Origin of the sequence: Rhizobium sp. B21/90 (assembly GCF_019355815.1) — a bacterium.
Classification (GTDB): Bacteria; Pseudomonadota; Alphaproteobacteria; order Rhizobiales; family Rhizobiaceae; genus Rhizobium; species Rhizobium rhododendri.
This window is the reverse complement of the sequence record NZ_CP072162.1, coordinates 1,746,886-1,803,417: the sequence shown is the minus strand read 5'-3', so window position 1 is coordinate 1,803,417 and position 56,532 is coordinate 1,746,886. Positions and strand designations below refer to the sequence as shown.

General features: G+C 61.7%; 52 protein-coding genes and 1 other RNA gene (2 of these 53 cut by a window edge). 23 read left to right on the top strand and 30 right to left on the bottom strand.

Annotation, left to right across the window (positions count from 1 at the left end):
* From ssrA to J5278_RS08545, 4 genes are all read left to right on the top strand, one after another.
* Positions 1–32: a transfer-messenger RNA gene (gene ssrA, locus J5278_RS08560) on the top strand (it extends 329 nt beyond the left edge of the window).
* 118 nt (positions 33–150) lie between these two features.
* Positions 151–657, top strand: a complete 507-nt coding sequence (locus tag J5278_RS08555; protein ID WP_142823604.1) for an SspB family protein — start codon at positions 151–153, stop codon at positions 655–657.
* A gap of 37 nt (positions 658–694) precedes the next feature.
* Positions 695–889, top strand: a complete 195-nt coding sequence (locus J5278_RS08550) for a DUF4169 family protein (RefSeq protein ID WP_142823157.1) — start codon at positions 695–697, stop codon at positions 887–889.
* Positions 890–975: 86 nt separating this feature from the next.
* Positions 976–1,197, top strand: coding sequence for a ribbon-helix-helix domain-containing protein (locus J5278_RS08545; protein WP_209184033.1), 222 nt, complete (start codon positions 976–978; stop codon positions 1,195–1,197).
* Between the two features lie 23 nt (positions 1,198–1,220).
* Here J5278_RS08545 and J5278_RS08540 read toward each other — a convergent pair whose 3' ends face one another.
* Positions 1,221–5,117 (bottom strand): AsmA family protein, encoded by a 3,897-nt coding sequence (locus J5278_RS08540; RefSeq protein WP_209184034.1) that lies wholly within the window; start codon positions 5,115–5,117, stop codon positions 1,221–1,223.
* 88 nt (positions 5,118–5,205) lie between these two features.
* Positions 5,206–6,618: an FAD-binding oxidoreductase gene (locus J5278_RS08535; RefSeq protein WP_209184138.1), complete on the bottom strand. Its 1,413-nt coding sequence runs from the start codon at positions 6,616–6,618 to the stop codon at positions 5,206–5,208.
* A gap of 348 nt (positions 6,619–6,966) precedes the next feature.
* On the opposite strand from J5278_RS08535, the gene J5278_RS08530 reads away from it, so the two are divergent.
* The 4 genes from J5278_RS08530 (at position 6,967) to J5278_RS08515 (ending at position 9,858) form a co-directional block, all read left to right on the top strand.
* On the top strand, positions 6,967–7,761 hold the full coding sequence (locus tag J5278_RS08530; RefSeq protein WP_209184035.1) for a transporter substrate-binding domain-containing protein: 795 nt from the start codon (positions 6,967–6,969) through the stop codon (positions 7,759–7,761).
* Positions 7,762–7,827: 66 nt separating this feature from the next.
* Entirely contained in the window at positions 7,828–8,499 is a 672-nt protein-coding gene (locus J5278_RS08525; RefSeq protein ID WP_209184036.1) for an amino acid ABC transporter permease, read from the top strand.
* A complete protein-coding gene (locus J5278_RS08520; protein WP_111222884.1) occupies positions 8,496–9,155 on the top strand; it encodes an amino acid ABC transporter permease in 660 nt (219 codons plus the stop codon). Before J5278_RS08525 ends, J5278_RS08520 begins: the two co-directional genes overlap by 4 nt.
* Positions 9,133–9,858 (top strand): amino acid ABC transporter ATP-binding protein, encoded by a 726-nt coding sequence (locus tag J5278_RS08515; RefSeq protein ID WP_209184037.1) that lies wholly within the window; start codon positions 9,133–9,135, stop codon positions 9,856–9,858. The genes J5278_RS08520 and J5278_RS08515 overlap by 23 nt, the downstream gene beginning before the upstream one ends.
* A gap of 9 nt (positions 9,859–9,867) precedes the next feature.
* Here the strand turns inward: J5278_RS08515 and J5278_RS08510 are convergent, their stop codons facing one another.
* Entirely contained in the window at positions 9,868–10,905 is a 1,038-nt protein-coding gene (locus J5278_RS08510) for an aldo/keto reductase (RefSeq protein ID WP_209184038.1), read from the bottom strand.
* 91 nt (positions 10,906–10,996) lie between these two features.
* On the opposite strand from J5278_RS08510, the gene J5278_RS08505 reads away from it, so the two are divergent.
* From J5278_RS08505 to J5278_RS08495, 3 genes are all read left to right on the top strand, one after another.
* Positions 10,997–11,902: a LysR family transcriptional regulator gene (locus tag J5278_RS08505; RefSeq protein ID WP_209184039.1), complete on the top strand. Its 906-nt coding sequence runs from the start codon at positions 10,997–10,999 to the stop codon at positions 11,900–11,902.
* Between the two features lie 153 nt (positions 11,903–12,055).
* A complete protein-coding gene (locus tag J5278_RS08500; RefSeq protein ID WP_209184040.1) occupies positions 12,056–12,403 on the top strand; it encodes an HNH endonuclease in 348 nt (115 codons plus the stop codon).
* An 18-nt stretch (positions 12,404–12,421) separates the two neighbouring features.
* On the top strand, positions 12,422–12,667 hold the full coding sequence (locus tag J5278_RS08495) for a hypothetical protein (protein ID WP_209184041.1): 246 nt from the start codon (positions 12,422–12,424) through the stop codon (positions 12,665–12,667).
* A gap of 70 nt (positions 12,668–12,737) precedes the next feature.
* On the opposite strand, the gene J5278_RS08490 is transcribed toward J5278_RS08495, so the two are convergent.
* Positions 12,738–13,406, bottom strand: a complete 669-nt coding sequence (locus J5278_RS08490; RefSeq protein WP_142823167.1) for an OmpA family protein — start codon at positions 13,404–13,406, stop codon at positions 12,738–12,740.
* A 294-nt stretch (positions 13,407–13,700) separates the two neighbouring features.
* Here J5278_RS08490 and J5278_RS08485 point away from each other — a divergent pair, with 294 nt between their 5' ends.
* Positions 13,701–16,172 (top strand): ATP-dependent helicase, encoded by a 2,472-nt coding sequence (locus tag J5278_RS08485; protein ID WP_209184043.1) that lies wholly within the window; start codon positions 13,701–13,703, stop codon positions 16,170–16,172.
* Between the two features lie 287 nt (positions 16,173–16,459).
* Here J5278_RS08485 and J5278_RS08480 read toward each other — a convergent pair whose 3' ends face one another.
* The 3 genes from J5278_RS08480 to J5278_RS08470 all read right to left on the bottom strand — a co-directional run bounded on the left by J5278_RS08480 (position 16,460) and on the right by J5278_RS08470 (position 19,300).
* A complete protein-coding gene (locus J5278_RS08480) occupies positions 16,460–18,028 on the bottom strand; it encodes a hypothetical protein (RefSeq protein ID WP_142823169.1) in 1,569 nt (522 codons plus the stop codon).
* A 309-nt stretch (positions 18,029–18,337) separates the two neighbouring features.
* Positions 18,338–18,757 (bottom strand): N-acetyltransferase, encoded by a 420-nt coding sequence (locus tag J5278_RS08475; protein ID WP_209184044.1) that lies wholly within the window; start codon positions 18,755–18,757, stop codon positions 18,338–18,340.
* Between the two features lie 45 nt (positions 18,758–18,802).
* The gene (locus tag J5278_RS08470) at positions 18,803–19,300 is read right to left on the bottom strand and encodes a GNAT family N-acetyltransferase (RefSeq protein ID WP_209184045.1); all 498 of its coding nucleotides are present in this window, start codon (positions 19,298–19,300) and stop codon (positions 18,803–18,805) included.
* Between the two features lie 316 nt (positions 19,301–19,616).
* On the opposite strand from J5278_RS08470, the gene fucP reads away from it, so the two are divergent.
* The 3 genes from fucP to J5278_RS08455 all read left to right on the top strand — a co-directional run bounded on the left by fucP (position 19,617) and on the right by J5278_RS08455 (position 22,786).
* Entirely contained in the window at positions 19,617–20,894 is a 1,278-nt protein-coding gene (gene fucP / locus J5278_RS08465) for an L-fucose:H+ symporter permease (RefSeq protein ID WP_209184046.1), read from the top strand.
* Positions 20,895–20,999: 105 nt separating this feature from the next.
* Positions 21,000–21,626 carry a bifunctional nicotinamidase/pyrazinamidase gene (gene pncA / locus J5278_RS08460; protein WP_209184047.1) on the top strand — a complete coding sequence of 209 codons (627 nt, stop codon included), beginning with the start codon at positions 21,000–21,002 and terminating at the stop codon, positions 21,624–21,626.
* A 44-nt stretch (positions 21,627–21,670) separates the two neighbouring features.
* The gene (locus tag J5278_RS08455) at positions 21,671–22,786 is read left to right on the top strand and encodes a glycosyltransferase family 1 protein (protein ID WP_247749110.1); all 1,116 of its coding nucleotides are present in this window, start codon (positions 21,671–21,673) and stop codon (positions 22,784–22,786) included.
* Between the two features lie 7 nt (positions 22,787–22,793).
* On the opposite strand, the gene J5278_RS08450 is transcribed toward J5278_RS08455, so the two are convergent.
* Complete coding sequence (locus J5278_RS08450) at positions 22,794–24,176, bottom strand: hypothetical protein (protein ID WP_257623393.1); 1,383 nt, start codon at positions 24,174–24,176, stop codon at positions 22,794–22,796.
* A gap of 207 nt (positions 24,177–24,383) precedes the next feature.
* Here J5278_RS08450 and panC point away from each other — a divergent pair, with 207 nt between their 5' ends.
* Both panC and panB read left to right on the top strand, forming a co-directional pair.
* Entirely contained in the window at positions 24,384–25,259 is an 876-nt protein-coding gene (gene panC, locus J5278_RS08445) for a pantoate--beta-alanine ligase (RefSeq protein WP_209184049.1), read from the top strand.
* A gap of 1 nt (position 25,260) precedes the next feature.
* Positions 25,261–26,082, top strand: a complete 822-nt coding sequence (gene panB / locus J5278_RS08440) for a 3-methyl-2-oxobutanoate hydroxymethyltransferase (RefSeq protein ID WP_209184050.1) — start codon at positions 25,261–25,263, stop codon at positions 26,080–26,082.
* A gap of 9 nt (positions 26,083–26,091) precedes the next feature.
* Here the strand turns inward: panB and J5278_RS08435 are convergent, their stop codons facing one another.
* Positions 26,092–26,346 (bottom strand): DUF2164 domain-containing protein, encoded by a 255-nt coding sequence (locus tag J5278_RS08435; RefSeq protein ID WP_209184051.1) that lies wholly within the window; start codon positions 26,344–26,346, stop codon positions 26,092–26,094.
* A gap of 125 nt (positions 26,347–26,471) precedes the next feature.
* On the opposite strand from J5278_RS08435, the gene J5278_RS08430 reads away from it, so the two are divergent.
* Together J5278_RS08430 and J5278_RS08425 are read left to right on the top strand one after the other, a co-directional pair.
* The gene (locus J5278_RS08430; protein WP_142823178.1) at positions 26,472–27,194 is read left to right on the top strand and encodes an AzlC family ABC transporter permease; all 723 of its coding nucleotides are present in this window, start codon (positions 26,472–26,474) and stop codon (positions 27,192–27,194) included.
* Positions 27,195–27,196: 2 nt separating this feature from the next.
* Entirely contained in the window at positions 27,197–27,508 is a 312-nt protein-coding gene (locus tag J5278_RS08425) for an AzlD family protein (RefSeq protein WP_209184052.1), read from the top strand.
* Positions 27,509–27,535: 27 nt separating this feature from the next.
* Here J5278_RS08425 and J5278_RS08420 read toward each other — a convergent pair whose 3' ends face one another.
* On the bottom strand, positions 27,536–29,371 hold the full coding sequence (locus tag J5278_RS08420) for an aminopeptidase P family protein (protein WP_209184053.1): 1,836 nt from the start codon (positions 29,369–29,371) through the stop codon (positions 27,536–27,538).
* A gap of 287 nt (positions 29,372–29,658) precedes the next feature.
* Here J5278_RS08420 and J5278_RS08415 point away from each other — a divergent pair, with 287 nt between their 5' ends.
* A complete protein-coding gene (locus tag J5278_RS08415; RefSeq protein WP_162854792.1) occupies positions 29,659–29,823 on the top strand; it encodes a hypothetical protein in 165 nt (54 codons plus the stop codon).
* 204 nt (positions 29,824–30,027) lie between these two features.
* On the opposite strand, the gene J5278_RS08410 is transcribed toward J5278_RS08415, so the two are convergent.
* Both J5278_RS08410 and J5278_RS08405 read right to left on the bottom strand, forming a co-directional pair.
* On the bottom strand, positions 30,028–30,906 hold the full coding sequence (locus tag J5278_RS08410) for a 50S ribosomal protein L11 methyltransferase (protein ID WP_209184054.1): 879 nt from the start codon (positions 30,904–30,906) through the stop codon (positions 30,028–30,030).
* A gap of 219 nt (positions 30,907–31,125) precedes the next feature.
* A complete protein-coding gene (locus J5278_RS08405; RefSeq protein WP_209184055.1) occupies positions 31,126–31,731 on the bottom strand; it encodes an SCO family protein in 606 nt (201 codons plus the stop codon).
* Positions 31,732–31,962: 231 nt separating this feature from the next.
* Here J5278_RS08405 and J5278_RS08400 point away from each other — a divergent pair, with 231 nt between their 5' ends.
* Positions 31,963–32,427, top strand: coding sequence for a chemotaxis protein CheW (locus J5278_RS08400; protein WP_111222864.1), 465 nt, complete (start codon positions 31,963–31,965; stop codon positions 32,425–32,427).
* Between the two features lie 67 nt (positions 32,428–32,494).
* On the opposite strand, the gene J5278_RS08395 is transcribed toward J5278_RS08400, so the two are convergent.
* Together J5278_RS08395 and J5278_RS08390 are read right to left on the bottom strand one after the other, a co-directional pair.
* Positions 32,495–32,983 carry a CreA family protein gene (locus tag J5278_RS08395; protein WP_142823182.1) on the bottom strand — a complete coding sequence of 163 codons (489 nt, stop codon included), beginning with the start codon at positions 32,981–32,983 and terminating at the stop codon, positions 32,495–32,497.
* Positions 32,984–33,047: 64 nt separating this feature from the next.
* Positions 33,048–33,638 (bottom strand): 3'-5' exonuclease, encoded by a 591-nt coding sequence (locus J5278_RS08390; protein ID WP_142823183.1) that lies wholly within the window; start codon positions 33,636–33,638, stop codon positions 33,048–33,050.
* 269 nt (positions 33,639–33,907) lie between these two features.
* On the opposite strand from J5278_RS08390, the gene J5278_RS08385 reads away from it, so the two are divergent.
* Entirely contained in the window at positions 33,908–34,450 is a 543-nt protein-coding gene (locus J5278_RS08385; RefSeq protein WP_209184056.1) for a GNAT family N-acetyltransferase, read from the top strand.
* A gap of 19 nt (positions 34,451–34,469) precedes the next feature.
* Here the strand turns inward: J5278_RS08385 and ligA are convergent, their stop codons facing one another.
* The 8 genes from ligA to J5278_RS08345 form a co-directional block, all read right to left on the bottom strand.
* Entirely contained in the window at positions 34,470–36,620 is a 2,151-nt protein-coding gene (ligA, locus tag J5278_RS08380) for an NAD-dependent DNA ligase LigA (RefSeq protein WP_209184057.1), read from the bottom strand.
* 77 nt (positions 36,621–36,697) lie between these two features.
* Positions 36,698–38,371 (bottom strand): DNA repair protein RecN, encoded by a 1,674-nt coding sequence (recN, locus tag J5278_RS08375; protein WP_209184058.1) that lies wholly within the window; start codon positions 38,369–38,371, stop codon positions 36,698–36,700.
* Positions 38,372–38,384: 13 nt separating this feature from the next.
* Complete coding sequence (locus J5278_RS08370) at positions 38,385–39,257, bottom strand: outer membrane protein assembly factor BamD (RefSeq protein WP_202617092.1); 873 nt, start codon at positions 39,255–39,257, stop codon at positions 38,385–38,387.
* A gap of 223 nt (positions 39,258–39,480) precedes the next feature.
* On the bottom strand, positions 39,481–40,437 hold the full coding sequence (lpxC, locus tag J5278_RS08365; protein ID WP_142823188.1) for a UDP-3-O-acyl-N-acetylglucosamine deacetylase: 957 nt from the start codon (positions 40,435–40,437) through the stop codon (positions 39,481–39,483).
* A 303-nt stretch (positions 40,438–40,740) separates the two neighbouring features.
* Positions 40,741–42,480 (bottom strand): cell division protein FtsZ, encoded by a 1,740-nt coding sequence (gene ftsZ / locus J5278_RS08360; RefSeq protein ID WP_209184059.1) that lies wholly within the window; start codon positions 42,478–42,480, stop codon positions 40,741–40,743.
* 98 nt (positions 42,481–42,578) lie between these two features.
* Complete coding sequence (gene ftsA / locus J5278_RS08355) at positions 42,579–43,910, bottom strand: cell division protein FtsA (protein ID WP_111222856.1); 1,332 nt, start codon at positions 43,908–43,910, stop codon at positions 42,579–42,581.
* A complete protein-coding gene (locus J5278_RS08350; RefSeq protein ID WP_142823190.1) occupies positions 43,907–44,839 on the bottom strand; it encodes a cell division protein FtsQ/DivIB in 933 nt (310 codons plus the stop codon). The genes ftsA and J5278_RS08350 overlap by 4 nt, the downstream gene beginning before the upstream one ends.
* On the bottom strand, positions 44,827–45,753 hold the full coding sequence (locus J5278_RS08345) for a D-alanine--D-alanine ligase (protein ID WP_209184060.1): 927 nt from the start codon (positions 45,751–45,753) through the stop codon (positions 44,827–44,829). Before J5278_RS08345 ends, J5278_RS08350 begins: the two co-directional genes overlap by 13 nt.
* Positions 45,754–46,257: 504 nt before the next feature.
* On the opposite strand from J5278_RS08345, the gene J5278_RS08340 reads away from it, so the two are divergent.
* Positions 46,258–47,562, top strand: coding sequence for an MFS transporter (locus J5278_RS08340; protein ID WP_209187489.1), 1,305 nt, complete (start codon positions 46,258–46,260; stop codon positions 47,560–47,562).
* Positions 47,563–47,659: 97 nt separating this feature from the next.
* Here J5278_RS08340 and murB read toward each other — a convergent pair whose 3' ends face one another.
* The 8 genes in view from murB to J5278_RS08300 are tightly spaced (at most 29 nt apart) and all read right to left on the bottom strand, a layout consistent with a single transcriptional unit that may run on beyond the window.
* The gene (gene murB, locus J5278_RS08335) at positions 47,660–48,634 is read right to left on the bottom strand and encodes a UDP-N-acetylmuramate dehydrogenase (RefSeq protein WP_209184145.1); all 975 of its coding nucleotides are present in this window, start codon (positions 48,632–48,634) and stop codon (positions 47,660–47,662) included.
* Positions 48,631–50,046 (bottom strand): UDP-N-acetylmuramate--L-alanine ligase, encoded by a 1,416-nt coding sequence (gene murC / locus J5278_RS08330; protein WP_142823193.1) that lies wholly within the window; start codon positions 50,044–50,046, stop codon positions 48,631–48,633. The genes murB and murC overlap by 4 nt, the downstream gene beginning before the upstream one ends.
* On the bottom strand, positions 50,043–51,167 hold the full coding sequence (gene murG / locus J5278_RS08325) for an undecaprenyldiphospho-muramoylpentapeptide beta-N-acetylglucosaminyltransferase (RefSeq protein ID WP_209187490.1): 1,125 nt from the start codon (positions 51,165–51,167) through the stop codon (positions 50,043–50,045). Before murG ends, murC begins: the two co-directional genes overlap by 4 nt.
* Before the next feature lie 4 nt (positions 51,168–51,171).
* Positions 51,172–52,326 carry a putative lipid II flippase FtsW gene (gene ftsW, locus J5278_RS08320; RefSeq protein ID WP_142823195.1) on the bottom strand — a complete coding sequence of 385 codons (1,155 nt, stop codon included), beginning with the start codon at positions 52,324–52,326 and terminating at the stop codon, positions 51,172–51,174.
* A gap of 1 nt (position 52,327) precedes the next feature.
* On the bottom strand, positions 52,328–53,740 hold the full coding sequence (murD, locus tag J5278_RS08315; RefSeq protein WP_209184149.1) for a UDP-N-acetylmuramoyl-L-alanine--D-glutamate ligase: 1,413 nt from the start codon (positions 53,738–53,740) through the stop codon (positions 52,328–52,330).
* Positions 53,741–53,745: 5 nt separating this feature from the next.
* Positions 53,746–54,846 carry a phospho-N-acetylmuramoyl-pentapeptide-transferase gene (gene mraY, locus J5278_RS08310; RefSeq protein WP_142823197.1) on the bottom strand — a complete coding sequence of 367 codons (1,101 nt, stop codon included), beginning with the start codon at positions 54,844–54,846 and terminating at the stop codon, positions 53,746–53,748.
* Between the two features lie 29 nt (positions 54,847–54,875).
* A complete protein-coding gene (locus tag J5278_RS08305; protein ID WP_209187491.1) occupies positions 54,876–56,309 on the bottom strand; it encodes a UDP-N-acetylmuramoylalanyl-D-glutamyl-2,6-diaminopimelate--D-alanyl-D-alanine ligase in 1,434 nt (477 codons plus the stop codon).
* Positions 56,306–56,532 carry the 3' end of a UDP-N-acetylmuramoyl-L-alanyl-D-glutamate--2,6-diaminopimelate ligase gene (locus J5278_RS08300; RefSeq protein ID WP_209184153.1) on the bottom strand. Its footprint extends 1,237 nt past the window's final position, so only the last 227 of its 1,464 coding nucleotides appear in the window; its start codon lies off the right edge, out of view; it ends in the stop codon at positions 56,306–56,308. The genes J5278_RS08305 and J5278_RS08300 overlap by 4 nt, the downstream gene beginning before the upstream one ends.

Below are 56,532 nucleotides of genomic sequence, written 5' to 3'. Positions count from 1 at the left end.
TTCGGAGGTACCTGGCAACAGAAACCTCCACCTTCTCCCTTTTTCGGAAATCATGTATGGTCGGTCGACATGACTCGCGCGTCGGGGGTTTTCCGAATCCGCCTGCTGTGGCATAGAGCCTTGAAGACGGCCAACGAAAGACGGGAAAGCATGGGGCAGGATCATATCCGCTACGATATTCTGGCACAGGACGCTCTGCGCGGAGTTATCCGTAAGGTTCTGACCGAGGTCGGTACGACCGGCCGCCTGCCCGGCGACCACCACTTCTTCATCACCTTCCTGACCGGCGCCGCTGGCGTTCGCATCTCCCAGCATCTGAAGTCGAAATATCCGGAACAGATGACCATCGTCATCCAGCACCAGTTCTGGGAACTGAAGATCACCGAGACCCATTTCGAGATCGGCCTGTCGTTCTCGGACGTACCGGAAAAGCTGGTGGTGCCTTTCAACGCCATCCGCGGTTTCTATGACCCGTCGGTGAATTTCGAGCTCGAATTCGACGTGCCTCTCAGCGACGAGGAAGAATTGCCGAGCGGCGAGATCACCGCATATCCCGTCAATACGGATACACCGGTCGAGCACATCGCCACCAACGAAAGCGAGCCGAAGAAGCCCGGCTCCGTCGTGTCGCTGGATGCATTCCGCAAGAAACAGTGAAATCAAGGCTTCAGGCGATGCGTTGGGGAGCGGATCGATGACTGCAGAGATCGTCAACCTGAAACAGTTTCGAAAGCAGCAGGCACGCTCCGACAAGGAGAAGCAGGCCGAGCAGAACCGCATCACTTTCGGCCGCACCAAGAGCGAAAAGAAGCTGACGACAACGCTCAACGACAAGGCTAGCAAGGCGCTGGACGACGGACATATCGAGCAGCCGTCGACTGACAAATAAGCCGCAAGCTTGGCGGGTCCACGCAGTCAAATACGTCAGGTCGATCGATTTACAGTCGTTTCCGAAAAAGCGTCCACCAGGCCATCATGATCCGCAAACACTCCGCCACGCTCCATGGCCACCGCACCAGCTTCACGCTGGAGGATGGTTTCTGGGACGAACTGAAGCTGATTGCCAATGCACGTGGCCTGTCGCAGGCCGCACTTATCGCTGAAATCGACGATAGGAGATCTCCGGAAAGCAACCTGTCGTCAGCACTGAGGCTCCATGTCCTTCAATGGCTGAAGGATGCTACCAGAAAAGAGTGACGACCGGCGACTGCCCCGCCTGATCAGAACTTTTGCGGTGGAGTGGAAAAATCCGGAACAGTCAGCGGCGCCGGTAAAGGTGGCTGCTGCTGCGATTTGGCTTTCTGTTCGGCATCGGCTTTTGCCTTGGCCTCAGCTTCAGCCCGTGCCGCCTCGTTTGCCTGAAATTTCGCCAAGGCCTCAGCACGTGCCTTCGTTGCCGCTTCGATCTTGGCCTTTACGGCGGCATCGGCCTTCGCCTTTTCTTCCGCCTGCGCCTGCGCTTCGGCCTGTGCCTTGGCCGCAGCGTCGGCTTCAGCCTTGGCGGCGGCATCGGCTTCCGCCTGCAGCTTCGCCTTCGTTGCCGCCTCCGCCTGTCGTTGTGTCTCAGCCTGTTCGGCCAGCATTCTCAGGCGCTCCTCCTCGGCCTTGCGCTGCTCCTCGATGACTGCATCCTGCTGGCGCTTGATATCGCGCTCGGTGGCTGCGAATTTCGTGAGCGCCACCTCGCGCCTCAACCGCTGCTTTTCCAGCACACCAGATTGCAGCCGCTCGACCCGGCGTCGTTCGCGCTCGAAAGCCCGCAACGACAGGAAGCTGGTGACAGCGCTGGAATCGACGCTGCGGGTCGGTGTTGCCAGCGGACCGGTGAAGCCAAGACGCAGCGCCGGATCGGCACCACTGACAGCATCGGCGCCGGCATTGAGCGAAATGGCGAGCGCACCGCGGATGGTCTCGTCGGACAGGTTAATATCGGCATTGCCGGTCAGTTGCGCCGTATCGGTCATGGCAACGACATTGTCGATCCGCACCCGTCCGCCCGAAATATTGAGCGGCATCGTCAGCGGCTTCAACACCGCATCGCCGTTGTTCAGCAGCGTCTGGACGATCGGCTCCACCTTGTCGGCGGTCACGGCGCCCTGGATCTGGTCGGTGGCCGACAGCAGCGATGGCAGGATGCCGAGATTGAGGCCACGAATACGCGTTTCGCCGAGCATCACCTGTCCGGAGCCGCTCGCCGAGGCCGCGAGGTCGCTGACGCTCTTGCCGCTTGCCTCCATGTTAAGCGAGAGCCCTGCCCGACCGGTCGCCACAGGGGCGCCGTCGCGCTGCCAGCCGATGACGGCCAGATCGGGGTTGCCGAGATCGATCTTCGTCTGCAGCAAGGCATTGCCATCATTGTTGGCAAGCAGCAGGCGACCGCCGATCGTTCCACCGCTCCATTTGCCCGCCATGTCGTTGAACTGCAGGGCATCGCCCTTGTAGGACATGTTGGTGGTGAAATCGGATACGGGACCGAAAATGCCGGGCCACATCTGCTTAGCCGACAGTTTTATGTTGATGTCGGTGCCGGTAAACATCGGCAGTCCCAGCTTGGCTCTCGTCAGGCTGCCATCGGCCGGGTCCGTCATCGGGCCGAAGATGGCCTCTCCGAGCCACTCGAGATCGGCTTCCGTCATGGCAATGTCGCCGCTCGCCTTGATGTTGGGTGCCTTGCGGTCGAAGGCCAGCTTGCCGGTCACGCCGTTGCTGGCGAATTGTCCCTTGATGTCGGAGAACGCCACCTTGTCCGAATCGATCGTCGCGGTGGTCTGGAGTTTCGCCGGCAGGCCGGTGCCCATCTGCGGCATGCCGATGCCGTTCATGACCAGATACGGATCGAGATCGGCGCTCTCCATCGACAGCGCCATCGTCCCGTTGAGGAACGTCGCCGGCCGGACATCGACCTTGCCGTTGGCAGTAAACGACGTCTTGTCCGTGGCAAATGTCAGGGCCGCATCGGCCGGGTCGTTATCGGTCGCCGACACCTTCAGAGTCAGGCGTCCGTTGGCATCGGCATCGACGGGCAGCGGATCGAGGCCCGCCTGGCCGAACAGGATCGAAGTGACCGAATTCTCAAGCGTCGCCTCAAGCGTCGTCGTACCCTTGCCGGTCAGCGCCAGAAGGTCGGACATGCGGTAGTCGAGGTTGACGCGGCTGCCGTTGGAAACGCCGGCCAGCGTCAGTGCCAGCCCGTTGCCCTGGTCCCCGCCCAGCGTCAGCGCACCGCGAAGGGCCGTATTGCCATACCATGCACCATTGCGTACCAGGCGGTCGACAACCGGGTGATGTGGCAGGTGCTGACTGAGCATCGTAAAGAACAAGGTCGGATCGGCAGCCTTGAAGGTGATTTCGCCCGATCCCTTGTATTCGAGCAGAGAGCCTGACGCGCGCCCGGTGGCGGTAATCTCTGCGCCGGCAACGTCGCGCACGAACAACTTGTCAAGCTTCAATGCTCCATCGGCAATGCCGAACGTGGTCTCGACATCGCTGGCGGCGATGCCGAAGGCGGAGAACTTGTCTGCTTTCAGATGGGCGTTGATCTTGTGATCGAGAATGTTTTCACCCGGTTCCTGTCCGGTAAACAGGCCGGTCAGGGCGCGCAGCGCGTCGAGATCGAGGGAATCGCCATTGAGATCGACAGCCAGCGTCGGCGCCTGGTTTTCCGGCAGCTGGCGATCCAGCCGCCCTTTCAGCGTCGCTTCGCCGATGGCAATCTCGAGGTTGTCGAAACGCTGCCGCAAATGGGTCAGGTTGACGTCGGCGGAAAAGCCGGCGGCCTTCAACTCGCGAATGGACGGATCGACGGTGCCAGACAGCCAAGTGGCGAGCCCCGAAGGCTGGCTGGAGGCCACCAGCAGGTTGCCAGTGAAGTTCGGGTCGCCTTGCAGCAGCAACTTGCCCTTGGCTTCAACCTGCGTGCGGCCGGGGAGCGTGCCGACTGCCTTGTCGACAGTCCAGCCGGCGCCCGCCGGTTCGAGATCGAGCTGCACGTCGCGCAATGTCGTGTCGCCGGCAACGATTGCCGGCAGGCGTACCGTTGCCTTGCCCGGCACCTGCGGCACCGGTATCTCAGCGGCGATGGCAATGAGGTTGCTCAGCCTTTGCCGCGCGGAAACTGCGGGGTTGCGCGTCGTCTTGCCTTCGCTGCCCTGATTTCCGAGCCGGTTGACGTCGATCTGCTGTCCGTCCGCCGTCAGCAGGAACTCCGGCTTTGGCCCGGTATCGAGCGTTGCCTCGCCGGTGATGACATAAGGGTCGTCGGAAGCACCGAGCTCCAGGCGGTATTCGGGAATACGAATGCGGTCGTTAGTGAGTTCGAACTTGCCCTTGGCCCGCGGCTCGCTCGATTTGGCGTCGCCCGATACCTTGCGCGCCTGCCGGGTTTCGATGCCGGCCGAGAAGGTACCGAGGTAATCGGGCTTGCTCGCCACCAGCTTCAATTCGCCATCGAGATCGATGCTGACCGGGTGGCTTTGCGGCACCAGGCGCGTGCGGACCTTAAGCACGCCGTCGTCATCCGGCTGGCTGCTGGCGATTGTGAACTTTCCCTGCTCGCCATCGAGCGCCGCCTCGCCTTCGACCCGCCACGGGCCGGCCAGCGATTTCGCGGACATCTCTGCATTGAGATCGGTAATATGTCGCGTGCGCCCGGATTGCTCGTCGATGAACTCGACCGAGCCGCCATCCACATGGACGTTTTCGAGCACCACGGATTTCGCCGGTATTTCCGACTGGCTGCCGCGCATCCAGTCCAGCGTACCATCCTTCAGCAGCCGGAGGCGGACTTTCGGCTGGGAGATGCGCATGTCGAAGATCAGCGCCTCGCCAGACAGGAAAGGCGCAAGCTCGGCATCCATCGCAAATTCTGAAATCTGCACAATCGGCGTCCCGTCCGGCTCTTGCCCGACGCGAACGTCATGCAGCGTGACTGAGGGAAACGGCAGCAGGCGGGCATCGACGGAACCATGAACGGTGACCTTCTTGCCGATGATGCGGCTGGCCTGTTCCTCGAAACTTTGCCGGAATCCGGTCCAGTCGATGAAGAGCGGCGCCAGCAGCGCCACGAACAGCACCACCACCAGAACGCCACCCAGAAAGACCAGGACCTTGCCTAACAACGCGTTGAATCTCCATTCCTCATGCCCGTCACGACACTAGCGCCATTCGCGTCGGGGGCAAGGCAAACTCATGGTAATATTCCATTTTTCAGTCTGCATGAAAGATTTTGCCGGGATTGAATATGCCATCGGGATCGAGACCGCGCTTGATCTGGCGCATCAGGTCGACGGCGCCGCCGAGCTCCTGCTCGAGAAACGCCATCTTGCCCTGGCCGATGCCATGTTCGCCCGTGCAGGTGCCGTCCATCGACAACGCCCGCGCATTGAGACGCGCGACAAATCCCTCGGCAACGGCGACACCTTCGGGCGTCTTGTCGTCGAACAGCAGCAGGACGTGGAAGTTTCCATCACCGGCGTGCCCGACGATCGGCCCCAGCAGTCCATGCGCCTCGATATCGGCCTGTGTTTCGACGACGCACTCGGCAAGCCTCGAAATCGGCACGCAGACGTCCGTCGACAAGGCCGCCATTTCCGGCGCCAGCGCGCGGCAGGCCCAGTACGCATCGTGACGGGCCTTCCAGAGCTTGTTGCGCTCCTCGACATTGACGGTCCATTGAAACTCGTCCCCGCCACATTCGGCAGCGATCTCACCGAATTCAGCCGATTGCAGCGGCACCGTTTCCTCCGTGCCATGAAATTCCAGGAAAAGCGTCGGCCGCTCGGGATAGGACAGGCCGGAGTAGCGGTTGCAGGCACGAACCTGCATGCTGTCCAGCAATTCGATGCGGGCAACGGGAATGCCCATCTGGATGGTCATGATGACGGCGTCACAGGCCGCCTTGATGGTCGGGAAGGCGCAGACGCCACCGGCGATCTTCTGCGGAATGCCCTGCAGCCGCAGCGTCACCGATGTCAGGATACCGAGCGTCCCCTCGGATCCGACGAACAGCCGGGTCAGGTCGTAGCCGGCAGAGGATTTGCGGGCCCGGCGAGCGGTGCTGATCTCCTCGCCGGACGCCGTTACAGCGGTCACAGCCAGAACATTGTCCTTCATCGTCCCGTAGCGCACCGCATTGGTGCCGGAGGCGCGGGTCGACGTCATGCCGCCGATCGAGGCATTGGCGCCGGGATCGATGGGGAAGAACAGGCCGGTATCGCGCAGGTAGACGTTGAGCTCCTCGCGCGTCACGCCCGGCTCGACGACGCAATCGAGATCCTCCGCATTGACTGCAAGAACCTTGTTCATCCGACTCATATCTATCGATATTCCGCCATTCGGCGCATTGATCTGGCCTTCCAGCGACGAGCCCGTGCCGAACGCGATGATGGGCACCTTGTGCTCGGAACAGGCGCGCACGGCAGCCTTGACGTCGTCGCTGCTCTCGGCAAAAAGCACGCCGTCGGGCAGCTGCGAGGGAATGTATGTCGTAGTGTGCGCGTGCTGGGCACGAAAGGCATCGCCCGTCTGGAAACGGTCGCCGAAAGCCTGCTTCAGAATGCCGAGAACGGCAGTAACGCCCGCCTCGTTGCGTGTTCCTGCTCTTGCATCCGCCAGCGCCATTGCGTGATCTCCCATGCGATCTCGGCAGGACCTGCGAGGCCCCGAAGGGCTTCTATGAGACAAGCGATCCGTCCTGTCCAGCCCAACGTCGGGTCCAGCGGTCTCATGGAACGACACCGGACCTTGCTCTCCGGCAGATCGGAATTGCGGCTGCATCCGACAACCGCCCCAGCGTTAGAGAACCGAAATATTGCACAAAATCGCGGCATATGCGTTTGCGGCAGGCCGCATTTGGGCTCGTCGGAGAGCCCGGACCCGCTACATCGCACCCGTCCCGGCGCCCTTCGTCTGGCACGCGAATTGCGTAGGCCTTCTTGATTTTTCATTCGAGTTTAAAAGGACAAGCCTATGAAACGCCAACAGTTCCTCCTCATGGCCGCACTCGCGATGATGACGGTCGGTACCGTCTCCGCTCCCCATGCGGCGCGCGCCGATGCCCTCAGCGACATCACCGCCCGTGGATCGATCCGCGTTGCCGTGCCGCAGGACGCACCGCCGTTCGGCACTGTCGGCCCGGACATGGAACTGCAGGGCCTCGACATCGACATGGCGAAACTCATCGCCTCCAAGCTGGGCGTCAAGGCGGAACTGGTGCCGGTGACGCTGCCCAACCGCATCCCCTACCTGCAGACCAACAAGGCCGACATCGTCATCTCCAGCCTCGGAAAGAACCCGGATCGCGAGAAGGTCATCGACTTCACCTCCGCCTATGCGCCCTTCTTCAACGGCGCCTTTGCCCCAGCCGACCTGAAGATCACGTCCGCTGCCGATCTCTCGGGCAAGACGGTTGCCGTGGCCCGCGGCGCCATCGAGGACCTCGCCCTGACGAAGATCGCCCCGCCGGATGCCATCATCAAGCGCTTCGAGGACAATAATGGCACGATCTCGGCCTTCCTTTCGGGCCAGGTCCAGGTCATCGTGACAGGCAACGTCATTGCCGCTGCGATCCTCGAAAAGAACCCGCCGAACCGTCCGGAACTGAAGTTCCTGATGAACAAGTCGCCCTGCTATATCGGCCTCAACAAGAACGAGGACGCCCTCAAGGGCAAGATCAACGAGATCATCGCGGCTGGCAGGGCCGATGGATCGATGAACAAGATCACCCAGAAATGGCTGCACCAGGACATCCCGGCAGACCTCTGACCGCTCCCTGATTAAGGCTGGCGCCCCTGCGGCGTCGGCCTCCCGACCGGAAGCGGAGGAACCTGGATGCACTACCATTTCGACTTCGCCTGGCTTGGCGAATACTACCCCATGCTGATCAAGGGCGTCGGCATCACGCTGGAACTGACCGCCGTCGGCGCGGTCTTCGGCATCGCGCTCGCTATCGCCTGCGCATGGGCCCGCTCGCTCGGCCCCCGCTGGCTGAGGCCCATCGTCGTTCCCTATGTCGAGTTGATCCGCAACACGCCCTTCATCGTCCAGCTGTTCTTCATCTTCTTCGGCCTGCCCGGCATCGGCATCAAGCTCGGGGAAATGCAGGCAGCCAATTTCGCCATGGTCATCAATCTCGGCGCCTATGGTTGCGAGATCATCCGGGCCGGCATCCAGGCGACACCGCGCGGCCAGTTCGAGGCGGGCGCCAGCCTTGCGATGACGCCGTTCCAGACATTCTGGCATGTGATCCTCGTCCCGTCGCTGCAGCGCATCTGGCCAGCCCTGTCGTCGCAGATCATCATCGTCATGCTCGGCTCCGCCGTCGTCTCACAGATCGCCGCCGAAGACCTGACCTTTGCCGCAAATTTCATCCAGTCCCGCTCGTTCCGCGCCTTCGAGGCCTATTTCGTCTCGACGACCATCTACCTGCTGCTGGCAATCATCCTGCGCCAGCTCCTGTCTGGCCTCGGCCGCATCCTCTTTCCGCGCAGGAGCATCCGATGATCCAGTTCACCACCTGGGATATCGTCCGCAACCTTCTCTACGCCACCCGCTGGACCATCCTCCTGTCGCTGGTCTCTTTCGTCGGCGGCGGCCTGCTCGGCATGGTGCTGCTCTATCTGCGCACCGGCAAGCGGCGGATGGCGCGGATCTTCGTCAAATATTACGTCGAACTGTTCCAGGGCACCCCGCTGTTGATGCAGCTGTTCCTCGCCTTCTTCGGCATGGGCCTGTTCGGCATCGATGTCCCGGCATGGCTTGCAGCCGGCGTCGCGCTCATCCTCTGGTCGGCCGCTTTCCTAACTGAAATCTGGCGCGGTTGCGTCGAGTCCGTCGTCAAGGGCCAGTGGGAGGCATCCGCCAGCCTCGGCATGGGATACGCCCAGCAGATGCGCCACGTGATCCTGCCGCAGGCGCTGCGCGTCGCGGTGCCGCCGACCGTCGGCTTTTCCGTGCAGGTGGTGAAAGGCACGGCGCTGACATCGATCATCGGCTTCGTCGAACTGTCGAAGGCCGGCACCGCCATTACCAATGCCACCTTCGAGCCGTTCACCGTCTACGGTTTCGTCGCCCTCATCTATTTTGCCCTCTGCTGGCCTCTGTCGAAGAGCAGCCAGATCCTGGAAAGGAAGCTCAATGTCGCTCATCGAAATCACTGAAGTGCGCAAGAGCTTCGGCACCAACGAAGTTCTGAAGGGCATCAATATCGACGTCGAACCCGGCGAGGTCATCGCCATCATCGGCAAGAGCGGGTCGGGGAAATCCACCCTCTTGCGCTGCATCAACGGCCTGGAACTTATCGATGACGGATCGATCTCCGTCGCCGGTGCCCAGTTCCTGCCGGACGAATTGCATCTGAAGGCGCTGCGGCTGAAGGTCGGCATGATCTTCCAGCAGTTCAATCTCTTTCCGCACCTGACAGCCGGCCGCAATGTCATGCTGTCGCAGACGGTGGTGCGAAAGACGTCGAAGGCCGACGCAGAAGCCATGGCCCGAAAGATGCTTGAACGCGTCGGCCTCGCCCACAAGTTCGATGCCTATCCCGACGAGCTATCCGGCGGCCAGCAGCAGCGCGTCGCCATCGCCCGGGCGCTGGCGATGCAGCCGATCGCGCTGCTCTGCGACGAGATCACCTCGGCGCTCGACCCGGAGCTCGTGTCGGAAGTGCTGGCCGTGGTCCGCGAACTCGCATCCGAAGGCATGACGCTGCTGATGGTCACCCACGAGATGAAGTTCGCCCGCGACGTCTGCTCGCGCGTCGTCTTCATGCACGAAGGCCGAGTCCACGAAATAGGCCCTCCCGCGGAGTTCTTCAGCAACCCCAAAACGCTGGAACTGAAGCAGTTTCTGGGGATGCTGTGAGCAGACAGCCTAAGGCAGCATCGGCGGATTGAGCCGCGCAAACCCCTCCTGCCGGCGGTATGGATAGTAGGGATAAGGCGCTGCGAGAGCACTTGCCGCATCGAGGCGGGCAATCTGCTCGGTGGTCAGGCTCCAGCCGACAGCACCGAGGTTTTGCCGGAGCTGTTCCTCGTTTCGCGCCCCGATGATGACGCTTGAAACAGTTGGCCGGCTGAGCAGCCAGTTGATTGCGATCTGAGGCACCGAACGCCCGGTTTCCTCGGCGATCCCGTCGAGGACATCGACGATGTCGAAAAGCTTGTCGTCATCAACGGGCGGTCCGAACTCTGCCGTCTGGTGAAGCCTGCTGCCTTCCGGCAAAGGCTGGCCACGGCGGATCTTGCCTGTCAGCCGCCCCCAGCCGAGCGGGCTCCAGACGAGCGCACCGACACCCTGGTCTGCGCCGAGCGGCATCAGCTCCCATTCGTAGTCGCGGCCAACCAGCGAGTAATAGACCTGGTGCGCGACATAACGAGGATGGCCGCCCCGGTCGGCTGCCGCCAGCGATTTCATCAGCTCCCATCCGGCAAAGTTCGAGGCGCCGACATAGCGGACCTTGCCCGATGAGATGAGATCGTCCAGCGTCGACAGCACCTCCTCCACCGGCGTATGGGCATCGAATGCGTGGAGCTGCAGCAGGTCGATGTAATCCGTGCCGAGCCGGCGCAACGCATCTTCTGTCGTGCGGATCAACCGCGAGCGCGAGGTGCCGGCATCGTTCGGTCCGTCGCCCATCGGCAGCGCCATCTTTGTCGATATCAGCACGCTGTCGCGGCGGCCACGGATCGCCTGCCCCAGCACTTCCTCCGAGGCACCCGCCGAATAGACGTCCGCCGTGTCGAACAGGTTGAGGCCAGCTTCCAGGCAGATGTCGATGAGGCGGCGGGCTTCGACGACGCCAGTCGTCCCCCAGGCACCGAACAGCGGGCCGCTGCCGCCAAACGTCGCCGCGCCAAAGCTCAAGGCGGGAACTTTCAGGCCGGATCGGCCGAGATATCTGTAGTCCATGGTCGTCTCCTTGCGTTTCGTCAAAGGTAGATTGCAACGACGATGTGAACTAGACTGCCGCAACGATCAGCATTCATGAGTTGAATTCACAGTGAGCAAGACCGACGTAAACCGTTCCGGCGAAATGGAGATCTTTGTCCGGGTGGTTGATCTCGGCGGATTTTCGGCTGCCGCCCGCGCCAGCCGCCTCACCCCGTCGGCAGTCAGCAAGCTCATGACGCGGCTTGAGGGGCGGCTCGGTACCAGACTGCTCAATCGCTCCACTCGCACGCTGCAGCTGACAACGGAAGGCAGCCTCTTCTACGACAGCAGCGTCCGGATACTTGCCGACATTGCCGAGGCGGAACGCAACGCCTCGGTCGGAGAATTGGCGATCGGCCGCATACGCATCAACACGAGCGCGTCTTTTGCCAATCATGTCCTTGCGCCACTCATCCCGCAATTTCTGCGGCTTTATCCCGAAGTCACACTCGAGATTACCGTTACCGACGCGGTCGTCGACCTCATGGCCGAAAATGCAGATGTGGCGATACGGGCTGGTCCGATGAAGAGTTCGCAGCTGGTCGCGCGCAAGCTTGGTGGCACGTCGATGGCGATCGTCGCCACGCCGGACTATCTTCAGGAGCATGGCACGCCGCGCACGCCAGCCGATCTCGACAGCCACCGGAAGATCGCCTTTTCCTATCGGCGTGCCGTTGCCGGCTGGCCGTTGATGGTGGACGGCAAGAGCGTCACGAAAAAGCTGGTCAACACGCTCGAGGCGAGCGATGGCGAGGCCATGCGACATCTTTGCCTGGCCGGCGGCGGCCTCGCGCGTCTGGCAAGCTTTACGATCCTAAACGATCTGGCCGCTGGACGCCTGGTCGTCGTGCTCGATGACTGCAACCCCGGCGACATCGAGGCGTTCCACGCCGTCTATATCGGCGAAGGCGGCCCAGTCCCAGCGCGGGTTCGTGCTTTGCTGGATTTTCTGGCCGAGCACGTCAGGCTGTCATAGGCAAGGTATAGTGCGTCGCAAATGCGAGGCTGAGACGACTGCGCAAGATCGTTGCTCCATTCCGTCAGAAGCGATATCTGCGGGAGACGCCTGCATCGATCGAAACGATACGAATGCACGACAGCACCAGCTCGAAAAATTGACCGAGGATATATGGCCCGCAAGAACAGAGACGACTTTGAATCATCGAACGCGGAGCCGGAGCCAACGATTTGCCCGCTCTGCGAGCGCGTGATCCCGGACGATCAGAAGGACGCCCACCATCTCGTCCCGAAGAGCAAGGGCGGCAAGGAAACCGTCTGCCTGCACCGCGTCTGCCACAACCAGATCCATGCAATCTTCACGGATAGCCAACTCGCCAAGAAGTTCAGCACGATCGAGGCCATTCTCGAGGATCCGGCTGTGCAGACTTTCGTGGCGTGGATCAAAAGCAAGCCGCCAGGATTTGCAGACCTGGCCAAGGAGTCCGGACAAGCCTCGGGCCGTGGGCGCAAACGGTAGTATCCGGGAGCACAGGCCATGACCCTCGATGAGCTCGTCACCCGCTATCGCCCGCATCTGGACGATGAATCCGTCGGGGTCCGGCGGAGCTGGGAGGAGATGTTTACCTACACGCTCAAGCTCTATCCGAGGGACACCCCTCTGGAAGCCTTCGATGTGCATAGCCTTGAGCAAAAGCTGATCTCTGCACGCCTGCACCCGCCCGTCGTCAACGGTTACGTCAAACGCTGGGCGGATTTGCTCGCGCGCGCACAGGACCTCTGATCTACAGCAGGATGAGTTCAGCCCGTCAGGGGCGGCGCGGGTCCTGCCTGCGCACGCCCTACATCGGCAATCAGCCGTTCTGGGTGATCGGCGCTATCTGGATTTCGACGCGACGGTTCTGCGCGCGGCCGGCTTCCGACGCGTTGCTGGCGACCGGCTGTGTCGGGCCGAAGCCGACGGCGGAGACGCGGCGCGGATCGATGCCCTGGGTGCCGAGATAGCCGGCAACCGAGTCTGCGCGACGCTCCGAGAGCTCCTGGTTATGCTGCATGCTGCCGGTCGAATCCGTATGGCCGTTGACGTCGATCAGCGTTTTGTTGAACTTGCGCAGAACGATTGCCACCGAGTTCAGCGTCTGGTCGAACTCCGGCTTTACGTAATACTGGTCGGTATCGAAGGTGATCGCCGACGGCATGTTGAGAATGATACGGTCGCCAGTGCGCGTGACGGAAACGCCGGTGCCCTGCAGCTGCTGGCGCAGTTCCGATTCCTGCTGGTCCATGTAATTGCCGATAGAACCGCCGGCGAGAGCGCCGATGCCTGCTCCGATCAGCGCCGCATTGCGCCGTCCGACAGGTGAGCCGCCGACGGCAAGGCCCGCAATCGCCCCGAGCCCCGCGCCGATGGCAGCGCCACCCGCAGTGTTCGAAACCTTCTGCTCGCCCGTGTAGGGATCGGTGGTCGTGCAGGCATTCAGGAAGGCAGCCGAGACGGCGAGTAGGACGAATTTCTTGATCATGGACGAGGGCCTCTGCTTCGATGACGAGACGTGTATCAAGGATTGCGGCAATATCATGAAAAATAATGACAGCCCCTTGTCAACGCACAGATTTGCCCCATGAGCGTCGTTGCGAACCATAGGCCGTAGTCGATGCGCGGGGACATTGCCGCGCGGGCGACGACAGGTCACCGCGCCCTGCCGTCTCCGAATCGCGCGCTGGGGCGGCTCCGATAGCGGGCGGGATGGCAATAAGGGAATGAAAGCAGAACATCTTTTCTGGCCTTTCGAATCCGAATCACTACATTACGCGACATGACGATAGGACACGACGACATTCCCTTCTTCGACGAAGAGCCCGAGCACGCCGAGCCAAGGCGCCACGAGCCGGCTGCAGCCCGCCCGCAGGCTGCTGGCGGCATTGCCGCGCGCGCCATGGCAGCGCGCGATGTCGGCCGCGTGCCGGATTACCTCGCCGGCCTCAACGCCGAGCAGACAGAGGCTGTCGAGACGCTGGAGGGGCCGCTGCTGGTACTGGCCGGCGCCGGCACCGGCAAGACCCGTGTGCTCACCACCCGTATCGCCCATATCCTGTCGACCAACCGCGCCTTCCCCAGCCAGATCCTGTCGGTGACCTTCACCAACAAGGCGGCGCGCGAGATGAAGGAGCGTGTTGCGCTGCTCGTCGGTGGCGCCGTCGAAGGCATGCCATGGCTCGGCACCTTCCACTCGATCGGCGTCAAGCTGCTCCGCCGTCACGCGGAACTGGTCGGCCTGACATCGGATTTCTCCATCCTCGATACCGACGACGTCGTTCGCCTGATCAAGCAGATCATCCAGGCCGAGGGCCTCGACGACAAGCGCTGGCCGGCAAAGCAGTTCGCCGGCATGATCGACGGCTGGAAGAACAAGGGCCTGACACCGCCCGATATTGCCGAGGGCGATGCCCGTGCTTTTGCCAACGGCAAGGGCCGCGAACTCTACGCTGCCTACCAGGCGCGGCTGAAGACGCTGAACGCCTGCGATTTCGGCGACCTGCTGCTGCATCCGATCACCATGTTCCGCCAAAACCCGGATGTGCTGAAGGATTATCACCAGCGCTTCCGCTATATCCTCGTCGACGAGTACCAGGACACCAACACCGCCCAGTACATGTGGCTGCGGCTGCTCGCACAACGGCCGAAAGGCGAGATGCAGAATGTCTGCTGCGTCGGCGACGACGACCAGTCGATCTACGGCTGGCGCGGCGCCGAGGTCGACAACATCCTGCGCTTCGAGAAGGATTTTCCGGGCGCCAAGGTGATCAAGCTCGAGCGCAATTACCGCTCGACCGAGCACATCCTCGGCGCCGCTGCCCATCTGATCGCCCACAACGAAGGCCGGCTCGGCAAGACGCTTTTCACCGACCGCAGCGATCCAGAAGACGCCAAGGTTCAGGTTCACGCCGCCTGGGACTCGGAAGAGGAAGCCCGGGCGCTGGGCGAAGAGATCGAGCAGCTGCAGCGCGGCGGCCACGCGCTGAACGACATGGCGATCCTCGTGCGCGCCTCGTTCCAGATGCGCGAGTTCGAAGACCGCTTCGTCACGCTCGGCCTCAACTACCGCGTCATCGGCGGCCCACGCTTCTACGAGCGCATGGAAATCCGCGATGCCATGGCCTATTTCCGCCTCGTCTGCCAGCCGGCCGACGACCTCGCCTTCGAGCGCATCGTCAACACGCCGAAACGCGGTCTTGGCGACACGACCGTGCGCGCCCTGCACGACTATGCCCGCGCCCGCAATATACCCATGCTGGCCGCGGCAGCCGACATCATCGAAACCGACGAGATGAAGCCGAAGCCGCGCAAGGCTTTGTACGACGTCGTGATGTCCGTCCGCCGCTGGCAGGAACGGCTCGAAAACGCACCCCACACGCAGCTTGCCGAGCAGATCCTTGAGGAATCCGGCTACACCGACATGTGGAAGAACGACAAGTCGGCTGAAGCGCCGGGCCGCCTCGACAACCTGAAAGAACTGATCCGCTCGATGGACAGCTTCGAGAGCATGCGCGGCTTCCTCGAACACGTCTCGCTGGTCATGGACGCCGAAAACAACGAGAACCTCGATGCTGTCTCGATCATGACGCTGCATTCCGCCAAGGGGCTGGAATTCAAGACGGTCTTCCTGCCCGGCTGGGAAGAAGGCCTGTTTCCCCACCAGCGCTCGCTCGACGAGAGCGGACGGGCGGGCCTAGAAGAGGAACGCCGGCTTGCCTATGTCGGCCTGACGCGGGCAAAACGCCTCTGCCACATCTGGTTCGTCTCGAACCGCCGCATCCACGGCCTCTGGCAATCCACCCTGCCCTCCCGCTTCCTCGACGAGTTGCCGAATACCCACGTGTCCGTCGCCGAGACCGAGCAATCCTACGGCGGCTATGGGCGCAGCGCCTACGGCCAGTCACGCTTCGACAAGGCCGAGCCATTCTCCAACAGCTACGGCACGCCGGGCTGGAAACGCGCCCAGGCCAACAAGACCGATGCAACGCGCGACAACTGGGGCTCGCGCTCCGGCCACGCGGTCGAGCGCATCGGCTACGGCGAAAGCGGCCCGAAGGCGCGCACCATCGACGGCGAACTGGTGGCAAAGTCGACCACCGACACGCCCTCGCGCTTCACAGTCGGCGAGCGCATCTTCCACATCAAGTTCGGCAACGGCAATATTTCAGCTATCGAAGGTAACAAGCTGACCATCGAATTCGACAGGGCCGGGCAGAAGCGGGTGCTGGACGGGTTTGTGGAGAGGGTGTGAGGGCGAAAGCGCGCTGTGGCGAGTAACCCCGTGGCGGATGTCGGCCCGTTGGGGACATTTTACGAATTCGAAGAATAGCTATTTAGCTCTGCGTCCAACGAATTCCGCAAACCGTCCTGCTTCGCCGTTAGCCTTAGGTAATCCAAGATCTCGACGATATATCCGGGATACGATATCCAACGATCTGGCGCAATCAGGACCTAATATTGAAGCGGTGTGGCAAAATGTAGGACGACACGGCACCTGAGGGCTGGGCGTGATCGCTGCGTCTTAATTGCGCCGCCGCCTTAATGAATAATGCAATCCCCGCGGCTTTCGCCGTTCTTGTCTGTATCCAGATAGCTCAGGTAGTCGATCAACATCTCGCTGCGCTGCTCAGCAAAATCATAGCCGCCAGCATTGGCAAGCATTTCCGTGAGCGCGGTGTCAGGGATCTCGCAACCCCGCCTGCGTTTTTCGAACGCCCCCAACCTTAGGCGTGCTCGATCAAGCGCGCTCTGCTTCGCCCGACGATCTTCATTAGCCCTATCGGCAAGCGTCTTTAGTGCCTTTTCAGCGGCCTGCCGCGCTACAGGGTTGGGCCAGATCTCGCCAGCCATGTCGATCGCCTCGGCCTCACGTTCGAGGCCCGGCCCCGCCTCGCTGCCATCATATTTTTCGAGATACCAAGTCAGTGCCTTGCTTCTGTCGGTATCGTAGAAGGCATCTTCACGGTGAACCTCCATAAATTCGGCAAACGACTGCTGAAGGAACTCCATGCCATAAATGCCCTTTTCAGCAATGTCGCTGAGCATCATCGCTGACTGCTGTACAGGCAGTCGGGCGAACACCTTCACCGCCTGATCGTGTTGACCGGCCTCTTCGAAGTGCAACGCCAGCGGTTGTATCAGACCCTCTGCAACTTCGCTGCGGATCACGCCAACAACGAAGGCCTGTTCCTGCGGGTTCTTGTATTTTTCTTTGGCCTCGCGCACATCCGTCTGCATCTGCGCCAGGACAGGATCAACAAGGTCAAGCGCAGCCTGCTCGCCTCGGCAAGCAAGCACACCAGTGGTCTGCCGAGACCAGTCTATCGCCTGTTTCTCTCTCTCCAGCTTCCAGCCCTGCTTCTCCTTCTCAAGCAGTGCGAGGATGCGCTCCCCTGGCTCATGATTGCCGTTATCACAGAAACGTGCAGCGGCCCGGCTCAGCCCCTCCCTCGGATCATAAGTCGCGGACTGCGGAAAATTATAGCGGCTGGCATAACGCTCCAGCGCATCCACATCATTATTTGCCATCCAGTCGAAAACCAGCGTGACGGTATCGAACGCATCGTTCCAGAGCATCTCTACGTGCTCGTCCCAAAGAGAAAGCGTAGCCGCGCGTTCTTTCTTAAGCAAAACGGGAAAGGCGAACTCAACGAAGTCGGCAAAGTTCGTCCTATCAGGCCCCTCTTGGCTGTCCAAAGCTTCCTCAAGGAGGTCAGCAGTCAGCCAGTCCGATGGAAGGAGAGGCCAGCTGGTCTTGTCTAGAGTGGCGAAGAAAGCCTCATCTGCTCCCGCCGCCTGCCAGCGTTGCCGAACCGCCTGCCACTGATCTGGCGGAACAAGCGCATAAAGCCTGCCGGCCCGCGTTGCATGTGGAGCGGCTTCGGCAATCGGATCGCGGCTGCTGAAATCCTTGATCGCTATGTCGAGTGCTACATCGAGGACACATTGTCGATCTTTAGGCTGGCAGAAGACGGCCCTGCTGCCAAAGGCGTCAAAAATGCCTGCGTTGGCGAACTGCGTTACGCAGAAAAACGATAATATGTTTGCAAAAAGGAGGGCAATCAGGAGACGATACTTCCGGAGAGGCAACCTTTTTGCAACGCGCATTATCGAGGTCACCCCATCCAGCCTGTCTGCTCATCGCACCTTCAGAGGCACCAAATAAGGTGCTTGTTCAGCATGACAAGGTCAGGGTGGGGACAGAATGACTGCAATTGGTGGTTGGCTCAACTGATCGCGGCAACACACTCACCGAAGCAGCCGTGGCCGCTCCAAGCGAAGCAGACACGCGACCTTTGCGATAAAGCTAGCGATGGTAAGGTACCGGATAATTGTCAAGGTGCAGCATTATGACCGGCCGACGGTGTCACCACCTTGCATATCCATAGAAGCTGATCCGCAGTCCTCGAGAAAAAATCACAGCATCTTGCGCAGGAAGAACCGCTGCATCTCGCCCGGATAGTGATCGAGCACGCCGAAGACGGTATAGCCTTGCTTCTCGTAGAAGCCTGGCGCCTGAAAGCTGAACGTATCCAGCCAGACGCCAACGCAGCCTCGCTCTCTGGCCCAGCCTTCCGCCTGTTGCAGCATCCTCGCACCAAGGCCTTGGCCGCGAAAGGCTTCGGGGACCACGAGCAATTCCACGAAAAGCCAGTCATAGCTGTAGCTCGCCCATAGACCACCCTGCACCGTTCCAGCCTCGTCGCGCAGCAGGATTGCGAGTGGGCCCCATGGCCCATCCACCTTTGAAGCATTGTAGTCGATCAGCGGTTGGCGAATTGCGTTGTAATCGTCATCGCTGGGCTGGGTGACAAGCTCGAGGTCAAGGGCAGACATGTCGTTCTCCCGTGGGTTGGCTAGGAACATTCCCGCAGGCAGCGGTCAGGTTCCGTAGAACGCCCTGTGATAGACCACAACGCCTTGTCGCGTCTCATCTTCAAAGTCGAGTCTTTGGAAATATTCCGCCGGGACTCCGGGAAAGCGCAAAGCGGGGTCGGCCTTGAACCCGAAGCGGGCATAGTAGCCGGGGTCGCCGAGGACGACACATCCAGCCGCGCCACGGGTTTTTATCTGGTCAAGTCCAGCTTCGATAAGCCTCCCTCCGAGGCCCTGTCGCCGCTTGTCGGGTCGCACGGCGACCGGCCCGAGCCCGTACCAGTTGACGGCTTGGCCATGGATTTCGACTGGAGAAAAGGCGACACGGCCGACAATTTCTCCATCCTTTTCTGCCACCAGCGACACCGTTAAAGCGCCTCCGGCTCTAAGGCCGTCAACAATAGCGCCTTCCGCGCCATCGCTGTGGGGAGCGCCGTCGAATGCGTTGGTGACGAGCACGCGGATCGGCTGAATGTCGTTGGCATTTTCGGGTCTGATGATCATCTGACGCTTGTAGCAGACAACAGAAAAACGGCAAAGAAGCAACAGCTTAGCGCAGTTTCAGTACCCTACTCTGCCGCTGAATTACCATCAGCCGCCACCGGTTCGACACCCCCAAGCCTCAATCCTGACGCTATGCTGCACTGCAAAAAACACAATGCTGCGGTGCTACCAATTGTCGCTGACTGCTTTATATCGTCGCCTACGGCCCTGCCTCCCGCGCTCTTTTGCGGATTTTCAGCGGGCCGCTGCCAATCTGCCGCCCGGCAGGGCCTGAAACGTTTCAGGCGCGGCGACAACAGTTTTGAGGATCAATAAAGTGGCTGGTATAACAACAAACAGCGCTGTCTCCGAAGGTGCCAAGGCGCCGGCGGGACAGAATTATCAATTTGCGCTTATTGCGCTCACCTCTCTCTTTTTCATGTGGGGCTTCATCACCTGCCTGAATGATATTCTGGTTCCGCACCTGAAAAACGTCTTTCAGCTGAACTATACGCAATCGATGCTCATCCAGCTCTGCTTCTTCGGCGCCTACTTCATCGTCTCGCTGCCGGCCGGCGCTCTGGTCAAGCGCATCAGCTACAAATGGGGCATCGTCGTCGGCCTCGTCATTGCCGCTATCGGATGCGCGCTGTTCATCCCCGCCGCCAGCTACCGCATCTACGCATTGTTCCTCGGCGCACTCTTCGTGCTCGCCGCCGGCGTCACCGTTCTGCAGGTTGCCGCCAACCCCTATGTCACCGTCCTCGGCAAGCCTGAAACGGCCGCCGCCCGCCTGACACTGACCCAGGCCTTCAATTCGCTTGGCACCACCATCGCGCCGATCTTCGGCGCCTTCCTGATCCTCTCGGCGGCAACAGCCGATCTCAGCACCGCGACGCCGGAACAGCTCGACGCCATCCATCTGGCTGAAGCCAGCACGGTCAAATTCCCCTACATGATCCTTGCCATCGCGTTTCTGGTGCTGGCAGCCGTCTTTGCCGCGCTGAAGCTGCCGAACGTCCAGGGCGATGAAACCGTCAACAAGCCCGGCGATACCGGATCGGCCTGGCAGTATCGCCATCTCGTCCTCGGCGCCGTCGGCATCTTCCTCTATGTTGGCGCTGAAGTCAGCATCGGCAGCTTCCTCGTCAACTTCTTCAGCCAGTCCGACATTGGCGGCCTGTCGGAATCGGATGCTGCCCATTACGTCGCCTATTTCTGGGGCGGTGCGATGATCGGCCGCTTCATCGGCGCCGTTGCCATGCGCTACGTCGATGACGGCAAGGCTCTGGCATTCAACGCCGCTCTCGCTGCCATCCTGCTGCTCATCACCGTGCTTACTACCGGACATGTCGCCATGTGGGCCGTGCTGCTGGTCGGGCTGTTCAACTCGATCATGTTCCCGACGATCTTCAGCCTGGCGCTCGAAGGCCTCGGCAAATACACCAGCCAGGGCTCCGGCATCCTCTGCCTTGCCATCGTCGGCGGCGCCATCCTGCCGGTCATTCAGGGCGGTCTTGCCGATACCATTGGCATCCACCTCGCCTTCCTGATGCCCGTGCTCTGCTACATCTACATCGCATTCTACGGCATCAAGGGTCACAAGCTGCGCTGACACCCTGAACCCAATGCGCCTCGCACCCTGTGCGGGGCGCAAAGCACTTGATCCTTCCGCGCCGTCTTGGCATCGTGCGCCAAGACATGGATAGAAGGACGTGAGATGAAGGCCCTGCTGCTGATCGATATCCAGACCGGCTTCTGCCCGGGCGGAAACCTCGCCGTTCCAGAGGGCGACGAGATCGTGCCCGTCGCCAACAGACTGATCGACAGCGGCAAGTACGACCTTGTCGTCGCCTCGCAGGACTGGCACCCCGAAGGCCATGGCAGCTTTGCCTCCTCCCATCCCGGCAAGAACCCTTTCGACATGGGCATGCTCTCCGGCAAACCGCAGATGATGTGGCCGGACCATTGCGTCCAGGATACCCCGGACGCCGCCCTCCATCCCGACCTCCACGCCGGCGCCATCGATTTCATCCAGCAGAAGGGCCAGAACCCTGAGGTCGACAGCTACTCCGCGTTCCGCGACAACGATCAGGCGGCCCTGACCGGCCTCGCCGACTACCTGCGCGAGCGGCAGGTCACTGGACTCGATCTTTGCGGCCTCGCCACCGATTACTGCGTCAAGTTCTCCGCAATCGATGCCGTCGAGATGCTGCCGGGCGTCAGGGTGCGCTTCATCGAGGACGCCAGCCGCGGCATCGACCCTGCCGGCGTAAAGGCCGCCATCGACGAAATGCGCACGCGCGGCGTGGCGATCATCGACAGCGCCGAGGCGCTCAACGCCTGAGCGATCGGCGGAGGCGCTAAACCTTCCTTCACGAAGATCGCCGAATGTGGCGGAAACGCCATGGGGCCATTGCCGTGCAAACCATCACCATCAACGGCCGCTTTCTGACGCAGCCCCTTTCGGGCGTGCAACGCTTCGCAAGGGAACTGACACTGGCGCTGGATGCAAGGATCGCAGCCGGCACCGTGCCAGAAGCCTTGAAAGGGGTCGACTGGCGCCTCGCTGTCCCCGATGGCACTGCGGTTGATCTCGATCTTCAGGCCATCCGCGTCGATGCGTTCGGCCGGGGGCCCGGGCACCTGTGGGAACAGACAGCGCTTTACGCTCATGCCCGCAAAGGCCGATTGCTGGGCTTCGGCGGCAGCGGCCCGCTGCTGCACCGGCGCCAGGCGGTTGTCATTCATGACGTGACGATCTTCCGCCATCCGGGCTCCTTCAAGCGCAGCTACCGGCTGCTGCACGCCGCTCTCGGCTTTGCCCTGACCCGGACGGCAAAGATCGCCACGGTCTCGGAGTTTTCCCGCCGCGAACTCGCCTCTGTCTTCAAGGTGCCGGCCGCCGGTATCGATGTCGTCTACAACGCGGTTGATCATTTTGCCGCCATTGCGCCGGATACCGGGATCATCGACCGGCTCGCCCTCTCCACGAACGGCTTCTTCCTGCTGGTCGGCACCATGAAGCCCAACAAGAACCTGGAGTTTGCCATCCGCGCCTTCGAAGCCCTTGGCAACACCGGCCAGAAGCTGGTCGTGGTCGGCGGCAGCGCGCCGAGCGTTTTCAAATCGAAAGACGCGGCCTCGACCGGCAGCATCCTCTATCCCGGCAGGCTGACCGATGCCGAGATCGTGGCGCTGGAACGCCACGCGACCGCCTTCGTCTTCCCGAGCCTCTACGAAGGCTTCGGCATTCCGCCGCTGGAGGCCATGACACAAGCCTGCCCGGTCCTCGCGGCAGATATCCCGACCGTGCGCGAAGCCTGCGGCACTGCCGCCCTCTATTTCGATCCGACCAGACAGGAGGAACTGACCGACGCGATGCGCCGCATCTGCGACGATCCATCCCTGCACCAGTCTTTGCAGGATGCCGGCCGGATCAATGTCGGTCGTTTTTCCTGGGATACAAGCGCCGGCCGCATCCTGGACATGCTGGCCGCCCTGTAAGCCATGACTAGGAGGTTGCCGCCGCGCTGAACAGCCGCCTGAAATAGCTGTACAACCCGGCGAGGCAAAAGACGCCGCCGCCGACCACGCCGACAGCCACCGAGGACCAGAGCGCATGCGCGTAGCCGGCAGTGGCCACGACCGGGATGGCAAGCCCCACTGCCGCAAAAGCTACTGGCTGCCAAACGAAATCGAACGGCAGCGTCACCAGCACCCTGATACCAACCACCATAGCCAGCAATGCACCGACCATGCCGCCCGCCATCAACGGTCCGCTTGCATCGCCAAGCATCGCTGACGCCGCCAGCGTAGCGCCGTTCAGCAACAAGCAATCGACGGCCGACAGAAGGAAGATGGACAGAAGCCGGTGCCGAAGATGCGCCGGTGTCGGCAGCATGTTGAGCGTCAGCGCCCGGCAAAGCGCCAGCCCGACGACGAAAGGTGCAGCACTCATGAACCCGTCCCGGAGAGCAGGCGCGATAACGAACAAGCCGATGGGTTGCAACAGGGCAAAAATGCCGGCAGCCGTCATCAGCGTAAAGCCGGTCAGCAGCGAGTAATAGGCACCGAGTTGCGCCTTGAAAGCGCTGGTTTTGCCGTCCCGGTCGTAAAGTGCCACAACATCGGGGTATTGGATCGCCTGCAGCGCCGAGACGATGAGCACGAAGGGCCGCTGCAGCAGATCGAGCGCCAGCAGCGCCCCGGCAGCAGCGGTTGGCCCGAGGACACTGGTCAGGATCGCCTTCAGGCCGAGTGGCGCCAGCAGGCCGACGACTGAGGCGCCGGCAGCGACGCTGCCATAGACGAAGTGCTTGCGGGCAACGGTAGCGTCGAAGCTTGCGCGCTCCGGCGAGACGCTGCGGGTCAGCGCCACCGCCAGTAGCGTATAGACCACATAGCCGGCCAGCAGCCCCACGATCGCCGCCATGAAGGTCGGGGCCAACAGCGCGCCGCTGAGCGTGCCCACGGCGAGGATTGTGGCGCGCGATCCCTGAAGCCTCGAAAAGGTGCGAAATTCCTGGCGGAAGCGCAACATCGTCAGGTGTAGGTCGCTCGCGCCTTGAAAGATCGCCACAAGACCGCCAACCAGCGCCACGCCGACAGGCACGGCAAACAGGATCGACACCGCAGCTGCGACCACGCAGATGAGCGCGCAGGCGGCAAACTCGACCTTCAGAGCGCGCCGTTCTGTTGGCTCGCTCCCCGTCTGGCCGGGATAGAACCGGCTGCAGGCAAAGCGGATCCATTCGAAACAGAGGATCGCTGCAAACTGGCTGATGGAGATAAACAGCGAATAGGCAGAATAATCGGCAGGCGACAGCCAGTGGGCGACGACGATCAGCAGCCCGAATGCCACCGCCGCCTGATAGAAATATGCCGCCAAAGCCACGATCTTCGCCATCCGACGAGATAAGCGCAAAAAGCTGACGAAAATGCTAAGTCGCCTCTCATTCCGTGGTTGGCAGCGCAGGTTCCGGACGAAGCGCCGAATTGCCTTTGGCAGCGCGGCGCGCTAGGAGAGCCTGCCGTTTCGTGGATGGGATGCATGGCCGGCTCGCGGGACTTCGGTTTCGCCCTGCGTGGGGAGGAGTGATCTATGGATGTGACAAGCACCATTGCGGAGATGCGCGCCAGGCTTCTGCCGCATCTGCGCGCCGGACACCGCATCGGCCTTGTGCCGACCATGGGCTATTTGCATGCCGGACACCTGGAACTTGTCCGCCGGGCGCGGAGCGAAAACGACATCGTCGTCACCTCAATCTTCGTCAATCCGCTGCAATTTGCCGCCGGCGAGGATCTGGCGAAATATCCGCGCGATTTCGAGCGTGACAGCGCCATGTTGCGCGAGGCCGGGGTCGATTATCTCTTCGCCCCGACGCCTCCAGACATGTATCCAAGACCGATGGAAGCCGTCGTCGACGTGCCGGCGCTCGGCACCGAACTCGAGGGCTCTGTGCGTCCCGGCCACTTTGCCGGCGTCGCCACCGTCGTGACCAAGCTCTTCAACATCGTCCAGCCCAACAAGGCCTATTTCGGCGAGAAGGATTTCCAGCAGGTGACCCTGATCCGCCGCATGGTGGAGGATTTGGCGCAGCCGGTGACCGTCGTCGCTGTCCCGACGGTGCGCGATATCGATGGCCTGGCGCTGTCATCGCGCAATAGCTACCTCACCGCCGATGAGCGCGCCGCTGCCGTCATCGTGCCTCAAGCGCTCGCAGAAGCCGAACGCCTCTACGCGGCGGGCGTCCGGGATCCCGCAGCGCTGGAAAGTGCCCTCACAGACTTCATCGCGCGCGAGCCGCTCGCCACACCCGAAGTGGTCGCCGTGCGCGATCCGCAAACTCTAAAACCCCTGGCGGCCACCGGCGAAAGCCCGATACTCGTCGCCCTCTTCGTGCGGATCGGAACAACCCGGCTGCTGGACAACCGCGTCATCGGTCAAATCAACGCCCGCAGCGAAAAGGCCGCCTGACATGAGTGCCATGACCTCCGCCAAGCACATCACACCAGCCCGCATCGAAGCGATGAAGGGCACGCGCCCTGTCGTAGCGCTCACGGCCTACACGACGCCGATGGCGCGTCTGCTCGATCCTCACTGCGACCTGCTGCTGGTCGGCGATTCGCTCGGCATGGTGCTCTACGGCCTGCCGACCACGGTCGGCGTCACGCTGGAGATGATGATCGCCCACGGCCAGGCCGTGATGCGCGGCGTCGCCCATGCCTGCGTCATCGTCGACCTGCCCTTCGGCACCTACCAGGCCTCTAAGGAACAGGCATTCCTGAGCGCTGCCCGCATCATGAAGGAAACCGGCTGCGACGGCGTCAAGCTCGAGGGCGGACGGGAAATGGCCGAGACCGTCGCCTTCCTCACCGCACGCGGCATTCCCGTATTCGGCCATGTCGGCCTGATGCCGCAGTTGGTCAACACCAACGGCGGATACCGCGCACTTGGTCGCTCGGACAAGGAATCGGACAAGATTCGTGACGATGCCGCCGCCATCGGAGAGGCTGGCGCCTTTGCCATCGTTATCGAAGGCACGGTTGAGCCGCTGGCTCGCGAGATCACCGCGAGCCTGTCGATTCCCACCATCGGCATCGGCGCCTCGCCTGCCTGCGACGGCCAAGTGCTCGTGTCCGATGACATGCTCGGCCTGTTCAGCGATTTCAAACCGCGCTTCGTCAAGCACTTCGCCAATCTCGCGCCGCTGATATCGGAAGCCGCCGCAGCCTATGCGGAAGACGTGAAGGCGCGGTCGTTTCCCGGGCCGGAACATACGTTTCAGCCTAAAAGCTGACTCAATACATCAGGTCCCGTCATTGCGTTCCCGCTCGAGCAGATAGATCGCCTCGCCGAAATCCTCCATCTGCTTCGTCAGCGCCGCATGGGCGTCGCGTAGACCCTGGTTGTAGAAGAATGCGCCGATATCGTTGGCGAAAAATTCCAGCAGGAATTCGGCCGGCAGCACGCCGATGGTCTGGTCGAGTTCGTCGGCGAAATATTCGCGGATGCGCGTGACGGCAGCGGCCTTCTCCTCCTTGGGTAGAATGATCTTCTTCATCTGTGCCCTCCTTGCGCGCCGCAAGGTTCAGCGAAATCGATCCATCGATCAAGGAAATTCAGTTGCCGCTGCCAGCCCCTCGCCTTACAGGGAAGCCCGCAACCGGAAATAACGCAGGGCTTGAGATGAATCGCGCGGACTTTCAGGAGGGACTGCGCGGCGGTATCCTCGTAGGCCTTGCCTCCACACCCTTCGGCGCCCTGTTCGGCGCCATCGCCCAAGGCCACGGCCTGTCGCTCGGCGAACTGACATTAATGAGCGGCATCGTCTACGCCGGTGCCAGCCAGCTGGTCGGCCTCGATCTCTTCGGTCACGACGTCGCCGCCTGGCTGATCGTCCTGTCGATCCTGGCGGTCAACTTTCGCCATATCCTCTATTCGGCGGCGATTGCCCGCTACATCAGGCACTTTAATGGCATCCAGAAGGCCCTGACCTTCTTCCTGCTGGTCGATCCACAGTTTGCCGAGACGGTGAAACGCGGCGAAGCCGGCAAGCAGGTCAGCTTTTCCTGGTATATCGGCCTTGCGTTGATGGTCTATATTCCCTGGGTATTCGCAAGCTTCATCGGCGGCCTGCTGGGCAGCCTGATCGGCGATCCCCGCTCGATCGGCCTTGATGTGCTGCTGCCCCTCTATTTTCTCGGCATCGTCATAGGCTTCCGCAAGCGCGACAATTTCCTGCCCGTCGTCGCTGCCAGCGCCGTTGCCGCTGTCGTCGCCTACCGTTATGTCGGCTCGCCCTGGCATGTCAGCATCGGCGCGCTTGCCGGCGTCGCATTGGCAGCCCTGCTGCCGCCGGTCAAAAGCAACCGCAAGCCCGACCTCGCAGTCGAAAACCACGAGGTGTAACAATGACGCAATTCGATCCCCACATGCTGTTGCTCATACTCGCGGCTGCCGGCGTAACCTACCTGACGCGCATCGGCGGCTACGTTCTCATCACCCGAATGACCCGCATCCCGCCGCGCATGGAGGCCGCCCTCAACGCCGTGCCCGCCGCCGTGCTGACAGCGCTGATGGCCCCCACCTTCTTCAACGGCGGCATCGACCTCAAGGTGGCGCTGGTAGCCGCAGGATTGGTCGGCCTTTATCTGCCGGCCAGCGCAATGCTCGTCACCGGCTGGATCGTCGTCATGGTCTGGCGCCAGTTCATCGGCGCCTAACCCTGACTTCGCGTGAAAAGTTCGGCCTCAGTGGCCGAGCGGCAGCGTCGCATTCTCCAGCCAGCTGCGCACCTGGGCGTCATGGATAAGCGGCATCAGCGCCTCACGGGTGCGCGCGTGATAGTCGTTAAGCCAGTGAAGCTCGTCATGGGTTAGCAATTCTGCGATGATCAGGCTGCGGTCGATGGGGCAGAAGGTCAGCGTCTCGAAACCCAGCATGTCGATATCGCCGCCGTCGATCGGCTCCGCATCGCGGACATAGATGAGGTTTTCGATTCGGATGCCGAAGCTGCCGGGACGATAGTAGCCAGGCTCGTTCGACAGGATCATGCCGGGCAGCAGTTCCTGCGTCGAGAGACGGGCAATGCGCTGCGGGCCTTCATGCACCGACAGGAACGAGCCGACGCCATGGCCGGTGCCGTGGGCATAGTCGGCGCCGGCCTTCCAGAGCGCGATGCGGGCCAGCGGATCGAGATCGCAGCCGCGCGTGCCGACCGGAAAGCGCGCCGTGCTGATGCCGATCATGCCTTTCAGAACCAGCGTGAAGAACTGTCGCTGCTCCTCCGGCACGGTGCCGACGGCAACGGTACGGGTGATGTCGGTTGTGCCGTTGATATATTGAGCGCCCGAGTCGAGTAGGTAGAGTTCGCCAGCCTGCAGCAGCCGGTCGCTCTCCGTCGTCACCCTGTAATGGATAATGGCGCCATGCTCGCCGGCTCCCGAAATCGTGTCGAATGACAGGTCTTTCAGCGGATTTTGCATCGCCTGGCCGACTTCGGCCCTGACGGCCTCGAGCTTACGAGCTGCGTCGATCTCGGAAACTGTCGCCGGCTTCTGCGTCTCCAGCCAATGGAGGAAGGTCACCATCGCCGCGCCGTCCTGCAGATGGGCAGCAGCCGAGCCATTCAGCTCCGCCTGGTTCTTGCGGGCACGCGGCAGCCGTGCGGGATCGCTACCCTCGACAACCTCGCCACCGACGCTGCGGATAATATCGGTCAGAGCCTGCGCTGCCAGATCCGGGTCGACCATTACGCGCGCGCCATTGGCGGAAGCTTCATTCAGCCTCTCGATCAGATCGGACGGGGGAAGTTGCTGGCAAAGTTGCGCCAGATAGGCTTCCGCCTCGATATTGGTCTTGCGCTTGTCGAGAAACAGCTCTGCCCTGCCGCCGGCATGAATGATCGCCCGGGCGAGCGGATGTGGTGTATGCGGCACGTCATTGCCGCGAATATTGAAGATCCAGGCGATCGACGAGGGATCCGTGACCAGCACGGCCGCGCAGTTCTTCTCTTCCAGAAGCCGTGCAATAGCGCCGATCTTCTCGCTGGCAAGCACGCCCGCCTGCTCCACCGTCTGGATGGTCACGGGTCCGAGCGGCTCGGCAGGGCGGTCTGTCCACAGGCGATCGAGCGGATTGTGCGGCAGGAACACAATCGTGCCGCCGATCTCGCCCAACGCCTTTTCCAGCCGTCGCACTTCCGCGCCGGTGTGCAGCCACGGGTCGATCCCGAGCCGAAGCCCCTTGGCGGCGTGCTTCGTAAGCCACTGATGCGGCGGTTCTCCGACGAGATCCCCACCGGAAAACACTGTCGTATCCACCTGCTCCAGCAGCTGAGTCGTGTAGCGGCCATCGACGAAAACAACGGCCTGCGATTGCGTTACCAGCGCCACGCCGGCTGAACCGGTGAAGCCGCTCAACCACGCCAGTCGCTCCGAGCAGGCGGGCACATACTCGCCCTGGAACTCATCGGCGCGCGGCACCAGAAATGCATCGATCCCGAGAGCTGCAAACGAGGCTCGAAGCCCCTCGACGCGTTCACGGCCGAACTGCGGTGTGGAAGTGACATCAAAAGACTGGAACATGGGGCATCCAAATGCTGACAAAGCGAATCCGCCTTGGGCGGTTGCCTGCATGTTATCCCAATTCGGCGCCATTGCGAGACTGGCCCTCGCATTAATGCCTGTTAATGCCCGTTAACGACTACGCCTATTTCATGGGCAGAATCGAGCGATTATGACTCAATCACGACAATCCCCATAACATAAACGCATAGCTCCCATTCCGCATTAAATCTGTGCTGCAGTGCGGGATAGTTTATAAGGGGTGTATCACAAGGGTTGAAAGCAACCCACCCAAAAGGAATACGACTATGAACACTCCCCGTTTCGCATACAGCAGCCCGATGCAGGCTGGCGAACGCCGGACCGTACGTCACGTAATCGGCGCCCTGCGCGTTGCAGACAGCGAAGCTTCCCGGATCATCGGCGTAAGCCGCGGCGACGTGCGCAACACGAACACCAGCTACGCATTCTAGGATCGGTCGACACGGCTTCTCCTCCCGGCCGACGACTGACGAGAATGCGAGACGCCCGCTTGAGCATTTCCTCCCCTCTGCTCGCGGACATGATCAGGTAACACTGATCTGCAAGGCGACACCTCTGGTGTCGCCTTTTGCATTTTGGAGTATATTCAAGAGCTTGGTAAGAAGGCCGGAATCGCTGCGCGAGACCATCAAGGCTCAGCCGCGGTCGAGATGGATTGTCACCCAGCCGTTGCGCCAGATGGTACGGACATGGCGCAACCGCGCACCGTTATAGGCGGCAATCACCTTCCAGCGCTGGGCTGCAAGGATACCGGACAGGATGACGGACCCGCCGGGAGCAAGGTGGTTGGCAAGCTGCGGCGCCATGCGGATCAGCGGCCGCGCAAGGATGTTGGCGATAATCAGGTCGAAAGGCCCATGCCGGGAAAAGGCCGTCGAGTGAAATCCGGGAGCGGTTTCGAGCGAAATTCCAGAGGCTATGCCGTTGCGCACGACGTTTTCGCGGGCGACCCGAACCGCGATGGGATCGATGTCGGTGGCCAGCACCGGAATATTCTTAAGTTTCCGCACGGCAATGGCCAGCACGCCGCTGCCGGTGCCGAGATCCAGCGCATTGCGGACGCGTCGGCTGCGCATGACCATCTCGATGGTTTCGAGGCAGCCGGCAGTCGTGCCGTGATGGCCCGTACCGAAGGCCTGGCCGGCGTCGATCTCGATAGCGATCTCGCTGGCGCGGATCTTGTCGCGATCATGGGAGCCATGGACGACAAAGCGACCGGCGCGCACCGGCTTCAGGCCATCGAGCGAGCGGGCGATCCAGTCGACGTCGGGGATGATTTCCTTGTCGATCGCAAGACCCGGATAGGCCTCGGCCAGCAGCGCCTCGAACCGGGGGCGAACGTCCTCTTCCTGATCCGCATAGAGGTAGATCGAGGCTTCCCAGATGTCCTTCTTCTCGTCGATCTCGGAGGTTGCAATCGGCAGCTCCTCGTCTTCGAAGACAGGCGTCATCAGGTCTAGGATCCGCTCGGCATCGCGCTCGGTCGTCGTCACATACAGGCGAATCTCATTCAACGCTTCGGTCTCTCATCGTCGTTCAGTCCAGCCGGTCGATGGCGGTTTGCAGGTGTCGTACCTCGCGACATGGCGCAAAAGCAAGCGGCGGACGACGGGAAGCCGCATTACAGGCGGGTTCATGGTCACAAAGCTCATCGGGCGCTGCGGCTCTTGCCTACCTGACGTATCGTGGATCGTACAACCGACAGACCGACAGGTCCGGCCCAGGCACCCCGCCTAGCCCTTGTTGATCAGGTTCTGCAGCTTCTTGACGGCCGTATCCGGATTTTCCTGATAGGCAATCGTTCCTGCAAACCGGCCCTCTGCGTCCAGAAGATACACAGATGCCGAATGGTCCATCGTATAGTCGCCATTCGGATCCTTGGCGTCGAGCGGCACCTTGACTGCATAGACCCGGAAACCGTGCACCATCTCGGTCACCTTGTCGGTCGGCCCGGAAATGCCGGTGATGCGGCGCGAAACGTTGGAGACATATTCTTTCATGATGGCAGGCGTGTCGCGCTCTGGATCGACGGTGACGAAATAGGCCCCGAGCTTGGATCCATCCGGATCGACCTTCTGGAGCCAGCCATCCATTTCGAAGAGCGTCGTCGGGCAGACGTCGGGGCAATGCGTGTAGCCGAAGAAGACCGCCGACGGCCGGCCGCGGAATGCCTTCTCGGTGATTGGCTGGCCATTTTGCGCCACGAGGGTGAAGGGAACGCCGAAGGGGCCGCCTGCAGCAGCGGATTCAGGCGATCTGGTGAAATATAACGACCCTGCCCCGAGGAACCCGGCCATCAACGCAACCAGGACCCAGATCGCAATACGCAGTTTTTTCATGATCGATTCCCGATGCCAAAGCGGCCCGTCCAATGGACTACCTGTTGAGAGGCTGCAGGGATACCGCTTCGGGCGACCAACCGCAATTCAACACGCTGTCACCCATATCGAATATGCGCGATACCTTGGAAATCCGCACAACGTTAAGCTGATCGTAACCAGTCTCGGTCAACATGTTTTTCAACGGCAAACCTCAATGATTCCGCTCAGACGCTCCGGAAAGAACTTCACATGTCGAACGCCATCAAACAGTCGGGTGCCTACCTGGAAATCGTTTCGTTTCACCTTGCCGATCAGGAATTCTGCATCGACATCATGGCGATCCGCGAAATCCGCGGCTGGGCGCCAGTCACGCCGATGCCACACACGCCACCCTACGTTCTCGGTCTCATCAACCTTCGCGGCGCGGTTATCCCCGTCATCGACATGTCCTGCCGCCTCGGCATGAAGATGACCGAGCCGTCGGAGCGCTCTGCCATCATCGTCACCGACATCGCCGGCAAGCTGGTCGGCCTGCTCGTCGAGCAGGTGTCGGACATGATGACCATCAAGAGCGAAGACCTGCAGCCGGCACCGGAAATCATCCCGGAAGCCCAACGCGCTTTCTGCCGTGGCATCGTCGCCCTGGAAAAGACGATGGTCTGCTTCCTCAACCTCGACACCGTCATCGCCGACGAACTGGCACAGGCCGCCTGAGCCTGACTACCCCGTTTTATCCAACGGCCCGATGCGCAAGCGTCGGGCCGTTTTCGTATGGGATGGGTCAGGGAGCGGGCTTGCCTTTTGTCCAGGTCACGGTCTGGCCGTAGAGCGGGATGGTCGAGATCGACATCTTTGCCGAGCCATCCGTCAGTTCGCGCGAATGGGCGAGATAGATCAGCGTGTCGTTCTTCTTGTCATAGATCCGGTTGACGACAAGCTTCTTCCAGATCAGCGACATGCCGGACTTGTAGACCTCCTCGCCGCCCTCTGACAGGTTGATATCGTTGATCTGGATCGGACCCGTCTGGCGGCAGGCGATAGAGTTGTTGGACGGGTCCTCGAACCACTTACCCTTGCGCAGACGGTCGATCACGCCCCGGTCGAAATAGGTGACGTGGCAGGTGACGCCACTGATTTCCGGGTCGGGAACGGCATCGATGAGGATGTCGTTACCCGTCCAGTCGACGCCGACCTTGCCGACGACTTCGGCCGAGGCCGTGCCGGCGATGAGCGTGAGAATTGAAGCAGCGGCGAGAGCGAAACGGCGCATGGAAAACTCCTTGTTGATCCAGCGCCGAAGATATGTCGCAGGCGGATCTTTGCAAGGAGAGACGTTAGCGCTTGCGGCAGGTGCAGGGCTCGTAGCCGCGCGACGTCAGGCGGCCGATCGTCATGCCGATTGCGGCCGGAATACCGCCGACATCGACGGCCTTCACCGCCTTCGCCATCTCGATGGCGGCAGAGGCACAGATGGCCGCGTCTTCAGCTGCATTGTGATGCTTGAACCTCAGCGCCAGATGCTCGGCGATCACATTCAGCCGGTGCGACAGGAGCTGCGGCCAGATCCGCTGCGCCATCTTCAGGCTGCAGAGATAGAACAGCTCCGGATAGGATTGCCGGTAGTGATCGAGGCTTGCCCGCCAGACGCTGAAATCGAAGGACGCATTATGGGCGATCATCGTCGCGCCGCGAAAGTCCTCCTGGAACTCCTCCATCACCTCGGGAAACGAAGGCGCATCCTCGACATGCTCAGGCCGGATGCCGTGAATGGCGATGTTGAAACCCGAAAACCGCATGTCCTTCGGGCGGATCAGCCGCTCCTCTACCCGCACCACACGCCCGTCCTCGATCCACGCCAGTCCAACCGAACAGGCGCTCCCGCGCTGCTCGTTGGCAGTCTCGAAATCGATGGCGATGGTTTTCAAGGGTGGTGTCCGATTCGTCTTATCGCACAGTAGTAGCGAGGCTTGAGCCTTGAAGCAATTTGGCAGCGAGGTTGACATTCTTCCGATGCTGAGGAAATCTGGGTGGATGATCGGATCGCTCAACAACGTCATGCTTCACATCACCACCACCCTTCCAGGGTGTGGGGACGCGTTGCCGGGCTGAAACCCGACCGATCATCCCGACAACCCTGCCCGAGGCGAGCAGGGTTTGGGAACCGGCTCTCCTTGGCCAAACAAGGAGAGACCCCGTGAACGAGACGCCGAGTTCTGACAAATCGCGTTCTAAAACACCTCCCGAAGGACTGCTGATCCGCGCGGCCGAAGTAGATGATGCCGAGGGTATCGCGACAATCGCCAACCTGCCCGGCTTTCGCGCAGGCACGCTGCGCCTGCCCTATCAGACGACGGACGATACCCGTCGCTGGCTGGCAAAACCTGAGCCGGGATCGCCCAGTCTGGTTGCCGTCCTCGACGGAAAAATCGTTGGAAACGCGGGTCTGCGCCGGTTCGAGGGGCGACGGCAACACGTCGGCAGCATCGGCATGGGCGTCCATGACGCATACACCGGTCGCGGTATCGGCAGCACGCTCATCGGTGCATTGCTGGATTGCGCCGACAACTGGCTGAACATCCGACGCGTCGAACTCACCGTCTATGCAGACAACGCAGCCGCCATCGCGCTCTACAGGCGTTTCGGATTTATCGAGGAAGGCCGGCTGAAGGACTTCGCCTTCCGCGCCGGGTCTTACGTCGACGCCCTGACCATGGCGCGCCTGCGCGAGCAAGGATGATGGAGGCTGCGGCCTTGCCTCACCCGATCAGCGCCAGCCACTCGTCCTCGTCCATCGTCTGCACTCCAAGCTCGCGCGCCTTGTCGAGCTTGGAGCCGGCGCCGGGGCCGGCAACGACGATATCGGTCTTCTTCGAGACGGAGCCTGCCACCTTGGCACCGAGACTTTCCGCTTTAGCCTTGGCCTCGTCGCGCGTCATCTTCTCCAGCGTGCCTGTGAAGACCACGGTCTTGCCGGCCACCGGACTGCCGGAGGCCTTGGGCTGCTCGGCATCCTGCGGTCGCACCTCGCGCAGCAGTCGCTCGATGACCTCGCTGTTGCGCGGCTCCTTGTAGAACTCGACGATGGCGCGGGCGACGACCTCGCCGATACCCTCGATGGCATTGAGATCGTTCCATGCATCTCCCGTCAGCGGCGCTGCCTCGCGCATCGCCTCTCCGAAGGCCTCATATGTGCCATAGGAGCGGGCCAGCAGCTTGGCATTGGTCTCGCCGACGTGGCGGATGCCAAGTGCATAGATGAAACGCTGCAAGGCGATCTCGCGCCGCCCGTTGATGGCGGCATAGAGCTTGCCGACGCTGACCTTGCCGAAGCCATCGATATTCTCGAGCTTGGTCAAGGACGCTTTCTGCCGCTCCTCCAGCGTAAAGATATCCGGCGCGGTGCGGATCTGCAGGGCCGGATCGTCGCTTTCGAAAAAGAAATCGATCTGCTTGGCGCCCAGCCCCTCGATATCGTAGGCATTGCGCGAAACGAAGTGCTTCAGGTGCTCCTTGGCCTGCGCCTGGCAGGCAAAACCGCCGGTGCAGCGCGTCACCGAATCAAGCTTGCCGGTCTTCTCGTTGACCTCGCGCACCGCATGACTTCCACAGACCGGGCAGACCTTCGGAAACTCGTAGGCGACGCTTGCGGCATCGCGCTTCTCAAGCACCACATCGACGATCTGCGGAATGACATCGCCGGCGCGCTGGACGATGACGATATCGCCGATCCGGATGTCCCGCCCCTCTCGCAAGACCTCGCCGCCATTGCCGATACCCTTGATGTAGTCCTCGTTGTGCAGCGTCGCATTGGTGACAACCACACCGCCGACAGTGATCGGCTCCAGCCGCGCCACTGGCGTCAGGGCGCCTGTCCTACCCACCTGGATATCGATGGCGGTCAGTCGCGTAAACGCCTGCTCGGCCGGAAACTTGTGCGCCGTCGCCCAGCGGGGGCTGCGCGAGCGGAAGCCGAGCCTAGCCTGCAGCGCGAGGTCGTCGACCTTGTAGACAACGCCATCGATATCGTAGTCGAGATCGGCGCGCTTCAAGCCTATATCGTCATAGTGGCTGAGAATATCGGCTACCGATTCCAACCGCTTCATCAGCGGATTGATCGGAAAGCCCCAACGCCCGAAAGCCTCGACCATGCCAAGCTGGGTATCCGCCGGCATCTCGGACATCTCGCCCCAGGCATAGGCAAAGAAGCGCAGCTTGCGGCTGGCCGTCACCTTGGCGTCGAGCTGGCGAAGCGAGCCGGCGGCCGTGTTGCGCGGGTTGACGTAGGTCTGCTTGCCCTCCGCCGCCATCTGGGCGTTCAGCGCCAGGAAGTCGCTCTTGGCCATGTAGACCTCGCCGCGCACCTCGACGATCTCTGGTGCGTCCTTCGGCAGAGTGTTCGGGATCTCCTTGATGGTTCGGATATTGGCAGTGACGTTTTCGCCGGTCGTGCCGTCGCCGCGCGTCGCCGCACTCACCATTCGACCGTTCTCGTAGCGGATCGACATCGACAGCCCGTCGATCTTCGGCTCGGCGGTAAAGGCAATCGACTGGTCCGGCAGGCGTCCGAGGAAACGGTAGATGCCGGCAACGAAATCCTGCACGTCCTCTTGCGAAAACGTGTTGTCGAGCGACAGCATCGGCCGCGCATGGGTGATCTGGGCAAAGGTCTCGGACGGAGCAGCGCCGACATGTCGGGAAGGACTGTCGATTCGCACCAGCGCAGGAAAGCGCGCCTCGATCGCATCGTTGCGCCGCTTGAGGGCGTCGTAATCGGCGTCGGAGATCTCCGGCGCATCCTTGCCGTGATAGAGCGCGTCGTGGTGGGCAATCTTGCCCGCCAGCCGCTCCAGTTCGGCGGCTGCATCGGCCTCGGTCAGATCCTCGACGGACATAGCTTCGCTCGGCATCCATATCACTCCACAGTTTGAGTGGATCTTTCTAGAGCAATTCCAGCCGATGAAAAGATACCCTGCGACAGCGGCGCTCAGCCGTTTCCGGATAACAGCCGTGCAGCGGCGGCCCGCGCCTCGTCGGTGATCGATGCGCCGGCCAGCATGCGGGCAATTTCCTCGGTCCGGTCCTCCGGCTCCATCGTCGCCACCCGCGTGGTGATCTTATCGGAGCCATCGGCAGACGGGCCCTTGGAAATCAGCAGGTGGGTCGCAGCGCGGGCCGCCACCTGCGGCGCATGGGTGACGGACAGAACCTGCACCTTCTCCGACAGCCGCTTCAGCCGCTGGCCGATGGCATCCGCCACCGCCCCGCCGACACCGGTATCGATCTCGTCGAAGACCAGCGTCGGTGCCGAGCCACGGTCGGCCAGCGCCACCTTAAGCGCCAGCAGAAAGCGTGACAGCTCGCCGCCCGATGCCACCTTCATGATCGGTCCCGGACGGGTGCCGGGGTTGGTTTGGACATGGAATTCGACGACATCGATGCCTTCGGCGGCGCCGGCCGCCGGATCGGTGGTGATCTCGACCATGAAACGCGCGCGCTCCAGCTTCAGTGCCGGCAACTCGGCCATCACGGCGTCACTGAGCGAAGTTGCGGCATGATGGCGCTTCTCTGAAAGGCTCTGGGCGGCACGATCGAAAAGCCCCTTGGCAACCGCCAGTTCGGCATCGAGCTTGGCGAGCTTCTCCTCGCCGGCATCCACCTCAGCGAGATCGGCAATCATCTTCTCGGCAAGATCAGGCAGGCCGGCAACCGGAACGGAATATTTGCGCGCGGCTCCGCGCAAGGCAAACAGCCGCTCCTCCACCCGCTCAAGTTCGCGCGGGTCGTATTCGGTCTTGCGCAATGCCGCCTCGACTTCCATCTGCGCATTCGACAACTGGTCGAGGGCTGCGTCCAGCAGGGCGACGGTGTCTTCCAGCAGGCCGGGAGCTTCCTGGCTCTTGCGCTCGAGGCGCCGCACCAGCGAGGCGATATGCGGCACGGGAGAGGCATTGCCGTTCAGGAACTCGGAGGCCTCTGAAATATCGCCGGCAATGCGCTCGGCTTTCATCATCTTCGAGCGGCGCTCGGCAAGATCGTCCTCTTCGCCATCCTGCGGAGAGAGCGTTTCCAGCTCCTCGACGGCGGCGCGAAGATAATCGGCCTCGCGGGCGGCAAGCTCGATCTTGTCGCGATGCTTCTTCAGAGCCCGCTCGCATTCGCGCCACTGGCGGTAGAGGCCGGAAACGGCGACGACTTCATCCGTGAGACCGGCAAAGGCATCGAGCAAGGTGCGATGGGCGTTGGTGTCGACGAGAGCGCGGTCGTCGTGCTGGCCGTGGATTTCGACCAGCAGCTGCCCGGCCTGGCGCATCAATTGGACGCTCAGCGCCTGGTCGTTGACATAGGCCTTGGTGCGGCCGTCCGCAGACTGGGTGCGTCGGAAAATGAGGTCGCCTTCGTCGTCGATACCGTTTTCACGAAGCAGCTTGCGGGCGCCATGGTCCATTGCCACATCGAAGACGGCGGTGATCTGGCCGCGTTCCTCGCCGTGGCGCACGAGCCCACCATCGCCGCGGCCGCCCATGGCCAGCGACAGGCTGTCGAGCAGGATGGACTTGCCGGCGCCGGTCTCGCCGGTCAGAACCGACAAACCTTTTTCGAAGGCAAGGTCCAGCCGCTCGATCAGGACGATATCGCGGATCGAAAGCTGGACCAGCATCTCTTATTGGTTCTCAACTGCTACCGAGAAGAAGCTTCTTGCCGGCACGTGCGATCCACGATCCCTCGTTCTGGCGTGGTTCGACGCCACCGCTCTTCAGCAGCTTGTACGAGTCGGCATACCACTGGCTGTCGGGATAGTTATGGCCGAGGACGGCAGCGGCAGTCTGTGCTTCCTCAACGATGCCCATGGCGTAATAGGCTTCGACGAGACGCGCCAGCGCTTCCTCGATCTGGTTGGTGGTCGGATAGTTCTCGACGACAACGCGGAAGCGCGAGATAGCGGCGAGGTAATCCTTGCGTTCCAGATAGTAGCGACCGACCTGCATTTCCTTGCCGGCCAACTGGTCCTTGGCGAAGCGGATCTTTGCCTGGGCGTCATCGACGTATTCAGACTTCGGATAGTTGTCGATCACCTTCTGCATCGCCTCGATGGTCTGCTGCGAGGCGCGCTGGTCCTGCGTGACGCTGACGATCTGCTTGGCATAGGAGGCGCCGACCAGATACTGCACGTAAGCGGCATCCTCGGAACGCGGATACTGCTTCATGTAGGTGTTGCCGGTCGTCACGGCCTCGTCGTAGTTGCCGGTGCGATACTTGACGAACGTGCTCATGACCAGCGCCTTGCGGCCCCAGTCCGAGAATGGCTCCTGGCGGGTGATGGCATCGAACTTCTTGCCGGCCTCGCCCATGTTGCCTGCCTTGATGTTGGCAAGGCCCTGATTGTAAAGCTGCTCCGGCGGATCGGTCTCAACGCCGAGCTTGGTGATGTCGATGTCCTTGTCCGACTGGCAACCGGAAACGAACGCGCCGGTCCCTGCGAGGAGAAGCGTGACGAGCAAAGCCCGCGCTGTAATCTTCATGCTTTCAGATCCTGCAAAACCCATTCGGAAATTCCCAATTACCGCCACGACAAAAAACGAGTGCTACCGGCCCGCGTTTCTATCCATAAAAGCGTCGTCAGGGCAACGCAATGATGAACCATTAACGCATTTTTGTGGCGCATCCACGAGATTTACCCGCATCCTGCCACCTTGCTGCCTTTCGTCCGCCCAAGAAAAAGCCGCCCCCTTTCGGAGGCGGCTACCCTGGTCGAACATTATCTGGAGGTCATGCGGACCAGGGAGCAAACTCGGGTGCGTTTACGGCGACGAAGTCGCGCGCTGCCGGCCGGCGGCGCGGCACGGACGTCTCTACCACTTCGTAGGCAGACGTGTCGCTGAGGAGTGCCTTCAGTGCGTTGGCATTCATCTTGTGGCCACCGCGGTACGAGCGGTAGCAGCCGATGAACTGCGTGCCGGCAAGGGCAAGATCGCCGACAGCATCGAGTGTCTTGTGGCGGACGAACTCGTCCTTGGCATAACGCAGGCCTTCGACATTGATGACCGTGTTGTCGTCGGAAATGACAACCGAATTTTCAAGCGACGAGCCAAGAGCATGACCGGACGCCCAGAGACGCTCGACATCACGCATGAAGCCGAAAGTCCGGGCGCGCGACAGTTCTTTCTTGAAGGTCTCTGCGTTCAGGTCGCCTTCCCACTTCTGGCGGCCGATCAGCGGGCAATCGAAATCGATTTCGACTTCGAAGCGCGTGCCGTCGTAGGGGCGGAACTCGCACCAGGAGCCACCCGATTCGATGCGGACCGGCTTGACGATGCGGATGTAGCGGCGCTTGACGCCGAGTGGTACGATGCCGGTCTGCTCGAAAGCTTCGATGAAGGGATACGAGCTGCCATCCATGATCGGCATCTCGGCGCCCTGGACTTCAACCACAACGTTGTCGAGGCCGATGGCATAGATCGCAGCCATGACATGCTCGACGGTCGCGACAGAACGGGCAGCAGAAAAGCCGAGAACGGTGCAGAGATCGGTGTTGCCGACCTGCGAGGACACGGCGCGGAGCTCGGTGACATCGCCGTTATCGTGGATGCGCTGGAAAACGACGCCGGTGTCGGCTTCGGCAGGAAGAAAGGTGATCGACACGTTGGCGCCGGAGTGAACGCCGATGCCGGAGAGTGTCACGGGGGCTGCAACAGTTGTCTGAAAACCCAGCAATCCAATTGCCATTTACGTTCTGCCTTATCATCCTGCACCGAACCGACTTGCTTTAGAGAGACTGCGATGTCGTGGTTCGGTCTGTTACTTGGCACGAAATTCAAAGTTGATCCGAAGAGCGGATGCGATTCCGTAGTGCGCTTGGTATCTACATACGCGCCACGTCGCGGCAAACCAAATCACTGTTTCTTTCGCAATGTAACGGAATCAGGTCACTGAAATTCCAAGGTAATTTCGCGCAGCATAGGTCAGATAAAACATAACCCCCGGAGCAGATATCTGCGCCGGGGGCCAAAGTTTGCGGGGGCTGAAGGATCAGTTCGACTGGCGGCGCAGGAATGCCGGGATCTCGAGCTGGTCGTCTTCATTGCTCATGCGCGGCTGTGGCTGCTGGCGACCGTGATCGTCAAGCTGGCCGCGACGCGGAGCATAAAGGCTGGCCTCGGCAGACAGCGGCCGGCGCTGCTGCGAAGCGGCAGTCGGTGCCGGCGCGGTCATGTCGGCGGAAACATCGTCCTCGTCGCGACGGCCAAGCGAATTGGTGATTCGCTTCAGCAGACCCATTGGGCCGCGTTCTTCGGCAGCGGCATGGTTTGGCTGTGCACGATGATCCATCTCGGCTTTGACGACCGGAGAGAAATCCTCGACCTTTGGCATGCGGACTGCTTCTGCCGTCTGGCGGACCATCGGATCCTGGCGCATAGGTGCAGCCTGCGGAGCCTGCATGACAGGCTGCTGCATGACCGGAGCCGGCTGCGGTGCGGGTGCCGACTGACGCAGCACCGGTGCTGCGGCTTCCGGGGCTGCGAAAATGCGGCTCTGCGGACGGAAGGCTTCTTCCTGCATCGCAGGCTGCTGGACCGGCTGGGGAGCTGGCGCAACCTGGCGGGTGGTCAGCATTTCCAGTTCGCGTTCCATGTCGGCTTCCGCCATGCGGATCGTCTGGGCGATAGGATCGGCAGCCTTTGGTGCCTGCGCGACATAGGCAGGCTGAGCAGCGGCCGGTGCCGGGGCAACGGCCGCAGAAGGACGGACAATCGGCTTCGGTGCGGAGCGGAGTTCCATGTTCCGTTCGGCTGCCATGTTCATCGCACGGTCGATACCGGTGGCAACGACGGAGACGCGGATGATGCCTTCGAGCGATTCGTCGAACGTTGCGCCGAGGATGATGTTGGCGTCCGGATCGACTTCCTCGCGGATGCGGGTCGCGGCTTCGTCGACTTCGAACAGCGTCAGGTCACGGCCGCCGGTGATCGAGATCAACAGGCCCTGTGCACCCTTCATCGAGGTTTCGTCGAGCAGCGGGTTGGCGATCGCAGCTTCTGCAGCCTGCATGGCGCGGCCGTTGCCCGATGCTTCGCCGGTGCCCATCATTGCACGGCCCATTTCGCGCATGACGGAACGAACGTCGGCGAAGTCGAGGTTGATGAGGCCTTCCTTGACCATCAGGTCGGTGATGCAGGCAACGCCCGAATAGAGAACCTGGTCGGCCATGGCGAACGCATCGGCAAACGTCGTCTTGTCGTTGGCAATGCGGAACAGGTTCTGGTTCGGGATGACGATCAGGGTGTCGACCGACTTCTGCAGTTCCTGGATACCCATTTCGGCCAGACGCATGCGGCGTCCACCTTCGAAGTGGAATGGCTTGGTGACGACGCCGACCGTCAGGATGCCCTTGTTGCGGGCGGCCTGGGCGACGACAGGAGCAGCACCGGTGCCTGTACCACCGCCCATGCCGGCGGTGACGAAGCACATATGCGTACCCTGCAGGTGGTCGACGATCTCGTCGATGCACTCTTCAGCGGCAGCGCGGCCGACTTCCGGCTGCGAGCCGGCGCCAAGGCCTTCCGTGACGTTGACGCCGAGCTGGATGATCCGCTGTGCCTTGGTCATGGTCAGCGCCTGCGCATCTGTATTGGCGACCACGAAGTCGACGCCCTGGAGGCCGGCTGTGATCATGTTGTTGACGGCATTGCCGCCACCGCCACCGACACCGAACACGGTGATGCGGGGCTTAAGCTCGGTGATATCTGGCTTCTGCAGCTTGATCGTCATGGTACCGTTCCTTCTTGTCTATGACCGCGTCGCCACGCCAGCCAATTCACTCAATGTGCTCGCCCGTGCCGGAAGGCATTGCCGCCCGGCCCGGAAACTCAAAAACTTTCTTTCAGCCACTGCCCGACCCGGGCAATGCGGCTGTTATTGCCGCCGAGCGACGAAAGCAGACCGCTGCCGCCCATATGCGTTTCCAGATCCGCCACCTGCGGATAGATCATCAGGCCGACCGCCGTCGAAAAGGCCGGCCCCTTGGCTGCCGTCGGCAGGCCGGAAATGCCCATCGGGCGGCCGATGCGGACGTTGCGCGCGAGGATATGGCGCGCCACTTCCGGCAGGCCGGTCAGCTGGCTCGCACCACCCGTCAGCACGACGCGCTTGCCGACGATCGGGCTGAAGCCCGAGCGCTGGATACGGTCGCGGATCAGCTCAAGCGTCTCCTCGATACGGGCGCTGACGATGCGCGACACCAGCGCACGCGGCACCTGGGTCGGCTGGTCGCGGTCATCCTCGCCGATTGGCGGGATGGAAATCATTTCGCGGTCGTCGCCCGGATTGGGCAGCGCCGAAGCGTGCACGACCTTCAGCCGTTCGGCATCCTCGATACGGGTCGACAGGCCGCGGGCCAGATCGGTCGTGACGTGATGACCGCCGATGCTGACCGCATCCGTGTGCACGAGCTTGCCTTCGGCAAACACCGAGATCGTCGTGGTGCCGCCACCCATGTCGATGGCGGCGCATCCGAGTTCGACCTCGTCGTCGACCAATGCAGCCAGACCGCTGGCATAAGGCGTTGCCACCATGCCCTCGACCGAAAGGTGGGCACGGTTGACGCTGAGTTCGAGATTGCGCAGTGCCGAGCGCTCAGCCGTCACCACATGCATGTCGACGCCAAGCGCGTCGCCGAACATCGCCAGCGGATCGCGAACGCCGCGCTCGCCGTCGAGCGAGTAGCCCGTCGCCAGCGAATGCAGGATGGCACGGTCCTGGCGCAGCGACTGCTGGCAGGCGGCTGTCAGGACCTTCTTCAGATCGGTGGCTTCGACTTCCTGGCCGCCGAGATCGATGGTTGCCGTATAGATGTCACTTCCGAGGCGACCGGCAGAGACGTTGACGATCAGGCTCTCGACCGTCAGGCCAGCCATGCGCTCGGCAGCGTCGACCGCAAGGCGGATGACGCCTTCGACCGCATCGAGGTCGGCAATGACGCCGGTCTTGATGCCGCGCGAGCGCTGGTGGCCGATGCCGATGATTTCGATGTTGTGCGTGCGGCCGGGAAGAACCTGCGTTTCCTCGCGCGGCGTCAGCCGACCGATCATGCAGACGATCTTCGTCGAGCCGATGTCGAGCACGGAGACGATATGCGAGCGCTTCGACGAAAGCGGCTTCAGGCGCGGCAGGCCGAAATGGGACGAACCGAATAAGCTCATGTGTCTTGTCCCGCCTTTTTCAGAGCCTTGGTTCTCAAATCCAGCGCCGCCTGTCGGCGCACCATCGCATCCGGCGTCAGTTCCACCGTCGTGCGATCTTCGAGACGAAGGTCGACGGCAGCGATGTCGCGCGCCAGAAGGTTCTGTTCCTTGTCCAGCTTTGCCAGCTTTGCGAGCGCCTGCTGCAGGTCGTCTTCCGGCAGCTTGATGACGATGCCGCTGTCGAGATAGAGATCCCAGCGGCGACCGGCGACACGCACGAAAGCCTTGACGTGGCTGCGAAGATCCGGCCAGGCGGCAAACATGTCACCGACCGAAGTCGCGGCCTTCTCGGCTTCGCGCCCGACGAACAATGGCAGGGACGCAAACTTGTTGTCGCGCAGCGGCGCGATGACCGTACCGTTCTGCTCGATCAGCGAAAGCTCGGCGCCGTGCTGCCAGATACCGTAAGCGGCCTTCTCCTTGAGCTTCACCTCGATGGTCTTCGGATAGACCTTGCGGACCTCGACGTTTTCGACCCAGGGAAGGCTGGCAATCTTCTGGCGCGCGGCATCGACGTCGAGTGCGACAAGCGATGTCGTGCCATCGAGGCCGAGAAGCTGCAGGATTTCGATTTCAGAAGTCTGGTCGTTGCCCGAAACCTTGACGTCCTCGATAGCAAAGCCGGCTGCTGCCGTCGTTGCCTGGGCGACCGTCTGCGTATGACCGCCGAGCGACATGCCGTAGAGGCCTGTCGCGGCAAGGAAAGCTATGGCGGAGACAGTGCCGAGATGTGGTGGAACGTAGATGCGCCCGGAGCCGAGGCTCACCAGGAAACGCACGGCACGACGGAGCGGCCGCGGCAGGACGAACAGGTCCTCCGGCTGGTCGAACAGCACCGGAGCACGGTGCCTCGAGCGCTTCATCCTTTTGACCGTCAACGCAAACATGACGCGTCCTCCACCATCCACCGGAGAAATTCGCCAAACGAGTAGCCGGCGTGGCCTGCCATTTCCGGCACAAGCGAAGTCGGGGTCATGCCGGGCTGGGTATTGATCTCCAGCCAGATAAGTTCACCATCCTCGGAAAAGCGGTCGTCGTAGCGAAAGTCTGATCGTGTGACTCCGCGGCAGCCGATTGCTTGATGCGCCGTTAACGCTAATCTTTGTATTTTTTGGTAAATATTTGGTGAAATTTCTGCGGGAATTACGTGTTTCGAGCCGCCTGCGACATATTTCGAGTCATAGTCATAGAAGATGTGTCCCTGCGGCACGATCTCGGTGACGGCCAAAGCCTTGTCGCCCATGACGCCACAGGTGAACTCGCGGCCGGCAATGTAGCGCTCGACCAGCACGTCGTCGCCGTAGCGCCATTCCGACGACGTGATAACCTGCGGCGGGTGCGCCTGGTCTTCCTTGACGATGACGACGCCGAAGCTCGAACCTTCCCGGACCGGCTTGACAACATAGGGTGCCGGCATCGGATGCTCGGACCCGAAGTCGAAACGGCTCATCAGCAATGATTCGGCAACCGGCACGCCGGCATCGGCCGCCACCAGCTTGGCGCGCGACTTGTCCATCGCCAGCGCGGACGCAGCAACGCCGGAATGGGTATAGGGGATCTGCAGGTATTCAAGCACGCCCTGGATCGTGCCGTCTTCACCGAAGGGGCCATGCAGAGCGTTGAAGACGACATCGGGCGCAAGATCGGCGAGCTGCGCCGAGATATCGCGATCAACATCGATCAACGAGATCCGGTAGCCCTGCCCTTCGAGAGCGTCAGCGCATGCCTTCCCCGACGACAGGCTGACCGGCCGTTCCGAGGAAAAACCGCCAAACAGGACGGCTACATGCTTCTCACTCATCGATACCCCCAAAAATACAGCTCTTTGCGACAGCACGCTTGCGCGAAGCTTTTACCGGGCGATTCCACCGGCTTCTGAATGAGCCTATTAGAGCGTCATTATAGTTAACGAAGCGTTTACTTTGGTTAACCCGATGCATCTTTTGCCGCCATCGACCCAAAAAAATCAAAATCCCGATGGCAATTACCCTCTTGGAATCAGAGCTTTAGATCCGTGGCAAGAGGCACCTTCGATTTTCTTAATCCTGGACATCACCCCGGCGGGAGCTTCCAATCCGAGATATACAACCCCTGCGATACCGGAGTGATTGCGAGTAACGGCAGACGCGTCGCCGGTTCAACTTGAGATTCCTGCGGATCTGCCGGAGACACCCGACGCTGCCGACATTATTGTACGACGCATCAACGATTTCGTTCGGGAAATTGCTACTTTGGCGTTTGCGCCGGTCTTAAATTGCGTTAAGGCCCGTGAAGTTGAACTTAGCATTCCGGATTGGTCACGAAAATGAAACAAGCGATATCGCCATTATCGCCGGCTCCCTCGTCGCGAAACAGTGCCTCCCTGAATTCGCCGTCACGCGTTCTGCTGGCAAGCCTGATCGGCACCACCATCGAATTCTTCGACTTTTACGTTTACGCGACGGCTGCAGTCCTCGTTTTCCCGACGCTGTTCTTTCCGACCAGCGATCCAACCACCGGCGTCCTGCAATCATTCGCGACTTTTTCCATCGCCTTCTTCGCCCGTCCGATCGGCGCCATCGTGTTCGGCCATTTCGGTGACCGCATCGGCCGCAAGGTGACGCTCGTTGCAGCCCTGATGACGATGGGCATCTCGACGGTACTGATCGGTTTCCTGCCCTCCTACGCCTCGATCGGCGTGGCAGCGCCTTTGCTGCTGGCCATCTGCCGCTTCGGCCAGGGCTTCGGTCTCGGTGGCGAGTGGGGCGGCGCGGTGCTGCTGGCGACAGAAAATGCGCCGGAAGGCAAGCGCTCCTGGTACGGCATGTTCCCGCAGCTCGGCGCACCCGTCGGCCTGTTCCTGTCGTCGGCCGTCTTCTGGCTGCTGCTCCACTTCATCTCCCAGGAAGACTTCATCACCTGGGGCTGGCGCGTGCCGTTCATCGCCTCGATCGTCCTGATCGGCATCGGCCTTTGGGTCCGCCTGTCGATCACCGAAACCCCGGAGTTCAGCGAAGCCGTTGCCCGCAAGGAGCGCGTTGCCGTTCCCGTGGTCGAGATCCTGAAGAACCACAAGCGCAGCCTGCTCCTCGGCACCTTCGTGGCGCTGGCAACTTTCGTGCTCTTTTACATCGGCACGGCCTACCTGCTGTCCTACAACGTCAAGGTCCTGAAGATCAGCTTCCTCGACGCGCTTCTCGTGCAGATCGTCGCCTCGGTGTTCTTCGGCATCTTCTGCCCGATCGCCGGCAAGCTGTCGGACCGCTTTGGCCGCCGCACCGTGCTCGTCGCCACGACGGTCGGGATCGGCGTCTTCTCGTTCTTCCTGCAGACACTCCTGACCGGCGGCCTCACCGAGATCTACATCTTTGCAGCCGTCAGCATGGCGCTGATGGGGATGACCTACGGCCCGATCGGCACAGCTCTGGCAGCGCCGTTCCCGGTCGCCGTGCGCTACACCGGCGCCTCCATCACCTTCAACTTTGCCGGCATCTTCGGCGCATCGCTGGCCCCCTTTATCGCCACCTGGCTCGCCAGCAACTACGGCCTTGCCTATGTCGGCTACTATATGGCAATCGCCGCCTTCATCACGCTGGTCTGCATCCTGCTGTCAGGCAACGAAGAGATCTGATCCAAACGATCGCATCAAAAAAGGCCGCGAAACATCTGTTTCGCGGCCTTTTTTTTCTAACTACGTATCGGTTCCCAGCAGGCGCTCTGCTATTTACCTACTCCGTCGTCACACCATGGAATGGGCGAACCTCGCGGCCATCCATGAAGGTTCCGAGCCGCTTGATTTCCCATTCCAGCTTGACGCCGGATTTCTCGAACACCTCGCGGCGAACCTGCTCGCCGAGATATTCCAGATCGTAGCCAGTCGCCTGGCCCATGTTGATCATGAAATTGCAATGCAGCGACGACATCTGCGCGCCACCGATGACGAGACCACGGCAGCCGGCCTCGTCGATGACTTCCCAGGCGGAAAGGCCCGGCGGGTTCTTGAACGTCGAGCCGCCGGTCTTTTCGCGGACCGGCTGAACGGTCTCGCGGTGATTGCGCACGGCATCCATGTCGGCACGGATCTTGGCCTTGTCCTCGGTATAACCCTCGAACACAACATCGGTGAAGATTAGGTCGGCCGACGCTGATGAATGGCGATAGGTGTAGCCCATGTCGGCGTTGCTCAGCACATGCTTGTTGCCGCTGCGATCCACAGCATGGACCTCGACAAGCCGGTCGCAGGTCTCGACACCGTTGGCGCCGGCATTCATGCGCGCCGCACCACCGATCGAGCCCGGAATGCCGTAATAGAAATGGAAACCGCCGATGCTGTTGTCCATGGCCATCGCCGCGACATGCTTGTCGGGGCAGATGGCGCCTGCCTTGATCCGGTTTTCCCCGGCAAGTTCCAGCGAGCCGAACCCCTTGGCCGACAGCCGCAACACGACGCCGGGAATACCGCCGTCACGCACGAGGATGTTCGAGCCGACACCGACGACCATCAGCGGCACTTCGGGAGGCAAAAGCTTCAGGAAGGTGACGAGGTCGTCCGTATCGTGGGGCTGGAACATCAGCTCCGCCAGTCCGCCGGCACGAAACCAGGTGACGCGATCCATCGGCGCATCCGGCGTCAGCCGTCCGCGAATATCCTTGACGCCGTCGCCTAAAGACGCGAGCAGCTTTTCTCCATTGACCTGCTTCATGCGGATTTACCCGAAAGGCCTTCCAGTTCCTGTGGCAACGCTGCGGCCCAATAAGTTATGCTGCCAGCCCCTAACAAAACCACAAAATCGCCGGGCTTTGCAATCTCGGCAACCATTCCGGCCAGACGATCGGGCGATGGCAGGTAACGGGCATCGCGATGTCCGCCTGCCTTGATGCGCGATACCAGCGCTTCCGAATCGACGCCCTCGATCGGCTCCTCGCCAGCCGAATAGACCGGCGCCAGGAAAATGCTGTCGGCGTCGTTGAAGCAGGCGGCAAATTCCTCGAACAGGCTCGAAAGCCGCGTAAACCGGTGCGGCTGGTGAACGGCGATGATCCGGCCGGAGCATGATTCGCGCGCCGCCTTGAGAACCGCTTTGATCTCGACCGGATGATGCCCGTAGTCGTCGAAGATTTTCACGCCGTTCCACTCGCCGGTTAGCGTGAAGCGGCGCTTGACGCCGCCAAACGCCGCAAGGCCGCGGGCGATGTCTTCGTTGGAAATTCCAAGCCGGTTGGCAACGGCAATGGCAGCCGTGGCATTGGCGATATTGTGACGGCCGGGCATCGGCAGCACGAGATCCTTGATCTCGATGACCTTGCCGGTGCGGCGGCGACGGATTTCGATGTCGAACAGCGACCGCGTGCCGTCGATGCGGACATTCATGAAGCGCACGTCGGCCTGCGGGTTCTCCCCATAGGTGATGACCTTGCGGTCCTCGATACGGCCGACCAGCGTCTGGACTTCCGGATGATCGAGGCACAGAACGCCGAAACCATAGAACGGCACATTCTCGACGAACTGCCGGAAGGCAGCCCGTACGGCATCGAACGTCCCGTAATGATCGAGATGCTCAGGGTCGATGTTGGTGATGACGGCGACGTCAGCCGGCAGCTTCAGGAACGTGCCATCCGATTCGTCGGCCTCGACCACCATCCACTCGCCCTCGCCCATGCGGGCATTGGTGCCGTAGGCATTGATGATGCCGCCGTTGATGACGGTCGGATCGAGCCCACCGGCTTCGAGCAGCGTCGCCACCATAGAGGTGGTGGTTGTCTTGCCGTGCGTGCCACCTATGGCAATCGCATTGCGGAAGCGCATCAACTCGGCCAGCATTTCGGCGCGGCGGACCACCGGCAGCAGCTTTTCGCGCGCGGCGATCAGTTCCGGGTTGTCTTTCCGGATGGCGGTCGAGACCACCACCACTTCGGCTTCACCCAGGTTCTCTGCCTTGTGGCCGATGAGAACCTCGATGCCCTTGGCGCGCAGGCGCTGGACATTGGCGCTGTCCGCCTGGTCCGACCCTTGCACCTTGTGGCCGAGATTGTGCAGCACCTCGGCGATGCCGCTCATGCCGATGCCGCCGATACCGATGAAATGTACGAGGCCGATGGCCTTAGGCAGCTTCATGCGCCTGCCCCCTTGAATTCTGCAATTGAACGTTTGTCGGCAATAGCCTCTACAAGATCCGCGAGCAAGTTTGCTGCGTCCGGCTTCCCCGTCGATTTCGCAGCAGCGGCCATCTTGGCGAGCTTTTCGGGCGAATTCATCGAGCCTCGCAAGATCGCCGACAGTTTTTCCGACGAGAGCTCCGACTGTGCGATGACCTTAGCTCCACCATTGGCGGCAAGCGCTGCGGCATTGGCCGCCTGGTCGTGGTCAAGCGCATAGGGATAAGGCACGAGGATCGCCGGTCGTCCGATGACCGCAAGCTCGGAGACCGTCGAGGCGCCGGAGCGGCAGATGACGAGGTGGGCGGCAGCAAGCCGAGTCGCCATGTCGTTGAAGAACGGCGCGATGTCTGCCCCCATCTGCAGGTGCACGACGCAGTTGTTGACCGTCTCCATGTCCTCGACGCGGACCTGCTGGGTAATCCGCAGCCGGTTGCGCAACGGTTCCTCCAGCAGGCTGACTGCCGTCGGGATTGCCTTCGAGAAGAACTGCGCACCCTGGCTGCCGCCGAAGACGACGAGGTTGAACGGCTCATCCGGACCGGATGGATGATAGGGCGTCTGGGCTGCCTCGATGACGGCCGGCCGCACGGGATTGCCGGTGGTCACCGTCTTTTCCGGGTACGCCCCGCCATTGTCCGGCAGGAAGCCGCCGGCAATCGCTTTCACCCGGCCGGCCAGCGCCTTGTTGGCGCGGCCCATCACGGCATTCTGCTCGTGGATGACGGTCGGCACGCCCATGCGTGTCGCGACGAGCAACGGGGGAATCGTTGGATAACCGCCGAAACCGACGACGCAAAGCGGGCCGATGTTGCGGATCAGCTTTCGGGCCGCGCGCATGCCGGTCCAGAGCGTCCAGAGCGAGCGGGCGAGATTGACCGGGTTCTTGGAGCCGATCGTTGCGGACGGCACCACGTGGATCTCGTCGGCCGGAAAGGAGCCCGCATAGCGCTCGGCGCGGCTGTCGGTGACCAGATGCACGGAGTAACCCCGGTCGCGCAGCTTGTAGGCCAGCGCTTCGGCTGGAAATACATGGCCGCCGGTGCCACCGGCGGCGAGAAGAATGATGCCCTTGCTCATCGCATCACTCCGCCGGAACGCCGTGGGTCACGCGAAACAGGCTGCGCTCCTGCATGCGCTTCTCCGGTCGGTGACGGGTCAGCGCCAGGATGAAGCCTGCGGTAACGCAGATCGCGATCATCGACGAACCACCGTAGGAGATCAGCGGCAGAGTCATGCCCTTGGCCGGCAGCAACTGCAGGTTCACGCCGACATTGATGATAGACTGGATGCCGATCTGCAGCACCAGGCCGGCAACGGCGAAGCGGTTGAAGTCGTTCTTCTCACGGTAGGCATGAGAAAGTCCGCGCAGGACGAGGACCGCGAAGATGCAGACCAGGAACATGCAGAAGATGATGCCGAACTCTTCCGCAGCCACCGAGAAGATGAAGTCGGTGTGGGCGTCGGGAATGATGCGCTTGACGATACCCTCGCCCGGACCGACGCCGAACCAGTCGCCGCGCACAATTGCCTCGCGGGCTGTATCGACCTGGAAGGTATCGCCTTCGCCGGTCAGGAACTTGTCGATGCGCAGCGCCACGTGCGGGAAGACGTAGTAGGCGCTGAAAAGACCACCCACGCCCATGCCGCCAAGCACGAAGATCCACAGCCAGGGCATGCCCGCCATGAAGAACATGCCCGCCCAGACGGCCGATGTGAGGATGGTTTGGCCAAGGTCGGGCTGGGCGACCAGCAAAGAAGCCACGATACCGAAGAGGATAATGGCAAAGAGGTTGCCCGGAATTTCAGGCTGGCGCGCATGCTCGGCAAAAAGCCAGGCGCAGACGACGACGAAGGCCGGCTTCATGAATTCTGAAGGCTGGATCGACAGGCTGGCGAGATTGACCCAGCGGCGCGAACCCTTGACTTCGACGCCGAAGAACAACGCAAACAGCATCATCGCCAGCGAGACGACAAGAATGATCACAGCCGTCCGGCGCACTTGACGCGGCGTCAGGAACGAAATGCCGATCATCACGGCGATTGCCGGGATGAGGAAAGCGGCATGGCGCTTGACGAAGTGGAACGGTTCAAGCCCGATGCGGGTAGCCACTGCCGGCGACGCTGCAAAGGACAGCATGAAGCCAATACCGAGAAGCAGGATGAAAATCCCGAGGAAAAAACGATCGATCGTCCAGAACCAGTCGGCCAGGGCCCCACGGTCTACGCGGCTTACCATCTCATGCGCCTCCTGTTGGCGAACCGATCAGCATGGTGATCCCTTCCAGCGCCGACACGTGTGTGACGAAGGAATCCCCTCTGACCTCGAAGTTCTTGTATTGGTCGAAACTTGCGCAAGCCGGTGATAGCATGACAGCAGCGCTGACGCCCTGATCCATCGCCGCATCGGCAGCCGCGTGCAGAACGGCGCGATCAAGCGTGCCGGAAATCTCGTATGGCACGGCCTCGCCCAGAGTCGCTGCAAACTGCGGTGCCGCCTCGCCGATCAGATACGCCTTGGCGATGCGGGGAAACAGCGGTGCAAGCGAAGCGATGCCTCCCTCTTTCGGCAAGCCGCCGGCAATCCAGTAGATCCGCTCGTAGCTCGACAAGGCCGGAGCCGCTGCCTCGGCGTTGGTCGCCTTCGAATCATTAACGAACACGACAGTGCCGCGCCGCGCCACCGGCTGCATGCGATGCTTCAGGCCCGGGAACGACGCAAGGCCGGACTGGATGTCCTCGACGGATACGCCCACCGCCAGGCAGGCGGCGATGGCCGCTGCGGCGTTCTGGGCATTGTGGCTGCCGCGCAATGTCTGAATGCCGCCGAGATCGGCGATGGCGGCCGCCTCTCCGGCCGATGCCCGGACAATGCGGCTCCCGTCGGCATAGAGACCGTCCGACAACACCTGACGGCGAGAGATGCGCGTCACCCTGCCGCCGGCGCGTTCGATGCGATCGGCAATGACCGTCGAGAAGCTGTCGTCGACGCCGACGATCGCCGTACCGCTGCCGGCCACAAGGCGCTCCTTGATATCGGCGTAATGCTGCATGGTCCCATGCCGGTCGAGATGATCGGGGGTCAGGTTGAGGAGGATACCGGCCGAGGGGTTAAGCGTCGGGGCGAGATCGATCTGGTAGGACGAGCACTCGACGACATAATAGCGCTCGGCCTGCGGCGGATCGAGCGTCAGGATGGCGGTACCGATATTGCCGCCCATCTGTGTGTCGCGACCGCTCGATTTCAGGATATGGGCGATCAGCGCCGTCGTCGTCGATTTGCCGTTGGTGCCGGTAATCGCGATGAACGGGCAATCCGGTGCGTGCACGCGACGCTCGCGAACAAACAATTCGACATCGCCGATGATCTCGACGCCTGCCGACCGCGCGAGGTCAACGGTCCAGTGCGGCTTCGGATGGGTCAGCGGCACGCCCGGCGACAGCACGAAGCTCGACAGCCCTGGCCAGTCGATTGTTCTAAGGTCGGCCGTCGGAACGCCGGCGGCCGACGCCTTAGCAACGCTGTCGGGATTGTCGTCCCAGGCGGTGACGTCAGCACCGCCAGCCACCAGCGCCAGGGCCGTGGCGAGGCCCGAGCCGCCAAGCCCGAACAGCGCAACCTTTTTCCCCTTGAGCGTGGTGACCGCTATCATCTCTTTTACCGCAGCTTCAGTGTAGACAGGCCGACCATCGCGAGCACGACGGCAATGATCCAGAAGCGGACGACGACCTGGCTTTCCGTCCAGCCCTTCTTTTCGAAATGGTGGTGGATAGGCGCCATCAGGAAAACGCGCCGCCCGGTCATTTTGAAAAAGCCGACCTGGATGATGACCGACAACGTTTCCATGACGAAAAGCCCGCCGATGATTGCCATGACGATCTCATGCTTGGTGGCGACGGCAACCGTGCCGATCATGCCACCCAGCGCCAGCGAGCCTGTATCGCCCATGAAGATAGCGGCCGGCGGCGCGTTGAACCACAGGAAGCCCAGCCCCGCCCCGATCATCGCCCCAAGCACGACGGAAAGTTCGCCGGTACCGGGCACGAAATTGATCTGCAGGTAATTGGCAAACACGACGTTACCGGCGAGATAGGCGATGACGCCGAACGACGCCGCGGCGATCATCACCGGAACGATGGCGAGGCCGTCAAGGCCATCTGTCAGATTGACCGAGTTGCCGGCCGCAACAATGACGAAGCCGCCGAACAGCACGAAAAACAGACCGAGATTGATCATGAAGTCCTTGAAGAAAGGAAAGGCGATCGACGAGCCGAAAGTCGATCCGGCCGGACCCGATGCCAGCGCCGAGCGCATCATGAAATAGACGGCGATGCACGCAATGACGAACTCGATCAACAGGCGCTTGCGGCCGGAGAAGCCCTTGTCGCTCTGCTTGGTGACCTTGAGATAGTCGTCGTAGAAGCCGATGGCGCCGAAGCCGAGCGTTACCAGGAGAACCGCAACCACATAGACGCTGGAAAGGTCGGCCCACAACAGGCAGGAGCCGACGACACCGGCGATAATCATCAGCCCGCCCATCGTCGGCGTGCCGGCTTTCTTGAAATGCGTCTGCGGTCCATCGGCACGGATCGGCTGCCCCTTGCCCTGGCGAAGGCGAAGAGATGCAATGATTCTCGGTCCGAACAGGAAGACGATCAGTGCCGAGGTGAACAGGGCGCCGCCGGTGCGAAACGTGATGTATCTGAACAGATTGAAGAATTTCACATGTTCAGAGAGGTCGACGAGCCAGATCAGCATCCAGGGCCCTTTCTAGGGTCAAAATTCAATTAGGTTTGCGGCTTCGTGTCGGAAACTGCAGGAAATTTGTCAAGCAAAGCCGCCACGATCTTGCCGAACCCGATCCCGAGCGACGACTTGATCATCAGCACATCGCCGGGCGCAACCGAGGAAAGAACGAAGGCGGTGAGCTCTTCCGTCGTCTCGCGATATTCGACATGCACTGTTTCAGGCAACGCCTCCTTCAGGGCCAGCATCTCCGGCCCGGAGAGCCAGGCGTGTTCGATCCCCGCGGCAATCAGCGGACCCGCCAGATCGGCATGCACCCTACGCGCATGTTCGCCCATCTCGAGCATGTCGCCAAGGACGGCGATGCGGCGTCCGCGACTGTCGGCGGCACCCGTTGCCAGCAGCGCCATTGCCGCGCGCATGGAGGCGGGGTTGGCATTGTAGCTTTCGTCGATGACGGTGAACGTGCTCGCCCCGATCGCAAGCCTGTGGCGTTTGCCACGGCCCTTTTCCGGCTGCAGCGTCGCCAGCGCCTCGATAGCCCTGTCGAGGTCGCCGCCGACCAGCGTCACGGCGCCGAGCACGGCAAGCGCATTCTCGGCAATGTGGCGACCGGGCGCACCGATGGCGATCTCGAAGGTCTCGCTGCCGAGCGTCAGCCAAAGAGCCGATTTCTCGTCGGAGCCATTGAATTCCGCCAGCCGGAAGTCGGCCTTGGCATGCTGGCCGAAGCTATAGATTCGAGTGATGCCGAGCGCTTGCGCCTGGCGCTCGAGGAACGAGAACTGGTCGCTGTCACGATTGAGGATGATGTCTCCGTCGGGCTCTAGACCCTCGAAGATCTCAGACTTGGCGGCTGCGATTTCCTTGATGCTCTTGAAGTTGCCGAGATGGGCGGCGGCCACCGTCGTGATGATCGCCACATGCGGGCGGACCATCTTCACCAGTGGCCTGATTTCGTCCGGATGGTTCATGCCGATTTCGAAGACGCCGAAGTCGGTATCGATTGGCATGCGTGCCAGCGTCAACGGCACACCCCAGTGATTGTTGTATGAGGCGACCGAAGCATGGACCTTGCCGGAGGGCGACAGCACGTGACGCAGCATCTCCTTGGTCGTGGTCTTGCCGACCGAGCCGGTAACGCCGATTATCTTTGCGCGCGAACGATCTCGGCCGGCGATGCCGAGCGTGGTCAATGCCGCCAGCACATCCTCGACGACGATCATCGGCACGGTGAGGCGCCCGAGCGCCGGTAGCCGCGCTTCGCTGACAACCAGCAACGACGCGCCATTGGCCATCGCCATGCTCGCAAAGTCATGCCCATCGACGCGATCGCCCTTGATGGCGAAGAAGGCTTCGCCGGGTCCGATCGAACGGCTGTCGATGGAAATTCCTGTAATACCCGCCGGCAACGAGCCAACAGGCCGGCCATGCATGATGTCGATCAGGTCTTCGCTTGTCCAAAGCCAGCTCAAGATGTCGTCTCCCCTAGTGCCCGGCGCACTTCCGCATGATCCGAGAACGGCAACGTGACACCGTCGACCGTCTGGCCTTCCTCGTGCCCCTTGCCAGCCACGATCAGCGTATCGCCGGCCTTCAGCATGTCGACTGCGGCGCGGATGGCCTCGGCACGGTCGGCGATTTCCGTGGCTGAGGTGGCCGCAGCCATGATTTCGGCGCGAATGGCAGCCGGTTGTT

What these genes read in the sequence shown, in the direction of transcription:
- murD (WP_209184149.1), bottom strand. Translation starts at nt 53,740, where the DNA reads ATGATAGCGGTCACCACGCTCAAGGGGAAAAAGGTTGCGCTGTTCGGG.
- mraY (WP_142823197.1), bottom strand. Translation starts at nt 54,846, where the DNA reads ATGCTGATCTGGCTCGTCGACCTCTCTGAACATGTGAAATTCTTCAAT.
- J5278_RS08420 (WP_209184053.1), bottom strand. Translation starts at nt 29,371, where the DNA reads ATGTTCCAGTCTTTTGATGTCACTTCCACACCGCAGTTCGGCCGTGAA.
- J5278_RS08395 (WP_142823182.1), bottom strand. Translation starts at nt 32,983, where the DNA reads ATGCGCCGTTTCGCTCTCGCCGCTGCTTCAATTCTCACGCTCATCGCC.
- J5278_RS08535 (WP_209184138.1), bottom strand. Translation starts at nt 6,618, where the DNA reads ATGGCGCTGGCGGATGCAAGAGCAGGAACACGCAACGAGGCGGGCGTT.
- J5278_RS08350 (WP_142823190.1), bottom strand. Translation starts at nt 44,839, where the DNA reads ATGTTTGCGTTGACGGTCAAAAGGATGAAGCGCTCGAGGCACCGTGCT.
- J5278_RS08555 (WP_142823604.1), top strand. Translation starts at nt 151, where the DNA reads ATGGGGCAGGATCATATCCGCTACGATATTCTGGCACAGGACGCTCTG.
- murC (WP_142823193.1), bottom strand. Translation starts at nt 50,046, where the DNA reads ATGAAGCTGCCTAAGGCCATCGGCCTCGTACATTTCATCGGTATCGGC.
- J5278_RS08470 (WP_209184045.1), bottom strand. Translation starts at nt 19,300, where the DNA reads ATGATCATCAGACCCGAAAATGCCAACGACATTCAGCCGATCCGCGTG.
- panC (WP_209184049.1), top strand. Translation starts at nt 24,384, where the DNA reads ATGGATGTGACAAGCACCATTGCGGAGATGCGCGCCAGGCTTCTGCCG.
- ftsA (WP_111222856.1), bottom strand. Translation starts at nt 43,910, where the DNA reads ATGAGCTTATTCGGTTCGTCCCATTTCGGCCTGCCGCGCCTGAAGCCG.
- J5278_RS08520 (WP_111222884.1), top strand. Translation starts at nt 8,496, where the DNA reads ATGATCCAGTTCACCACCTGGGATATCGTCCGCAACCTTCTCTACGCC.
- J5278_RS08510 (WP_209184038.1), bottom strand. Translation starts at nt 10,905, where the DNA reads ATGGACTACAGATATCTCGGCCGATCCGGCCTGAAAGTTCCCGCCTTG.
- J5278_RS08430 (WP_142823178.1), top strand. Translation starts at nt 26,472, where the DNA reads ATGAATCGCGCGGACTTTCAGGAGGGACTGCGCGGCGGTATCCTCGTA.
- J5278_RS08340 (WP_209187489.1), top strand. Translation starts at nt 46,258, where the DNA reads ATGAAACAAGCGATATCGCCATTATCGCCGGCTCCCTCGTCGCGAAAC.
- J5278_RS08415 (WP_162854792.1), top strand. Translation starts at nt 29,659, where the DNA reads ATGAACACTCCCCGTTTCGCATACAGCAGCCCGATGCAGGCTGGCGAA.
- J5278_RS08480 (WP_142823169.1), bottom strand. Translation starts at nt 18,028, where the DNA reads ATGCGCGTTGCAAAAAGGTTGCCTCTCCGGAAGTATCGTCTCCTGATT.
- panB (WP_209184050.1), top strand. Translation starts at nt 25,261, where the DNA reads ATGAGTGCCATGACCTCCGCCAAGCACATCACACCAGCCCGCATCGAA.
- J5278_RS08525 (WP_209184036.1), top strand. Translation starts at nt 7,828, where the DNA reads ATGCACTACCATTTCGACTTCGCCTGGCTTGGCGAATACTACCCCATG.
- J5278_RS08370 (WP_202617092.1), bottom strand. Translation starts at nt 39,257, where the DNA reads ATGGGTTTTGCAGGATCTGAAAGCATGAAGATTACAGCGCGGGCTTTG.
- pncA (WP_209184047.1), top strand. Translation starts at nt 21,000, where the DNA reads ATGAAGGCCCTGCTGCTGATCGATATCCAGACCGGCTTCTGCCCGGGC.
- J5278_RS08550 (WP_142823157.1), top strand. Translation starts at nt 695, where the DNA reads ATGACTGCAGAGATCGTCAACCTGAAACAGTTTCGAAAGCAGCAGGCA.
- J5278_RS08425 (WP_209184052.1), top strand. Translation starts at nt 27,197, where the DNA reads ATGACGCAATTCGATCCCCACATGCTGTTGCTCATACTCGCGGCTGCC.
- murB (WP_209184145.1), bottom strand. Translation starts at nt 48,634, where the DNA reads ATGAAGCAGGTCAATGGAGAAAAGCTGCTCGCGTCTTTAGGCGACGGC.
- J5278_RS08435 (WP_209184051.1), bottom strand. Translation starts at nt 26,346, where the DNA reads ATGAAGAAGATCATTCTACCCAAGGAGGAGAAGGCCGCTGCCGTCACG.
- ftsW (WP_142823195.1), bottom strand. Translation starts at nt 52,326, where the DNA reads ATGGTAAGCCGCGTAGACCGTGGGGCCCTGGCCGACTGGTTCTGGACG.
- ligA (WP_209184057.1), bottom strand. Translation starts at nt 36,620, where the DNA reads ATGCCGAGCGAAGCTATGTCCGTCGAGGATCTGACCGAGGCCGATGCA.
- J5278_RS08345 (WP_209184060.1), bottom strand. Translation starts at nt 45,753, where the DNA reads ATGAGTGAGAAGCATGTAGCCGTCCTGTTTGGCGGTTTTTCCTCGGAA.
- ftsZ (WP_209184059.1), bottom strand. Translation starts at nt 42,480, where the DNA reads ATGACGATCAAGCTGCAGAAGCCAGATATCACCGAGCTTAAGCCCCGC.
- J5278_RS08475 (WP_209184044.1), bottom strand. Translation starts at nt 18,757, where the DNA reads ATGTCTGCCCTTGACCTCGAGCTTGTCACCCAGCCCAGCGATGACGAT.
- J5278_RS08455 (WP_247749110.1), top strand. Translation starts at nt 21,671, where the DNA reads ATGTGGCGGAAACGCCATGGGGCCATTGCCGTGCAAACCATCACCATC.
- J5278_RS08515 (WP_209184037.1), top strand. Translation starts at nt 9,133, where the DNA reads ATGTCGCTCATCGAAATCACTGAAGTGCGCAAGAGCTTCGGCACCAAC.
- J5278_RS08500 (WP_209184040.1), top strand. Translation starts at nt 12,056, where the DNA reads ATGGCCCGCAAGAACAGAGACGACTTTGAATCATCGAACGCGGAGCCG.
- J5278_RS08530 (WP_209184035.1), top strand. Translation starts at nt 6,967, where the DNA reads ATGAAACGCCAACAGTTCCTCCTCATGGCCGCACTCGCGATGATGACG.
- murG (WP_209187490.1), bottom strand. Translation starts at nt 51,167, where the DNA reads ATGAGCAAGGGCATCATTCTTCTCGCCGCCGGTGGCACCGGCGGCCAT.
- lpxC (WP_142823188.1), bottom strand. Translation starts at nt 40,437, where the DNA reads ATGGCAATTGGATTGCTGGGTTTTCAGACAACTGTTGCAGCCCCCGTG.
- J5278_RS08400 (WP_111222864.1), top strand. Translation starts at nt 31,963, where the DNA reads ATGTCGAACGCCATCAAACAGTCGGGTGCCTACCTGGAAATCGTTTCG.
- J5278_RS08495 (WP_209184041.1), top strand. Translation starts at nt 12,422, where the DNA reads ATGACCCTCGATGAGCTCGTCACCCGCTATCGCCCGCATCTGGACGAT.
- J5278_RS08490 (WP_142823167.1), bottom strand. Translation starts at nt 13,406, where the DNA reads ATGATCAAGAAATTCGTCCTACTCGCCGTCTCGGCTGCCTTCCTGAAT.
- J5278_RS08485 (WP_209184043.1), top strand. Translation starts at nt 13,701, where the DNA reads ATGACGATAGGACACGACGACATTCCCTTCTTCGACGAAGAGCCCGAG.
- J5278_RS08405 (WP_209184055.1), bottom strand. Translation starts at nt 31,731, where the DNA reads ATGAAAAAACTGCGTATTGCGATCTGGGTCCTGGTTGCGTTGATGGCC.
- J5278_RS08545 (WP_209184033.1), top strand. Translation starts at nt 976, where the DNA reads ATGATCCGCAAACACTCCGCCACGCTCCATGGCCACCGCACCAGCTTC.
- recN (WP_209184058.1), bottom strand. Translation starts at nt 38,371, where the DNA reads ATGCTGGTCCAGCTTTCGATCCGCGATATCGTCCTGATCGAGCGGCTG.